This is a genomic window from Arthrobacter sp. CAN_A1 (assembly GCF_015751665.1).
Lineage (GTDB): Bacteria > Actinomycetota > Actinomycetes > Actinomycetales > Micrococcaceae > Arthrobacter_D.
On record NZ_JADOUR010000012.1, the window covers coordinates 56,729 to 106,376 of the forward strand.

Annotated in this window: 43 protein-coding genes and 2 tRNA genes (1 of these 45 only partly in view); 19 read left to right on the forward strand and 26 right to left on the reverse strand. The window is 64.8% G+C overall.

Annotated features, from left to right (window positions below; all coding sequences use genetic code 11):
* Positions 1-307, reverse strand: the start of a protein-coding gene (locus IWX62_RS13100; RefSeq protein WP_196841855.1) for a LacI family DNA-binding transcriptional regulator. The gene continues 713 nt to the left of window position 1, outside the view; only the first 307 of its 1,020 coding nucleotides appear in the window; its start codon is at positions 305-307; its stop codon lies beyond the left edge, outside the window.
* A gap of 234 nt (positions 308-541) precedes the next feature.
* On the opposite strand from IWX62_RS13100, the gene IWX62_RS13105 reads away from it, so the two are divergent.
* Complete coding sequence (locus tag IWX62_RS13105; protein ID WP_196841856.1) at positions 542-1,435, forward strand: amidohydrolase family protein; 894 nt, start codon at positions 542-544, stop codon at positions 1,433-1,435.
* On the forward strand, positions 1,432-2,028 hold the full coding sequence (locus IWX62_RS13110; protein ID WP_196841857.1) for a cysteine dioxygenase: 597 nt from the start codon (positions 1,432-1,434) through the stop codon (positions 2,026-2,028). The genes IWX62_RS13105 and IWX62_RS13110 overlap by 4 nt, the downstream gene beginning before the upstream one ends.
* A 9-nt stretch (positions 2,029-2,037) precedes the next feature.
* On the opposite strand, the gene IWX62_RS13115 is transcribed toward IWX62_RS13110, so the two are convergent.
* Positions 2,038-3,504, reverse strand: coding sequence for an aromatic amino acid lyase (locus IWX62_RS13115; protein WP_196841858.1), 1,467 nt, complete (start codon positions 3,502-3,504; stop codon positions 2,038-2,040).
* Positions 3,505-3,645: 141 nt separating this feature from the next.
* On the opposite strand from IWX62_RS13115, the gene IWX62_RS13120 reads away from it, so the two are divergent.
* The 5 genes from IWX62_RS13120 (at position 3,646) to IWX62_RS13140 (ending at position 8,175) form a co-directional block, all read left to right on the forward strand.
* Positions 3,646-4,716, forward strand: coding sequence for an ABC transporter ATP-binding protein (locus IWX62_RS13120; protein ID WP_196841859.1), 1,071 nt, complete (start codon positions 3,646-3,648; stop codon positions 4,714-4,716).
* Positions 4,713-5,360: an ABC transporter permease gene (locus tag IWX62_RS13125; protein ID WP_196841860.1), complete on the forward strand. Its 648-nt coding sequence runs from the start codon at positions 4,713-4,715 to the stop codon at positions 5,358-5,360. Before IWX62_RS13120 ends, IWX62_RS13125 begins: the two co-directional genes overlap by 4 nt.
* The gene (locus IWX62_RS13130; protein ID WP_196841861.1) at positions 5,360-6,088 is read left to right on the forward strand and encodes an ABC transporter permease; all 729 of its coding nucleotides are present in this window, start codon (positions 5,360-5,362) and stop codon (positions 6,086-6,088) included. The genes IWX62_RS13125 and IWX62_RS13130 overlap by 1 nt, the downstream gene beginning before the upstream one ends.
* Before the next feature lie 41 nt (positions 6,089-6,129).
* Positions 6,130-7,065 (forward strand): ABC transporter substrate-binding protein, encoded by a 936-nt coding sequence (locus tag IWX62_RS13135; RefSeq protein ID WP_196841862.1) that lies wholly within the window; start codon positions 6,130-6,132, stop codon positions 7,063-7,065.
* Positions 7,066-7,158: 93 nt separating this feature from the next.
* A complete protein-coding gene (locus IWX62_RS13140; protein ID WP_196841863.1) occupies positions 7,159-8,175 on the forward strand; it encodes a YeiH family protein in 1,017 nt (338 codons plus the stop codon).
* Between the two features lie 61 nt (positions 8,176-8,236).
* Here IWX62_RS13140 and IWX62_RS13145 read toward each other — a convergent pair whose 3' ends face one another.
* From IWX62_RS13145 to leuC, 6 genes are all read right to left on the reverse strand, one after another.
* Positions 8,237-9,406 carry a D-alanine--D-alanine ligase family protein gene (locus IWX62_RS13145; RefSeq protein ID WP_442859261.1) on the reverse strand — a complete coding sequence of 390 codons (1,170 nt, stop codon included), beginning with the start codon at positions 9,404-9,406 and terminating at the stop codon, positions 8,237-8,239.
* On the reverse strand, positions 9,403-10,428 hold the full coding sequence (locus IWX62_RS13150; protein ID WP_196841865.1) for an NAD(P)H-dependent glycerol-3-phosphate dehydrogenase: 1,026 nt from the start codon (positions 10,426-10,428) through the stop codon (positions 9,403-9,405). The genes IWX62_RS13145 and IWX62_RS13150 overlap by 4 nt, the downstream gene beginning before the upstream one ends.
* Positions 10,425-11,183, reverse strand: a complete 759-nt coding sequence (locus IWX62_RS13155; RefSeq protein ID WP_196841866.1) for a lysophospholipid acyltransferase family protein — start codon at positions 11,181-11,183, stop codon at positions 10,425-10,427. Before IWX62_RS13155 ends, IWX62_RS13150 begins: the two co-directional genes overlap by 4 nt.
* An 18-nt stretch (positions 11,184-11,201) precedes the next feature.
* Positions 11,202-12,554: a UDP-N-acetylglucosamine 1-carboxyvinyltransferase gene (murA, locus tag IWX62_RS13160; protein WP_196841867.1), complete on the reverse strand. Its 1,353-nt coding sequence runs from the start codon at positions 12,552-12,554 to the stop codon at positions 11,202-11,204.
* Between the two features lie 207 nt (positions 12,555-12,761).
* Positions 12,762-13,361: a 3-isopropylmalate dehydratase small subunit gene (leuD, locus tag IWX62_RS13165; protein ID WP_196841868.1), complete on the reverse strand. Its 600-nt coding sequence runs from the start codon at positions 13,359-13,361 to the stop codon at positions 12,762-12,764.
* 9 nt (positions 13,362-13,370) lie between these two features.
* Positions 13,371-14,849: a 3-isopropylmalate dehydratase large subunit gene (gene leuC / locus IWX62_RS13170; protein ID WP_196841900.1), complete on the reverse strand. Its 1,479-nt coding sequence runs from the start codon at positions 14,847-14,849 to the stop codon at positions 13,371-13,373.
* A gap of 122 nt (positions 14,850-14,971) precedes the next feature.
* On the opposite strand from leuC, the gene IWX62_RS13175 reads away from it, so the two are divergent.
* Together IWX62_RS13175 and IWX62_RS13180 are read left to right on the forward strand one after the other, a co-directional pair.
* The gene (locus IWX62_RS13175) at positions 14,972-15,691 is read left to right on the forward strand and encodes an IclR family transcriptional regulator (protein ID WP_196841869.1); all 720 of its coding nucleotides are present in this window, start codon (positions 14,972-14,974) and stop codon (positions 15,689-15,691) included.
* 66 nt (positions 15,692-15,757) lie between these two features.
* The gene (locus tag IWX62_RS13180; RefSeq protein WP_196841870.1) at positions 15,758-16,288 is read left to right on the forward strand and encodes a DUF1697 domain-containing protein; all 531 of its coding nucleotides are present in this window, start codon (positions 15,758-15,760) and stop codon (positions 16,286-16,288) included.
* A gap of 158 nt (positions 16,289-16,446) precedes the next feature.
* Here the strand turns inward: IWX62_RS13180 and IWX62_RS13185 are convergent, their stop codons facing one another.
* The 8 genes from IWX62_RS13185 to IWX62_RS13220 all read right to left on the reverse strand — a co-directional run bounded on the left by IWX62_RS13185 (position 16,447) and on the right by IWX62_RS13220 (position 23,718).
* A complete protein-coding gene (locus tag IWX62_RS13185; protein WP_196841871.1) occupies positions 16,447-18,090 on the reverse strand; it encodes a GTPase in 1,644 nt (547 codons plus the stop codon).
* Complete coding sequence (locus IWX62_RS13190) at positions 18,087-19,874, reverse strand: dynamin family protein (RefSeq protein ID WP_196841872.1); 1,788 nt, start codon at positions 19,872-19,874, stop codon at positions 18,087-18,089. Before IWX62_RS13190 ends, IWX62_RS13185 begins: the two co-directional genes overlap by 4 nt.
* 83 nt (positions 19,875-19,957) lie before the next feature.
* Positions 19,958-20,030, reverse strand: a tRNA-Glu gene (locus tag IWX62_RS13195).
* An 87-nt stretch (positions 20,031-20,117) separates the two neighbouring features.
* Positions 20,118-20,189, reverse strand: a tRNA-Gln gene (locus IWX62_RS13200).
* Between the two features lie 71 nt (positions 20,190-20,260).
* On the reverse strand, positions 20,261-20,980 hold the full coding sequence (locus IWX62_RS13205; RefSeq protein ID WP_196841873.1) for an HAD family hydrolase: 720 nt from the start codon (positions 20,978-20,980) through the stop codon (positions 20,261-20,263).
* Between the two features lie 2 nt (positions 20,981-20,982).
* Positions 20,983-22,488 (reverse strand): glutamate--tRNA ligase, encoded by a 1,506-nt coding sequence (gltX, locus tag IWX62_RS13210; protein WP_196841874.1) that lies wholly within the window; start codon positions 22,486-22,488, stop codon positions 20,983-20,985.
* A 157-nt stretch (positions 22,489-22,645) separates the two neighbouring features.
* Positions 22,646-22,918: a hypothetical protein gene (locus IWX62_RS13215; protein ID WP_196841875.1), complete on the reverse strand. Its 273-nt coding sequence runs from the start codon at positions 22,916-22,918 to the stop codon at positions 22,646-22,648.
* A 26-nt stretch (positions 22,919-22,944) separates the two neighbouring features.
* Complete coding sequence (locus IWX62_RS13220; protein ID WP_196841876.1) at positions 22,945-23,718, reverse strand: fumarylacetoacetate hydrolase family protein; 774 nt, start codon at positions 23,716-23,718, stop codon at positions 22,945-22,947.
* A 559-nt stretch (positions 23,719-24,277) separates the two neighbouring features.
* Between IWX62_RS13220 and IWX62_RS13225 the strand changes: the two genes are divergently transcribed.
* Positions 24,278-25,318 (forward strand): hypothetical protein, encoded by a 1,041-nt coding sequence (locus IWX62_RS13225; protein WP_196841877.1) that lies wholly within the window; start codon positions 24,278-24,280, stop codon positions 25,316-25,318.
* A 39-nt stretch (positions 25,319-25,357) separates the two neighbouring features.
* On the opposite strand, the gene IWX62_RS13230 is transcribed toward IWX62_RS13225, so the two are convergent.
* Positions 25,358-26,974: a carbohydrate-binding protein gene (locus IWX62_RS13230; RefSeq protein ID WP_333483423.1), complete on the reverse strand. Its 1,617-nt coding sequence runs from the start codon at positions 26,972-26,974 to the stop codon at positions 25,358-25,360.
* 306 nt (positions 26,975-27,280) lie between these two features.
* On the opposite strand from IWX62_RS13230, the gene IWX62_RS13235 reads away from it, so the two are divergent.
* From IWX62_RS13235 to IWX62_RS13245, 3 genes are read left to right on the forward strand one after another with little or no spacing between them, the layout of a single operon-like run.
* Positions 27,281-29,605, forward strand: coding sequence for a glycosyltransferase family 2 protein (locus tag IWX62_RS13235; protein WP_333483424.1), 2,325 nt, complete (start codon positions 27,281-27,283; stop codon positions 29,603-29,605).
* Between the two features lie 57 nt (positions 29,606-29,662).
* Complete coding sequence (locus tag IWX62_RS13240) at positions 29,663-30,040, forward strand: STAS/SEC14 domain-containing protein (protein WP_196841878.1); 378 nt, start codon at positions 29,663-29,665, stop codon at positions 30,038-30,040.
* On the forward strand, positions 30,033-31,571 hold the full coding sequence (locus IWX62_RS13245) for a putative bifunctional diguanylate cyclase/phosphodiesterase (RefSeq protein ID WP_196841879.1): 1,539 nt from the start codon (positions 30,033-30,035) through the stop codon (positions 31,569-31,571). The genes IWX62_RS13240 and IWX62_RS13245 overlap by 8 nt, the downstream gene beginning before the upstream one ends.
* An 83-nt stretch (positions 31,572-31,654) precedes the next feature.
* On the opposite strand, the gene IWX62_RS13250 is transcribed toward IWX62_RS13245, so the two are convergent.
* Positions 31,655-32,761 carry a branched-chain amino acid aminotransferase gene (locus IWX62_RS13250; protein ID WP_196841880.1) on the reverse strand — a complete coding sequence of 369 codons (1,107 nt, stop codon included), beginning with the start codon at positions 32,759-32,761 and terminating at the stop codon, positions 31,655-31,657.
* Positions 32,762-32,772: 11 nt separating this feature from the next.
* Positions 32,773-33,834, reverse strand: a complete 1,062-nt coding sequence (locus IWX62_RS13255) for a 3-isopropylmalate dehydrogenase (RefSeq protein ID WP_196841881.1) — start codon at positions 33,832-33,834, stop codon at positions 32,773-32,775.
* 121 nt (positions 33,835-33,955) lie between these two features.
* Here IWX62_RS13255 and IWX62_RS13260 point away from each other — a divergent pair, with 121 nt between their 5' ends.
* From IWX62_RS13260 to IWX62_RS13280, 5 genes are all read left to right on the forward strand, one after another.
* Positions 33,956-35,155: a sensor histidine kinase gene (locus IWX62_RS13260; protein ID WP_196841882.1), complete on the forward strand. Its 1,200-nt coding sequence runs from the start codon at positions 33,956-33,958 to the stop codon at positions 35,153-35,155.
* 23 nt (positions 35,156-35,178) lie between these two features.
* The gene (locus IWX62_RS13265; protein ID WP_196841883.1) at positions 35,179-35,913 is read left to right on the forward strand and encodes a response regulator; all 735 of its coding nucleotides are present in this window, start codon (positions 35,179-35,181) and stop codon (positions 35,911-35,913) included.
* Positions 35,914-36,024: 111 nt separating this feature from the next.
* Positions 36,025-36,801, forward strand: coding sequence for an ABC transporter ATP-binding protein (locus IWX62_RS13270; RefSeq protein WP_196841884.1), 777 nt, complete (start codon positions 36,025-36,027; stop codon positions 36,799-36,801).
* A 3-nt stretch (positions 36,802-36,804) separates the two neighbouring features.
* A complete protein-coding gene (locus IWX62_RS13275; RefSeq protein WP_196841885.1) occupies positions 36,805-39,324 on the forward strand; it encodes an FtsX-like permease family protein in 2,520 nt (839 codons plus the stop codon).
* 104 nt (positions 39,325-39,428) lie between these two features.
* A complete protein-coding gene (locus tag IWX62_RS13280) occupies positions 39,429-39,962 on the forward strand; it encodes a hypothetical protein (protein WP_196841886.1) in 534 nt (177 codons plus the stop codon).
* Between the two features lie 112 nt (positions 39,963-40,074).
* On the opposite strand, the gene metG is transcribed toward IWX62_RS13280, so the two are convergent.
* Positions 40,075-41,646: a methionine--tRNA ligase gene (metG, locus tag IWX62_RS13285; protein WP_196841887.1), complete on the reverse strand. Its 1,572-nt coding sequence runs from the start codon at positions 41,644-41,646 to the stop codon at positions 40,075-40,077.
* A 71-nt stretch (positions 41,647-41,717) separates the two neighbouring features.
* Here metG and IWX62_RS13290 point away from each other — a divergent pair, with 71 nt between their 5' ends.
* On the forward strand, positions 41,718-42,473 hold the full coding sequence (locus IWX62_RS13290; protein WP_196841888.1) for a DNA alkylation repair protein: 756 nt from the start codon (positions 41,718-41,720) through the stop codon (positions 42,471-42,473).
* Here IWX62_RS13290 and serA read toward each other — a convergent pair.
* The 6 genes from serA to IWX62_RS13320 form a co-directional block, all read right to left on the reverse strand.
* The gene (gene serA, locus IWX62_RS13295; RefSeq protein ID WP_196841889.1) at positions 42,470-44,062 is read right to left on the reverse strand and encodes a phosphoglycerate dehydrogenase; all 1,593 of its coding nucleotides are present in this window, start codon (positions 44,060-44,062) and stop codon (positions 42,470-42,472) included. The two genes, IWX62_RS13290 and serA, sit on opposite strands and share 4 nt — an antisense overlap.
* A gap of 191 nt (positions 44,063-44,253) precedes the next feature.
* A complete protein-coding gene (gene ilvC / locus IWX62_RS13300; RefSeq protein WP_192477120.1) occupies positions 44,254-45,279 on the reverse strand; it encodes a ketol-acid reductoisomerase in 1,026 nt (341 codons plus the stop codon).
* Positions 45,280-45,348: 69 nt separating this feature from the next.
* Positions 45,349-45,861, reverse strand: coding sequence for an acetolactate synthase small subunit (gene ilvN, locus IWX62_RS13305; protein ID WP_171584288.1), 513 nt, complete (start codon positions 45,859-45,861; stop codon positions 45,349-45,351).
* A gap of 1 nt (position 45,862) precedes the next feature.
* Positions 45,863-47,752 carry an acetolactate synthase large subunit gene (locus IWX62_RS13310; protein WP_196841890.1) on the reverse strand — a complete coding sequence of 630 codons (1,890 nt, stop codon included), beginning with the start codon at positions 47,750-47,752 and terminating at the stop codon, positions 45,863-45,865.
* A 389-nt stretch (positions 47,753-48,141) separates the two neighbouring features.
* The gene (locus tag IWX62_RS16325) at positions 48,142-48,618 is read right to left on the reverse strand and encodes a hypothetical protein (protein ID WP_333483425.1); all 477 of its coding nucleotides are present in this window, start codon (positions 48,616-48,618) and stop codon (positions 48,142-48,144) included.
* A gap of 475 nt (positions 48,619-49,093) precedes the next feature.
* Positions 49,094-49,648: DUF6318 family protein (locus tag IWX62_RS13320; RefSeq protein WP_333483426.1), on the reverse strand; the 555-nt coding region annotated here is incomplete at its 5' end.

Sequence of the window (49,648 nt, forward strand, 5' to 3'; positions counted from 1 at the left end):
AGCCGTCGACGTCGGCAATGATCGACGAGAGGTCCTGTGCCCGGAGTGCCTCGGAGAGCATCACTGCGAGGCCCTGACGCCACAAGTCGCGGAGCGATCCGACGATGGCCACGTTGCCGCTGCGCCCGCTGGCGAGCGCCCGGGCGATCGGATCGGCCGAATAGCCCAACTCTTCGGCGAGGGCCCTGACCCTGGCTTGGGTGGCTTCGGAGCCACGGAGTCCTCGCAGCGCATAGGAGGTCGCAGCCTTCGACAATCCTGCAGCGTCTGCGATGTCCTGGAGTGTTTTGCGCTGGGCCCCGGTCATCAGACCAGCATACGTGGGACGCGGTCTGGCTCAACTCCCGCCAAGAGGCCAGATCTGGCGACCTCAGTGGCCCCCGACTCGCCTTAGCTCACTGTTCGGCGGGGGGTGGTGCGGGAGGGGTGACAGGTTGACAAAGGCGGGTGTGAACCGGTTCAATTGATGGTGTGAACCGGTTCACTTCAAAGCGTGGTTTGTGTTCACGTTCCAACCGACCCATACCAGTGAAAGGGCATCATGCGCACTGACTGTCACCAGCATCTGTGGCCAGCCGCATTGATTGAGGCCCTCCGCGACCGCACCGAGACTCCCCGCCTCAACGGCTGGGAACTGCTGATCGACGGCGAGGCACCCTACGCCGTCGACCCCCTGGCCCACGACCTTGAGGCCCGCCGGATGCGCGAGACCCTCGAGGGCAAAGACCAGGTGCTGCTCTCCCTCTCCAGCCCCCTCGGCATTGAACACCTGCCGTTCGAGGAATCACGCGGGTTGATCGAGATCTGGCACCGGTCGGCAATCGAGCTCGGGGACCCTTTTCTGGTCTGGGCGGCGACGCCGGTGAGCAGCTTTGATCTCGACGGGCTGGCCCGCATCCTCGAGCACGAGCGGGTGGTGGGCCTGCAATTGCCCGCCACGGCGCTGGGTGACCCCGACGCGATCCGTCGGATGCAGCCTGTCCTTGACGTGGTGCAGGCGTCCGACAAGCCTCTGCTGATCCACCCGGGACCGGCGCCGGTGACCGCCGGGACGCCGTCGTGGTGGCCAGCTCTGGTGCCCTATGTGGCCCAACTGCACGCCTCCTGGCTGGCGTGGCATGCAGTGGGCCGGTCCCAGCACCCCCGGCTGCGGGTGGCGTTCGTTGCCCTGGCGGGACTAGCACCGCTGCACCATGAGCGGCTTGCTGCGCGCGGCGGAACGTTTGGCGCCGTCGACCCGCTGGTCTACTACGAGACGTCCTCCTACGACACCCGGGCGATTGACGCGACTATCCGGGTAGTCGGCGTCGACCCGATCATCCACGGCTCCGACCGGCCGTATGCCGAGCCGCGTGACCCTGGCCTCGGGCACGCGTTCACCCATGCACTTTTCTCCGCCAACCCTCAACACCTTTTGAAAGGAACTCCACGATGACCACCACACCGTTCAGGGGCGCAGCCCTCACCGAGTCAGATGTTCCTGCCCTCCCCGGGCGCACCCTGAGCCAGAAAGAGCTGCAGGACTGGGTCACCAGCCTCGCGGCATGCCCCGAACTATGGGAACACCACATCAACCACGAGGGCGGCGAGCGCCACTACGCCTCCGTATACCGGGACTCCAACATCGACGTCTGGCTGCTGTGCTGGAATACCCAGGACGACACGGGCTGGCATGATCACGACATTTCCTCGGGCGCCGTCGTCGTCACCCACGGCGGCGTCACCGAAGCCAACCCGCGGATGAACGGCGAACCGGTCCGACGAGTGGTCGAGGCGGGCCGCTCGTTCTCCTTCGGACCGGACCACGTGCACCGGATGGGCGGCTCGGTGGACGGGTCGGTCTCCATCCACGCGTATTCCCCACCACTGTGGCGGATGGGACAGTACGCGATTGGACGCAACGGGGTGATCCGGCGCATGTCGGTGAGCTACGCCGACGAACTGCGGCCCATGGATGACGAAAGCGTCATCGAGAAGTACCAGGCGCTCCAGTCGGTCACCGACGAACTGGGTCGCCAGGCCCGCTAGGACTGCTCCCTAGAACTGGGCGAGTCCCGGGAGTAGTGCCTGCGCCCGCTCCAGGTCCTCGCCCAGAGGCCGGTCGCTCTCGTCCGGGTCGAGTCCTGCCTTGAGGTACTCGAAGGCCGCCCTCGCCGGAGCAGTCCCGAGGCGCTGGGGCGCCATGCGCAAGGCCCGCACCGCTGCCACCGCTTCAAGCGCGACGACGATCGGCGCCTCAGCGGCGAGGTGGCGCAGCAGCCGGGCGCCCTGGGTGGCGAACCCTGCATGTTCCTCCAGACCCAGGGACACGCTGATGCCGGGGCCGTTGGCTGGTGTCGCGTAGGTGCGCAGGATCGACAGCATGTCCTGGGCCACGTACTCGGCGATCATCAGCCCTGAACTTCCCCGTGGTCCCGACGAGAGGAATGACGGGAGACTACTGAGCTCGGGGCGGAAAAGGTGGGAAAGCCTGGCCGCCGAGAGGGAGATCACCGGGTAAACGGCGTTTCGAGTGGCATCCAACGCCGCTGAGAGCATGGCCTGGTGGAATTGGCCGTGATGGAAGAGCCCCTCCTCGATCATCAGCGGGTTCTCGGCAGCTCCGTTGATCTCGGTTTCCAGAATGGACCGGAGCCGCAGCAGGGCATCGAGCGCCGGGGCGTGCACCTGTGGCAGCGCCCTGAGGGCAAAGGGATCCTGCAACCGGGCCGGAGCAACCGGCGTGTCCGGGCCCGTCAGTAGACGCATCTTCGCAGCAACAGAGGCTTGGTGCGGATAGACCCGGGCCCGGTGGACTGCCCCGGCGTACGGCTCGGGTGAGCCTTCCAGCGCCAGCATGGTCAGGGATGCGACGACCAGCGAGCTTTTCATCAACTGCTCGATCGCGACGGCACCCTGGGTTGCCGTGGCAAGGGTCAGGGCGCTGGAGCTCATGAAGGGTAGCGAATCGGTGTCCTCGAAGTGCACCGGCGCGATTCCACCGCGGTGCCAGGGGCGATCGCCACTCAGGGTCAGGGCGAGCTCCGCCATCGCCGCCAAGTCGCCGGTCCCCAACCCGCCGAGACTGTGGATCGTGGCGACAGACCCGCTATCGAGGGCCTCCAGCAGCCCCCTCACCACCCCGGTGCTGATCCCGGATCCACCCGCGAGGAACTGGTTGAGCCGGACGGCCATGGTGGCGCGAACCGTTGTCTCTTCATCGACCCGCCCTGCCCCCGCGCAGTGGCTTAGCAACAGGCGCCGAGCGTGGGCTGCCCGTCGCTCTGCCGGCGAGCCGCCGGGCTCCACATTCAGGGCACGATTGGCCCCGACCCCGGTATTGGCTCCATACACCCGCCCCGTTTCGCGGGCCTGTACCAGTTGCTCGTGGGACCTCGTCAGGCCGGCAATAACGTCCTCGGGAACCATTACCCGGGAAGAACCAGTTGAAATAGTAATAAGATCGTCAAGTGTCAGTGAGGCGCCGTCCAGCACCACCCGGTTGGTGTTGTCCTCGGAAGTCATGGGTGAACCGTTGTCCTTTACATGTCGATAGGTAAGTCATCTCACATATTGGGTTGACTGTCTATTCATTCGCTGAAACTATGAATCAACTTATTCACTGCCTGCTTTTGGGGCTGGTGTCAAGGAACCTGGAGAGCCACCGTGATTACGTTCGACAAGGTAAGCAAGACTTTTCCGGATGGCACCCTTGCCGTCGACAATCTGAACTTTGAATTGCCCACCGGCAAGATCACCGTTTTTGTGGGGCCATCGGGCTGTGGCAAGACCACTTCGCTCCGTATGATCAACCGCATGATCGAGCCCACCGGCGGTCGGATCCTCATTGATGGGCAGGACGTCACCTCGCAGGATGCGGCCCTGCTGCGCCGGTCCATCGGGTATGTCATTCAGCACGCGGGACTGTTCCCCCACCGCACGGTGATTGAGAACGTCATGACGGTGCCCAATCTGATTGGCTCGGACAAGAAGAAGTCGCGGGACTCGGCGATGGAACTGCTGCTTCGGGTGGGGCTCACCGAGAGCATGGCCAACAAGTACCCGGTGCAGCTCTCGGGCGGGCAGGCGCAGCGCGTCGGCGTGGCGCGCGCTCTCGCCGCCGATCCCCCGGTCATGCTGATGGACGAACCATTCAGTGCCGTCGACCCCATTGTCCGCGCCGGGCTGCAGACCGAATTCCTTCGCCTGCAGGGTGACCTGGGGAAGACGATTGCGTTCGTCACCCACGACATCGACGAAGCCATCAAGCTCGGCGACATGGTGGCGGTGTTCAGGGAAGGCGGGCATCTTGCCCAGTACGCCACCCCCCAGGAATTACTCGAGAACCCGGCCAACGACTTCGTTGCCGACTTTGTGGGCCGGGACCGCGGGTTCCGTAGCCTGTCCTTCGACTCCTCCGAGGTGCTGGTCCTGGACCCGGTGGAGTCGGTGACCTCGGGAGTGTCGGGCAGTGAGAGGCTGGTGGTCGACGCCGCCGGGCGCCCGCTCGGGTGGTCCGGACCTGGCCTCGCCGACGAACGCTCGCCCCTCCCCGTAGCCGGCACGTTCACCGTTACCGATTCCCTCCGGGTGGTGACCGATCTGGCGATCAGTTCCCCCGTGGGCATCGCCGTCAGGGTTAACGCCGCAGGCGCTGCCGACGGCGTCATCAGGCACCCCAGCCTGGTGCGGCAACTGGACGAGCGACGCCGGCAACGTGCGGGGACCACCGCATGATCGACTACATCTCGAGCAACTCCGAGCTGATCTGGATCGCGTTTCGGGAACACCTGTACCTGGCGCTGATCCCCGTCGTTCTCGCGATTATCATTTCGCTGCCGCTGGGCTATCTCGCGGTTCGCTACAAGAATCTCTATTACCCGCTGGTCAATCTCAGCGGCATTCTCTACGCGATCCCCTCGCTGGCCCTGTTCCTGCTCATTCCGGCGGTCATCAGGACCCCCGTCCTGTCCCCGCTGAACATCATCATTGCACTCACCATCTACACCGTCGCACTGCTGGTCCGGGTGGTGGCCGACGGTCTGAACTCAGTGGATCCAGCCGTCACCCAAGCAGCTACCGCCATGGGATACCGGCGGGTCAAACGCCTACTGAGCGTTGAACTGCCGATTGCCCTGCCGGTGATGCTGGCCGGGCTCCGGGTGGCGACGGTTGCCAATGTCAGCATCGTCAGTGTTGGTGCGCTGATTGGAGTGGGCGGACTGGGTGCACTGTTCCTGCGGGGCCTGCAATTGGACTATCTTGCGCCGATCTTTGTGGGGATCATCCTGTCGGTACTGCTGGCTGCGGTCTGCGACATCATTATTGTGCTGATCCAGCGGCGCCTGACTCCGTGGACACGAGTGGGAGGACGGGCCTGATGGACTATTTCGAGTTTCTCCTTGACCCCGAAAACTGGGAGCTGGGCCGCAACGGCACCATCCCGTCGTTGATTGTTGACCACCTGTTCTACACGTTCCTGACCCTGGTCATCGGTGCGCTGATTGCCATTCCGGTGGGACTGTATATCGGCCATACCGGAAAATTCGCCTTCGTGGCCATCAACGCCGGAAACGCCGGACGGTCCCTGCCCACCCTGGGCCTGATCATCCTGCTGGTGACCCTCATTGGGTTTGGGCTGGTGCCCGTGATTACCGCACTGGTGATCCTTGCCATCCCGCCCATCCTTACCTCAACCTATGCCGGTCTGCGCGCCCTCGACCCCGCCTCGGTGGATGCGGCCAAGGGCATGGGGATGCGACCGCTGCAGATCATGTTCAGGGTAGAGATACCCATGGCGCTTCCCCTGATCATGAGCGGGCTGCGCAGCGCCACCCTCCAGGTGGTCTCCACCGCAACAGTCTGCGCCTACGTGGGCCTGGGCGGTCTGGGCCGGCTGCTGATCGACGGCATCGCGTTGAACCAGTACGACCGCGTGGTGGCGGGCGCCGTCGTCGTCGCCCTCCTGGCCATCATTCTGGACCTGGGCGCCGCGGCGCTTCAGCGACTGGTGGTGTCACCTGGCGTCTCGGGCCGGGCGCTGACCCGCACGTCGAACAACCCCTCACGGCGCGCCGCACCTGTCAGTGCGGATGTTCCGGCCTCCTGATGCCCGATAAGCTGTAATCACCAGACCGAAAGGCACGACCCATGATTAACAAACGCTCACCCAAACTGCTGAGTAGTGTTGCTCTCCTCGGAGTGGCAGCCCTCGCCCTTTCAGGCTGTGGCGGAGATCCGCTCGAGTCCGACGCCGGTGGGGAGTCGGTTGACGCCGAGACCATTGCGATTGGCTCGGCCAACTTCCCCGAGAGCGAACTGCTCGCCGAAATGTACGCGCAGGTTCTTGAGGCTGAAGGCATTGAGGTTGAACGCAGCTTCAACATCGGTGCCCGCGACCTGTACCTGGCCGCGCTTGAAGACGGTTCGATCGACCTGCTGCCCGAATACAACGGTGCACTGTACTCCTCGCTCGTCGAGGGTGGAGCGCCCGAGGGTGTCACCGGTCCCGATGAGGTCTACGACGCGATGGTCGAGGTGCTGCCTGAGGGCATCGTCGCACTGGAGCAGTCAGAGGCCGAGGATAAGGACACGCTCGCCGTCCTGCCCGAAACCGCCGAGGAATTCAGCCTGACCACCATGGAGGACCTGGCCGACGTCGCCGGTGACCTCACGCTCGCCGCCGGCCCTGAATTCTCCGAGCGTTTCCAGGGTCTCGTCGGTCTTGAAGAGGTGTACGGCATCACCTTCGGTGAGTTCCGTCCCCTCGATGCCGGTGGTCCGCTGACCCGCGAAGCACTGCTGAGCGGCGAAGTTGAGGTCGCCAACATCTTCAGCACCGACTCGACGATCGAGACGGAGTCGCTGGTGGTCCTTGAGGACACCCAGAACCTGTTCCTGTCGGAGAACATTGTGCCGATCGTGCGCGAAGCCAAGGTCACCGACGCCGTCACCGAGTCGCTCAACGCGGTCTCGGCTGCGCTGACCACGGAAAACCTCACCGAGTACCTTGCACGGGTGCAGGTGGACAAGGAATCCAGCGCGACTGTCGCAACGGCCTTCCTCGAAGAGTACGACCTCCTGTAGGTAGCTGCCGCCCATCCCGGCTGGATTTCACCGTCGGGATGGGCCGCGCTCCCCCTCTGGCACTTCCCACCCGAGCGCCCTGAAAGAAATCCAGTGACCACACAGCGCTCGGCCGCCTCCGCGGCATTCATCAACCTGCTCCCCGGAGTGCTTGTCATGGCTGCGGCCGTGGCCCTTTCCCTTTTCATCGCCAGCCTGCAGGGCTTCATCGGCGCCCTCGTCGTGGCCCTCGCCCTGGGTCTGCTGGTACGCAACACGGGGATGTTCCATCCCCGGATCCGGCCCGGTATCCAGCGGGCGACCAAAAGATTTCTGCGGCTCGGCGTCGTCGTCCTGGGCCTGCAACTGTCACTTCCCGAGATCCTGAGCCTTGGCTTTCCTGTGCTCGCGTTGATTATTGCCTCGGTCTTCATCAGCTTCCTTTTCACCCGGTACGTTGGCGAACGGCTGGGGCTGAGCCGGGCCGCTTCCACACTGATGGCTGCGGGGTTTTCGATCTGCGGGGCGTCGGCGATCGCCGGGATGCAGAGCATCGTCAACGCCGACGACGACGAGGTGGCCAGCGCCATCGCCATGGTGACGCTGTATGGATCGGCAGTGATTCTGGGGCTGCCGCTGATCGGCAATCTGCTGGGTTTGTCGCCCGAAACGTTTGGCATCTGGTCCGGGCTGGCCGTTCACGAGGTGGCGCAGGTGGTGGCAACGGCCAGCACCGCCGGGGCGGTGGCTCTCGCTGTGGCGACCGTAGTGAAACTGGGCCGCGTGGTGCTGTTGGCGCCGGTAGCCGCGTTCGTCTCGATCGGTATCCGCCGCGCCGAGGGTGCCCAACCGGCCGTGCCCGGGCGGGTGGCGCCGATTGTGCCGCTGTTTGTGGTCGGCTTCCTGGCCCTGGTGCTCCTGCGGTCCACCGGCGTCGTGCCCGAACCGGTGCTGGAGCTTGCATCCCTGACGGCGACTCTGCTGCTTGCTGCTGCAATGTTTGGGCTCGGTACCGGGATCGATATCCCCCATCTGGCCCGAACCGGTGGGAAGAACCTGGCGCTGGGCGGCATTTCCACCGTCTTCCTCGGCGGGATCACCCTCGCCGGCGCGGTTCTCGTCACCGCCTAGCTACACCCGCCCCGGATCCAGACTCGGTAACCCCCTAACCCCCGGGTTGAGTCAAGGGGGGCTAGCGGAGGCCCGTCTTGCGGCTCAGGGCCAGAGTGATCAGCTCGTCGATCAGCTCCGTGTACGTGAGGCCCGACTTGGCCCACATCTGCGGATACATGCTGATCGGGGTGAAGCCGGGCATGGTGTTGATCTCGTTGATGATGAGGTCGCCCGCGGGAGTGTAGAAGAAGTCGACCCGGGACAGGCCTTCGGCACCGACGGCGTCGAACGCTGCGGCGGCCAGGGCACGGACCTTGTCACTGGCGGCGGGGGGAAGGTCGGCGGGGCAGCTCAGTTCGGCCGCGGCGCCGTCGACGTACTTGGCTTCGAAGTCGTACCAGTCGTGCTCCCCCGGCTGCACGGCGATCTCGCCGGGCAGCGAGGTGCGGGGTTCGTTGGTGCCGCGGCCCTGTAGCACCGCGACCTCGATCTCACGACCGATGATGCCAGCCTCGACCAGCACCTTGGGATCGAACTCCCGGGCGGTCTCGATGGCGGCCGCGAGATCCGATTCTGACGAGACCCGGGTGATTCCCATGGAGGACCCAGCACGGGCGGGCTTGACGAAGGACGGGAATCCGAGGGCGGCGGAGCGTTTCAGGCACCCGTCGGGGTCGGTGACCCATTGCCGGTCCGTGATGACCTCGTACGGCCCCACGGTCAGATCGGCGGCGGCGAAGACGACCTTCATGTAGTGCTTGTCCATCCCGACGGCCGACGCCAGCACACCGGCGCCCACATACCTGATGTCCGCCATCTCCAGCAGACCCTGCAACGTGCCATCCTCGCCGAAGGGTCCGTGCAGGAGGGGGACGACGACGTCGATCCCGCCCAGGCTGCGCGGCATCTGCTCCGCCGCGGTGATCATGAGCTCGGTGGAGGCGAAATCCGCCCCGGATGCCGAAGCGGCCAGGACCAGCGACTCGTCAGAGGCGGTGACCTCAGGGAGGTTTGCCGACCGCAGCGACCACTGCGAGGGGTCGCCCGATACCTGAACCCACTGGCCGTTCTTGGCGATCCCCACCGGAATGACCTCGTACTTGTCCCGGTCGATCGCGTCCAGCACCCCTGCGGCGGTGATGCAACTGACTGCGTGCTCACTGGACCGTCCGCCAAAGAGCACCAGTACCCGCGGTCGCTGGGTCGAATCGGGGCCGGTGGAATCAGGAAAAACAGCAGTCACAGTCAGCCTTCGGGTTTCAGATCGCGGGCCAGCAGACGTGGCCCCAGGTCATGGACGGAGACGGTGCCCTGAAGCACCGCCACCACGTTCTCGGTGATGGGCATATCCACACCCAGCTGGCAGGCAAGATCCAGAACAGCCTGGGCTGACTTGATCCCCTCGGCGGTCTGGTTCATGGTCCCGGTGACCTCGTCAAGGGTCAGCCCCTGACCCAGCAACCGGCCCGCCGTGTGGTTGCGTGACAGGGCAGAGGAGCAGGTGGCGATCAGGTCGCCCATCCCCGCGAGCCCTGCCATGGTCTCCGCTTCGCCACCGAGTGCGACGGCAAGGCGGGTGGTCTCGGCTAGCCCGCGGGTGATGACTGACGCCTTGGTGTTGTCGCCCATCTGCTTTCCTTCGCAGATCCCGACGGCGAGGGCAATCACGTTCTTGACGATTCCGCCGATCTCCACCCCCACCACATCGGGGTTGGTGTACGGGCGGAAGTACTTCGCGGTGCAGGCCGCAGCGATCCACGCAGCGACTTCCCCGTCAGGGCAGGCCACCACGGAGGCGGTGGGTTCCTGACGCGCGATCTCCAGCGCCAGGTTGGGACCCGAGACGACGGCGATCCGCTGGGCCGGGATGTCCAGTTCCGCGGCGATGACCTGGCTCATCCGGGCGTCGGATCCGACTTCGAGCCCCTTCATCAGCGAGACCACGACGGCGTCGTCGCGCAGCAGGTGCTTCCACCCCTGCAGCTGGGGGCGCAGGGACTGTGCGGGAACCGCGACGGCGACCAGTTCGGCGCCGTCGAGCACTTCGGCAATGTTCGCCGAGCAGGTGATGTTTTCGGGGAGCACGGTGTCTGCGAGGTACCTGCTGTTGCGGCGTAGGGTGTTGATCTCCTCCGCCACGTCCTCCCGCCGGGCCCACAACCGCACCTGGGTGCCGTGACGGGCGCCAGCGTCGGCCAGGATCTTCGCGAACGTGGTCCCCCAGCTACCGGCGCCGAGGACGGCGACCACTGCCGGTGGTGTACGCGTCACGGATTCTCCTCGGGCTTGCTCTCGAAATCCCTGCCGGTACTCTTCTGGTGCTTGTTAGCGGGGTTCCAGCGTTCGGTGGGCGGCGCCTCGTGACGCAGTTCGGCCACGAGGGCCGTTAGCGCGTCAAGGATCCGCTCGGTCCCGGTATCGAGCAGCGTCTTGGTGATGGGCTGGCCGATCAGATCCGAGAAGTCGACGGGATCACCGACGATGACCCGCGACGTCTTCCGCGGGAAGAGGTAGAAGCGTTTGGCGTAACGGGGGAACACCTCGTGGGCTCCCCAGTGGGCAATCGGCACCACCGGTGCCCCGGTCTGGAGGGCCAGCCGCGCAGCGCCGGTCCGACCCTTCATGGGCCACATGTCCGGATCACGGGTGAGCGTGCCCTCCGGGTACACCACGATGCCGCCCCCCGCGTCGATCGCTTCACGCGCCGCTTCGAGAGACCGGTTGGCGCCGGCGGTGGTCCGATCCACGGGCACCTGCCCGGTCGCCCTGAGAATCCACCCCATCACCGGCACCTTGAACAGGGAGGCCTTGGCCAGGAAGTGCGGAGTCACCTTCTGGTTGAAGAGAAAATGGCCGATCACCACCGGATCAATTTCCGTGATGTGGTTGGGGCACACGATGAATCCAGTGTCCCGCGGCAGTTTCTCCGCCCCCAGGTATTTCTTGGCCATTAACGCGTTCATGATCGGACGAACGGTGACAGACAGCACGGCAAACGTGACGCGGGATCTCCTGGATTCAGTCATAAAAGAGTGCCGCCGTGCCTAGCGGCCGCCCTCCACTGATGCCGCAACGGTATCGGAGGTGATATCAAAGTCGGCACCAAGGCCTTCGAGCTTGTCCTGGAACCGCTCGTAGCCGCGGTTGATCAGCTCGATGCCAGTCACCCGTGAGGTTCCCTTCGCCGCGAGGGCGGCGATGAGGTGGCTGAAGCCGCCGCGCAGGTCAGGAATGTCGATGTCCGCACCATGCAGCTGTGCCGGGCCGGAGATGACCGCCGAGTGGAGGAAGTTCCGCTGCCCGAACCGGCAGGGGACACTGCCCAGGCATTCGCGGTGGACCTGGATGTTGGCGCCCATGCGGATCAGTGCGTCGGTGAAACCAAAGCGGTTCTCGTAGACGGTCTCGTGAACGATCGACACGCCCTCGGCCTGGGTGAGCGCGACGACGAGGGGCTGCTGCCAGTCGGTCATGAAGCCGGGGTGCACATCGGTTTCGAGGACCAGCGGGGACAGCTTGCCGCCGGGGTGGTAGAACCGGATGCCGTCGTCGTCGACGTCGAACGCGCCGCCTATCTTGCGGTACGTGTTCAGGAAAGCGGTCAGGTCGAGCTGACGCGCACCCTCCACGTAGATATCGCCCTGGGTGACCAGCGCTGCTGAAGCCCAGGACGCGGTCTCGTTGCGATCCGAGATGGCTTTGTGGTTGAAGCCGGACAGTTCCTTGACACCCTCGATGCGGATGGTCCGGTCCGTCTGCACCGCGATGATGGCGCCCATTTTCTGAAGGACGGCAATCAAGTCCATGATTTCGGGTTCGACGGCGGCGCCCTTGAGCTCGGTGATCCCGTCGGCCCGCGTGGCGGTCAGGAGCACCTGCTCCGTTGCACCCACGCTGGGGTAGGGCAATTCAAGCTTCGCGCCGTGCAGGCCCTTGGGCGCAGAGATGGAAATGCCACCTGGACGCTTGTCCACGACGGCGCCGAAGTTCCGCAACACCTGCATGTGGTAGTCGATCGGGCGGTCGCCGATCTTGCAGCCGCCGAGGTCCGGGATGAACGCTTCGCCGATGCTGTGCATCAGGGGGCCACAGAAGAGGATGGGAATGCGGGAGTCGCCGGCGTGGGCGTCAATGTCCTTGGACTGGGCCATCTTGGCGCCCTTGGGGTCCATGCTCAGGTCACCGGTGACCGGGTCCTTGGTGACCTCAACGCCGTGGAGCTTCAGGAGGCTGGTCACCACCTCGACGTCCTTGATTTCGGGAACGTTCCGCAGGACCGAGGGGGCATTGCCCAACAAGGTGGCAACCATCGCTTTGGGCACCAAATTTTTGGCTCCGCGAACGGAGACCTTACCGGTCAGAGGGACTCCACCACGAATGGTCAGCACGCTTCCCATGAACACCTATTTCCTTCGATTTTCGCACAACAGAGATTGCCCCCAAAGCAGCAATTGCCTCCCGCTAAGCATAGGAGCATGTCCAACAAGACTGAAATAGGCTCCCCGGGGGTACTGTCGAAAACTCCCGGTTGCCGCTATTCATTCCCCGCCGTTCCGCCGCACCGGCCCGCCGTCGATGAGTTTGCTCTCACCGACGGTGACGTGTCAGGAGCGAACGGGGAGGGTCTTTGGCTTCCAGGCCGGCCGGGTGCTCTCGTACTCGGTGATCGATTCCTCGTGGGTGAGGGTCAGCCCGATATCGTCGAGGCCTTCGAGCAGCCGCCACCGGGTGTAGTCGTCGATCTGGAACGGGGCCGTAACGCTGCCGCACACCACCGTGCGCTCCTGCAGATCGACTGTCACCTCGGTGCCCGGGTGGTTCTCGAGGACCTTCCAGATCAGTTCAATGTCGTCCTGCGCCAGCTGCGCCGCGACCAGCCCCTGTTTCCCCGAGTTGCCCCGGAAGATGTCGGCGAACCGGGACGCCAGCACAGCTTTGAACCCGTAGTCCTTCAGCGCCCAGACAGCGTGTTCGCGGGAGGATCCGGTACCGAAATCGGGGCCAGCCACAAGGACGGAACCGGCGCTGAACGGCGACTGGTTCAGGATGAAGTGTGGGTCCTTCCGCCATTCGGCGAACAGCGCGTCCTCGAAGCCGGTCCTGGTGATGCGCTTCAGGTACACCGCCGGGATGATCTGGTCGGTGTCAATGTTGCTTTGGCGCAGGGGCACTCCGATACCGGTGTGCGTGATGATCTTCTCCATGGGAGTCTCCTAAACGGCGTTCGAAGCGGAGGGGACGACGGCGGCGTCGTACTGACCTGTGGTGGGCGGCAGCGGATCGAGGTCCGACGGCGAACTGAGCGTCCCCCGCACGGCCGTCGCGGCGGCGACCACCGGGGACACGAGGTGGGTGCGGCCGCCCTTGCCCTGCCGGCCCTCGAAGTTGCGGTTCGACGTCGACGCGCAGCGCTCCCCCGGCGCCAGCTGGTCCGGGTTCATGCCCAGGCACATCGAGCAGCCAGCGAAGCGCCACTCGGCGCCGAAGTCCTTGAAGATCCGGTCCAGACCCTCGGCCTCGGCTTCGAGCCGTACCCGTGCGGACCCGGGCACCACCATCATGCGGATGTCCGGGTCCTTGACCCGGCCGCGGATGATGTCTGCGGCGATCCGGAGATCCTCGATCCGGCTGTTGGTACACGAGCCGAGGAAGACCGTGTCCACGCGGATGTCCTTCATGGGCGTTCCGGCGTCGAGAGCCATGTACTCCAACGCACGCTCGCAGGCAGCCTTGTCGTTTTCGTCGGCGAAGTCGTCGGGGGACGGTACGGCCTGTGACAGGGAGACGCCCTGCCCCGGATTGGTGCCCCAGGTGACGAACGGCTCCAGTTCGTTGGCGTCGAGGAAGACCTCGGCGTCGAACACGGCGTCGTCGTCGGTGCGCAGCGTGCGCCAGTTCCCGACGGCGGCATCCCAGTCCTCGCCCTGGGGTGCGTGGGGCTTGTCCTTGAGGTACTCGAAGGTGATGTCATCCGGCGCCACCATGCCAGCGCGGGCACCGGCCTCGATGGACATGTTGCAGATGGTCATGCGGGCTTCCATCGACAGTGCCCGGATGGCCGATCCACGGTATTCGAGCACGTAGCCCTGGCCGCCGCCGGTGCCGATCTTGGCGATCACGGCGAGGATGATGTCCTTCGAGGTGACACCGGGTTTGAGGGTGCCCTCGACGGTGATGGCCATGGTTTTGAAAGGTTTGAGCGACAGGGTCTGGGTGGCCATGACGTGCTCCACCTCGGAGGTCCCGATGCCGAGTGCCAGAGCGCCGAAGGCGCCGTGCGTTGAGGTGTGCGAGTCGCCGCAGACAACTGTCAGGCCGGGCTGGGTGAGACCAAGCTGCGGGCCAATGATGTGGACGATTCCCTGTTCGGCGTCGCCCAGCGAGTGCAGCCGGACGCCGAACTCCTTGCAGTTGGCGCGGAGGGTTTCAATCTGGGTGCGGCTGGTGAGGTCAGCGATCGGCTTGTCGATGTCCCAGGTGGGGGTGTTGTGATCCTCGGTGGCAATAGTGAGATCGGGGCGGCGCAGCGGTCGACCGGCGAGGCGCAGTCCCTCGAAGGCCTGCGGGGACGTGACCTCATGGACCAGATGAAGGTCGATGTAGAGGAGATCAGGCTGGGATTCAGCACCCTGAACCTCGCCTTTGCGCACAACGTGCGCGTCCCAGACCTTCTCTGCGAGCGTGTTGCCCATGACCGGTTCCCTTCGGTGCTGTTCCACTGACGTCCTGGATATATCCATCCAGGACACTTGCATCTCCAACAGTTGTATTTCATACAGTTGCATCTCAAATGCTGAGACGGCAATATCATCTTATGGACAATTCTAGCGGTGTAGGTGTGATAGACAAAGCGGCGACGGTGCTCGACGCGTTGGAGGCTGGTCCCACCACGCTGGCGCAGCTGGTTGCAGCCACCGGGCTGGCCCGCCCCACAGTGCACCGGCTGGCCCAGGCGCTGGTGCACCACCGGTTGGTCAGCCGTGACATCCAGGGCCGTTTTGTGCTGGGCAGCAGGCTCGTGGAACTGGCAGCCGCGGCTGGCGAGGACCGGTTGATCGCCTCCGCCTCCCCGGTGCTGCTGCAGCTGCGGGACGCGACAGGTGAGAGTGCCCAGCTCTTCCGCCGGCAAGGCGAGTGGCGTGTTTGCGTCGCGTCGGCCGAGCGCCCGATCGGTCTGCGCGACACCATTCCGGTGGGCACCCAGCTCTCCATGAAAGCCGGCTCCGCGGCGCAGTGCCTGCTCGCCTGGGAGGACCATGACCGCCTCCTCAAGGGCCTGCAGGAGGCCAGGTTCACTCCGTCGGTGCTCGCTGGAGTACGACGGCGGGGCTGGGCGCAGAGCCTTGGCGAACGGGAGGCGGGAGTCGCCTCAGTGTCAGCTCCGGTGCGGGGTCCGTCAGGGCGGGTGATCGCTGCGGTATCGATCTCCGGACCGATGGAGCGGCTCACCCGGCAGCCGGGACGCATCCACGCCGAGGTGGTGCTGAACGCCGCGCTCCAGCTGACCCACGCGGTGGGGAAATCCGCCGACTGATCGTCGACCCTGTGCTCCTTCACCTCCTGCGCCCGAGTAGGGTGTGGCTATGAAATCAGGTGGTGCATGACCCACTTTGCTGTCTTCCTGCGCGGAGTCAACGTTGGCGGGATAAACCTCACGATGGCTGAGCTGCGTGCTGCTGTTCAGACGCTCAGCGTCAGCGACGTCAAAACCCAGCTGGCATCGGGCAACCTCACCTGCTCGACCGATCTATCGGCGTCGGAACTCAAGAACTCGGTCGAGGCCCTGCTGCGGTCCACCTTTGGCTACGACGCGTGGGTGGTGGTCCTTAAGGCGGGCCGGCTCCGCGAACTGGTGGATTCCTGTCCGCTTCCCGCCGACGATCCTGATACCCACAGCTACATCACCCTCTTCTCTGATCCGGACGCGCTCGACGATCTGGTTCAGGCGGCGGCCGGTCTGGACTCCGGACTCATTGTGCTCGGACCGGAAGCCGCCGCTTGGCCTGCACCACGCGGCGGAACCCTGGAGTCCCCCCTGAGCAAGATCTCGGGGAAGCCCCGCTTCAAGAACTCGACCACCACCCGCAACCTGCGCACCTTGCACAAGGTCCTCGCGGCTATCAGCAGCTGATGGGGTGTCTGGACCACGACGCGACGCCCTGACTCGCTGGCGGCCGGGTGTTTCGACGTCGGAGGGCCATTTCCGTGAGCAACTCCGACAGGCCGGGTCAACCTAGAGATCCGTGAGGGAAACGCTGCCCACCGATGTCTATTTCCCTCACCTATCCGCTACGTCCGGCCCCGGGCGTCCGATACGGCCTTCCGAAATCCGTTGTAGCGGGTGATCTCAGCCTCGACGGGAGTCACCACATCCCGCACGGCAACCTCGGTCACCGCGGCGTGGAGCCGCCGTCGTGCCCGGCGCCCGCGCGATGCCGCCGAGAATCTCGCGGCAACCGACGACAACACGGCCAGTGCAACCCCCATCACCGCTCCCCCAAGGGCCAGCAACGTGGGCACAGGGAAACCCTCCACCAACGGCGTCTCGGGGACCGGCAGCTGCAGGAAACCCAGCGCGGCCAGCACGCCAAGCCACACCAGCCCGGCGACCGCCGCCGCGAACAGCACCCATTGCAGCACACCGATCACCGGCCACCACCACGATCGCCTCCCCCACCGCAGGTCAGTGTGCGCGATGGCCTGATCCAGCCCGTCCGCCAATGATTCGGCTGACCCCTGGGCGGCGCCGCGGATCTGCTCCCGCCACGGCCCGGTGACCGACTCGGCGGCGGCGTCGGCGTAGTCACGCAGCGCTCCGTCCATGGCTGCACGCTGGGCGGGTCCCGGCGTCGGAAGGGACGTTCGGCTGACCGCAGCGTCCACCTCGGAACGGCGCAGGTTGAGGCGACGCAGCGGGTCGCGGCGGAGCTTTCCGAGCCAGCGGGTGACAGGCCAGCCGGTGGCAGCGTGGGCATCCCGGCGATAGGACCCGACCACAGCGTCGACGACAGTTTCGGTGCCGACCGCCCCTGCCAGCCGGTCCACCAGCCGCGACCGTGCAGCCTTGGATGGCAGGGTGGCATCGGCGGGTCCTGCCAGCCCGGCCAGCCGGGTGGCCGCCGCTGTGACGTCGGCGGTGAGCCGCGCGGTGGCGGCCTGCCGGCGTTTCACCGTCAGCCCGATTTCCTTCACCAGGTCATCCAGTCCGGCTCCTGTCGCCGCAGAGACTGGATGGACGGCCACGGAACCGAGCCCCTCGGCAGCGAGAATGCCCCGCAGAGACGTTGTCACCTGGTCTGCTTCGTCCCCCACCAGGCGGTCGGTCTGGTTGAGTGCCACCACGGTGACAGCCCCATGGGTGGACATACCCCTGAGGAACCCGTGGTGGAGGGCGGCATCGGCGTACTTCTGCGGATCGACCACCCAGAGCAGGACATCGACCTGCCCGGCCAAGCGTTCCACCACGTCGCGGTGGCTGGCAGCGGTGGAGTCGAAGTCGGGGAGGTCCAGCAGGATCAGCCCGCCGCCGTCGTCGGCTGATGACCGTCCGCCGAAGGCAAGCCGGGAATGGTCGGGCAGCTCGTGGCGCTGGGCCACCTGCAGCCAGTCGAGCAGGGGCCCGCTGCCGTCGGTCTTCCAGAGCACGGCGAGCGGTTCGGACGTGGTGGGGCGCCGTGCGGCAACCCGCGCGACGTCGGTCCCGGTCAGTGCATTCAGCAGCGACGACTTGCCGCTCCCGGTGGGGCCGAAGATGCCGACCACCGTGTGGGCGGCCGACAGCGACCGGCGGGTGCTGGCCCGATCCAGGACGTCGTAGGTGGCGCGCAGATCCTCCTCGGGCAGGCGCCCGGTGGCCAGCTCGCGGGCGGTGTCCAGGGCTTCGAGCTGGTTCTGGACCGCTGATTCGGCCTTTTTACCCTTGTGCCGGCTCACCGGTCACGCCCGTCATCGTCATTCGCGGCACCCTCTGCGGCGTCGTCCATCCTGTGTGACTCGAGTTCCCTGGCGTAGGTGCGGAGCGTTTCGGCTGGAAGCTGCCGCGCCGCTGACTCCAGCAGCGCCTGGTAGCGCTGTTGGTCGGCGCGGAGTAAAGATTCGCACCGGTGCTGCAAGTTGTCCCGCGCTGTTTTCGCCAGTCGGCGGACCGCGTCCTCGCCAAAGACGGCTTCGAGCAGCTTCTGCCCGACGACGGCGGATCCTCCGGCGACGCCAATCTCCAGACCGGTGAGCCCCGCGGTGGAGGCGAACACCACGACCATGAGGGCCACCGCGACGCCGTTGACGCCGAAAGAGAGCATCCTGGCGGTGAACCGCTTGTTGGCGCCCTCAGCGCTGACAAGATCCAGCAGATCCTTCTGCCAGGCCCTGATCTCCCGTGCGGCCTCAGCCGAGAAGTCGCCGCGTGGGGCTAGACCGGCGAGCAGGTCCCGACCGGCATCGCCGTCCCGCCAGGCGTGCTCGGTTTTCTCAGCCGCCTGGGCCGCCTGTTCAACAATGACCGCGTGGAGCCCGGTTTCGATGGCGGTCTCAACGGTGACAGCCCGGGTGGGCCGGCCGGTGAAGAATGAGCCGATCGCATCCCTGGCCCGTCCGACTCTCGACTCAAGGCCCCGCATGAACTCGCCGGTGCCGACAAAGTCCTGCCACCGGGCCAGCACTTCCCCACGCAGCAGGGTTCCATCCTGGGTGGATTCGTGGATTCCCTTGAGCGCGTCGTCGTAGGCTCGGGTCGCCGCAGCCTGCAGCCGCAGGTATTCGGCGTGCTGGTTGTCCTGGGCGTCGGCTGCGGCGTGGACCCGGCCCGCGACAGCGCGGACAGCTCCGTAAAGGGTGCGGCGCGCGATCTCCTGCCGTCCTGACGCGTCGGCGGCCAGCGCCTGCAGCCACCGGCGGATGGGGTCGGCCGCATCTGCCGGGAGCATGCCCTGGGAATCCAGCGGCTGCTCGGGGACGATAAAGATGGGTGCATGGCCCAGGTCGGCGGCCGCGAGCAGCGTGTGCAGGTCGCCGCGCACCTCCTCCTCCACCCCGGCGGGAACCCGGTCCAGGACCACAGCGAGCAGGATGTCCCTCGCGGCGGCGTCGGCGAGCAGCGTCCACGGCACAGCATCGGCGTAGCGGTTGGCGGTGGTGACGAAGACCCAGAGGTCGGCGGCTGCAAGAAGTTGGCCGGCAAGCCGGCGATTCTCGTCGGCGATGGAGTCAAGGTCAGGGGCATCCAGCAGTGCGAGGCCCCGCGGAATCATGGCGTCGGGGCGCAGCAGGAGGGTGCCGGTTCCCGGAGATACGGCATCGGCCGGCCGCCCAGCGACGGGCTCGGCGCTGCCGACGTCCGCGGCGTGAACCCGGCTCAAGGAAGGAAGAATGCGCTGATCAGCGAACCAGTGGCCGTCGGCCGGGTGATGCAGCAGGACCGGTTGCCGGGTGGTGGGACGGATGGCGCCCGAGCGAGTGACGGGATGCCCGACGACGGCATTGACCAGGGTTGACTTTCCGGCGCCGGTGGATCCGCCGACGACGGCGAGCAGCGGTGCGTCAAGGCTCAGGAGCCGGGGAACGACGTAGTCCTCAAGTTGGGCCGCCGCAGCTGTCGCGTTGATTTGGGCAGCGTCCGCACCGTGGACGGCGAGAGGGAAGGACAGCCCACGCAGGGCCTCCCCGGTCTGGCGCAGCGTTGCCAAAAGCGGCTGGGCGGCGGCGGGCAGGGTGTCAGTCACCACCCCATTCTGCCGTACGCTCCGCGGTGTCCGTGGTAGGCAAAGAAAAACCCCCGGAACCTGGTGGGTTCCGGGGGTAATTGTGACCCCAGCGGGATTCGAACCCGCGTTACCGCCGTGAGAGGGCAGCGTACTAGGCCGCTATACGATGGGGCCAGTACTGTGTGCTGTTTGACCTGAGCCAAACGAGCTAGATGATTATTTCACATCTGATAAATGCGTCCAAATTGTCCGCATCTAACGCTGGGGTACCAGGACTCGAACCTAGAATGTTGGTACCAGAAACCAGTGTGTTGCCAATTACACCATACCCCAATGGCACATCCTGGACCGCTCCATACGCAGCATCCAGGCCGCTTCAAACCGCTCTGCGCCGAGAGATCACTTTACCGGACATGCGGCAGGAACTGCAAAACGCCTGCCAGTGACGTGATCCTGCGGCCAGCAAAGCCCGCCGGTGCGGCGGCACGCCGGTCCAGCCAGACACCGATCAGCCCCGCAGCATCGGCGCCCTCGGCGTCGATAACCCTGTTGTCCCCCACATAGAGGGTGCGCTCGGGCGGGGTGCCGAGTTGCCGGGCGCCCTCCCGATAAATGGCAGGATCAGGCTTCGCCGCGTCAACCGTGTCGATCCCCACGAGGACATCAAACCGGGACAGCCCTGAGCGATCAAGTTTGGCGCGCTGATAGTCGTGGACGTTGTTGCTGACCGCGCCGTAGGGGACGCCTGCCGCGTCCAGCGCGTCGAGAAGAGGGACGACGTCGTCGTACGGTTCAAAGTGCAGCGGCAGCGTCGCCTCGTAAGCCGTGTTCCAGCGCCGGGCAGCCTCGCCTTCCAGCGGCTCCTCGACGAAGGCCGCCTGGGCGTGCCTCGCCCGGTGCAGACGCTGCTCGCTAAAAGTGAGCTCGCCGGCAAGGAATCGGTTGTACGAGCCCAGCGGGTCGTGGGCGTACAACCGCTTGTATTCGATCCAGTCGGCGTCACTGAGGTGCGCCAGAGTATCGGCGCCCACATGGTGGAGCGTCCTGCCCATCGCGGTTTCCAGATCCACCAGGGTGTCGTCAATATCGAACAACACCCCGGCGATCTCGGGAAGAATGTCCACGCTCAGCCGGCCGCGCGGAAGGCGCTGATCCTGGCCAGCGACGAGTCCTTGCCCAAAATCACCATGGATTCGAAGAGCGGAGGGGAGATCCGCTTGCCGGACACAGCGGTCCGAACCGGGCCGAAGGCCAGCCGGGGTTTCATTCCCAGTTCCTCGACCAGAGCCTGCCGGAGGGCGTCCTGAATGTTGTCGGTGGTCCAGTCCTCGAGTGGCTGCAACGCTGCGTGGGCGGCGTCGAGCACTTCACCCAGGTTGGCGGGGAGGCCCTTGCGGGCGTCGTCGGCGATCTGGATGCCGGCGTCGTCGGTGAAGAGGAAACCCAGCATGTCCGGGGCTTCGCCGAGGAGGGTGATCCGTTCCTGGATCAAGGGGGCGGCCTCGGCGAGGATCTGGTGGTCGCGCTCACTCAAGGTCTCGCCGACCAGGCCGGCTCCCTGCAGGTACGGGATGGTCCGCTGACGGAAGTCCTCTGGCTCCAGCAGGCGGACATGGGTGCCATTGATTGCCTCGGCCTTCTTCAGGTCGAAGCGGGCAGGGTTGCCCAGTACATCGTGGACATCGAACTTCTCGACCAGGGTGTCGACGGTGAAGATGTCCTCATCCGCGGACAGGCTCCAGCCCAGCAGCGACAGGTAGTTCAGCAGACCTTCGGGGATGAACCCGCGCTCGCGATGGAGGAAGAGGTTGGATTCGGGGTCCCGTTTGGAGAGTTTCTTGTTGCCCTGGCCCATGACGTAGGGCAGATGACCGAACAGGGGCATGTAGCTGGCCACTCCAATGTCGATCAGTGCACGGTACAGCGCGATCTGACGCGGCGTGGAGGAGAGCAGGTCCTCGCCCCGGAGCACGTGGGTGATGCCCATCAGGGCGTCGTCCACCGGGTTGACCAGGGTGTAGAGGGGGGCACCGTTGGCGCGGACCACTGCGAAGTCGGGGATGCTGCCGGATTTGAAGGTGATCTCACCGCGCACCAGGTCGGTAAAGGTGATGTCGTCGTCGGGCATCCGGAGCCGCAACACGGCTGCCCGGCCTTCGCTGCGGAAGGCCTCCTGCTGGTCCCCGGTGAGGGTGCGGTCGTGGTTGTCGTAGCCGAGCTTCACGTCCCGGCCTGCGGCACGGTGGCGTTCCTCGACCTCCTCGGGGGTGGAGAAGGACTCGTAAAGATGGCCCGCTGCCCGCAGTTTCGCGATGACGTCCTGGTACAGCTCTCCACGCTGGGACTGCCGGTAGGGGGCGTGGGGTCCGCCTACTTCGACGCCTTCGTCCCAGTCGATGCCTAGCCACTTCAACGCGTCAAGGAGCTGGGTGTAGCTTTCCTCGCTGTCGCGGGCCGCGTCGGTGTCCTCAATCCTGAACACCATGGTGCCGCCGGTGTGCCGGGCGTAGGCCCAGTTGAACAGTGCGGTGCGGATCAACCCGACGTGCGGCGTGCCGGTCGGCGAGGGGCAAAACCGCACTCGGACGGGGGTCTGATCGGTGACAAGGGGGATCTCAGCAGCATTAGTCATGATGGTGCTAAGTCTACGGGGCTTTGGTCCCCGACCCCGAGCGAAGCGAGGAGTTGGGAGCCCCGGAGACGCTACGGGGCTTTGGTCCCCGACCCCGAGCGAAGCGAGGAGTTGGGAGCCCCGGAGACGCTACGGGGCTTTGGTCCCCGACCCCGAGCTACCCGGCGAAGTACCACCAGGCCGCGAAGATGAGCGCCGCGACGGCAAGCCCGACAGCGATCTGGAAGCGGACCGTGGTCTTCGGGCGAAAGTAGCGCAGGGGCAGGACGGCAGCAGCACCAAACCCGAGTGCAGCGAGAGCCGACACCCAGACCTGCGGCGCACCGCTCAGGGAAGCTGCCCGCGCCGACACCAACGGGATGCCGCAGGCCGCGACGGCGATCAGCCTTCCGAGGCGACGACGCTCAGAGCTCGGGCTGCCGTTCCGCACGGGCCCCCGTGGTACCCGCCGCATCGTTAGCGCCGTGCCGGGTTGGACAGGCGTCCGATGCCCTCGATCTCGACCTCATAGCGTTCGCCTTCGCTGATCAGCCCCACGCCGGCCGGCGTGCCAGTCAGGATGAGGTCTCCCGGGAGCAGGGTGAAGGCCTGGGAAACATAGGACACCAGTTCCCTGACCCCCCAGATCATCTGGCTGGTTGACCCATCCTGCTTCAGCTCGCCGTCGAGGCGGCCGCGAACACGCAGGTTCTCGGTATCGAGGTCTGTCTCGATCCACGGACCCACCGGGCAGGAGGTGTCGAAGCCTTTGGCGCGGGCCCACTGGTTGTCAGTCTTTTGCGCGTCCCGGGCCGTGAGGTCGTTGGCACAGGTGTAGCCGAAGACAACTTCGTCGACCCGATCGAGCGGTACGTCCTTGCAGATCCGGCCGATGACGACGGCAAGCTCCGACTCGAAAGAGATCTCATCTGAGAAAGCCGGAAGTACGATGGGGTCGCCCGGACCGATCACCGAGGTGTTGGGCTTGAAGAACATCAGGGGCGCTGGTGGCACCTCGTTGCCCAGCTCCTTAGCATGCTCGGCATAGTTGCGGCCAATACCAACAATTTTGCTGCGCGGGATGACGGGGGCGAGCAGTCGGACATCCGCCAACTGATGGCGGACGCCGGTGAGCTGAACGCCTGAGTAGAAGGGGTCGCCGGCCATGACCGCGATCTCTTCCTGGCCGTCCTCGCCTTCTACCACTCCGAATGCTGGATCACTGTCAACGACAAATCGGGCTATACGCATGAATCCCACGTTACCGTGACCCGGTCCTGGCCGGGAATCGGAACGGGTTGCGCCACACTAATTCAGGGGCAATTTGCCCTGGACATGCAGATGACCGTGAACCTGTCCCCAGCGGACAAGTTCGCGGTCATCCGTCAAACACTCGCACAAATAGGTGCGAAATGAGTGGTAGATGCTTAGTGCGGCCAGTTTCCGATATGTGGCCAGTTTCCAATTTTGGTGATGGTGGTGGAGCTTGTGAAACCAGTCGCGGCGTCGGCAGCAGTAGCTGTGGAGACACCGCCGATTGTCAGCACCGATACAACCATGAGGGAGGCAAATAATCTTTTCATACGAGAGTCCTTTGCTTATGCGAGAATGCGTGAAGCACCGAACCTCACGCAGTTTTATTAGTATACGAACGAAATACAGAAAACCAAGCGTTTGGAAAGATGAACTTTCGGAAGCAATACCTGCCGAATATCCCCTAAACTCAAGTTACGGTGTCTTCCCTTCACATGGGAGTCACCGTGAGCATCACCCGAGGTCCACCGAGAACTGCACGAAGGGGCTACCACCCATGGCGATAAATCAGCCCGGCGACCAGCTGTTGTACGAGCTGAGGGCGCGGGAAGCCTGGAGCCAGCGAGACTATGAGCGTGCGCGCGTCATTGCGGGACAGGCAGTGGATCTGGCCCTCGACGATGGTAACGAGGTTGCCTGGTGGAACATGGCCTTCCTGCAGGCCGAGTGTCTGCGTGAAGAGGGGGCAGTTGAAGAGTCGGTCAAAGTAGCCCAGCAGCTGCGGGACCATTCACTCACCAGCCAGTCGCCCTCGTTGGCGGTTCGGGTCCTGACCCTGCTCGCCGTCGGGCTGCAGGGTCTGGGTCAGCTACCAGAAGCGGTGCGTCAGGCCACTGCAGCCGTAAACGTCGCAGCCGATGCCGTCGACGCCCCCGAACTCCGGGTTGAAGCACATCAAGCCCTGATTGCCTCTCTCGCTGAAAGCGACCGACTGGAGGAGGCTTGGGCGCAATGCCTCGCCCTGTCCGTATTGCTCACTACCGAAATGCGCTCACAGACTGCTGGCAAGGCGCACTGGGCGATTGGCAACGTAGCGTTCATGCGCCATGAGGTCGCGGATGGCACCAAGTTCCATTCCCTCGCCGCAGGGAGCCTATCCCCCAATAACGACCTTGACCTCTGGGCCCGGTTCAACCGCGCATCTGCTGCACTTAGGCTTGCCGCGGGCGTAGTCGACGCGGAGACGCTCGAGTGCATTGAGCGTGCGGAGACTGCCAGCTCCATCGTGGGAGGAAATGACCGCGACCAGTTGGAGCTGTCGTTGACCCGCGCTCACTGGCTGGTTCTCACGGGCCAGCTCAATGCGGCAGTCAAGCGCCTCCGGCCGATTTGCGCTGACGCGATCATCCTGGCCCCTCAGACCGCGGGCGAAGCGAATCTTCTTCTCGGTCGGGCCCTCGCAGGACGGGGCGAGGATTTCGAAGCGATGAGCTACCTTGACACCGCGAAGACCTTTTTCATCCAGTCAGGCGCCCAGGATCGTGCTGCACACGTCGCCGGCCTGATTGATTCCCTGATGCAGCCCCAGAAGAGCTAGGCGTCAGCCGAATTTCCGGCTGACGGCCCCTAGCTGGCCTCAGGAGTCCTGATCAGCCGTTGGCGTTGCCGTCGGCCTGGCGGACGGGGTGACAGTCGGCCTCGGGGTGCCGCTCGGCGTCGCCGTCGGCTTCGCGGTGGAACTCTCCGCGTCCTCAAGACCCTCCAGGAGCTTGACGACGTCGTCGTTAGTCAAACGGTTCCAGGGGGAGCCAGCCGAACCCTGCAGGGCAGCCTCGGGGCTGTCGCCCTGGCTCCACCACTTGCATTCGAACACGTGATCGTCGAGCCGGACAAGATCGCCGCTCTCGTACACCTGCTCCGGATCCCATTCGTCGATGGTTCCAGCGGGAATGGTCGGAGCCGTGACTGGCGCTTCGCCCGGAAGGACCGGCCCGATGAGGGTCCACGGTGTTTCATCGGCCTGGAGAACAGGGTTGTCCGGGGTTGATCCTTCGTTCCACCACTTGGCGACATACACGTTGCCGTGCCACACCACGCGCTGCTCGGCCACATAGGTCGCGTCCTCGGACCAGATGGGATACGGGCTGGTTTCGGGATTGTCCTCCACCAGTTCGGGGGTGGGCTCCGGTGACGCCGACGTGGTGGCGATACTGTCAGCGCTTCCCTCAAACCCCTGGCCGAGGATCTGCGCGAAGCTTTGCCCGTCCTGGTCGATGCCACTGCAGCCCACTGAAACGACTGTCACATCGGCGTAGTTGTCGCTGCAGGTGGCGTCGCGGTTCAGGGACCACATGGACATCCGGCCAATCCCCTTTTCGACGGCGAAGGCGTTCAGGCCCGCTGCGTGATCCAGCGAGAACACCTCACTGACGACGTCGTTCTGGCCAATCATCGGGGTGAGGCCCAGTTTGGTCCAGAGTGCCTGCGGCCCGAGCGGCATGTCGGCCCGGCTGTACAGGGTGGACAGCTGTGCGTGGGTTGCTTCGGCGGCGGCGATTGAGGCGTCGAGCATGCTCATGGTCTGCGGCCGGCTTCCCCCGAAGTCCATGGTCATGATGTTTACACCGGCGAGGTCAACTCCGCCTTCGAGCATCTGGGTGACTGCTGTGGTGCCCGGCTCGGTGAGCCCCGACGGCGCTACCGGCAGCGTCAGCCAGATGTTCAGCGGTTCGTCGGCGGCGAGGCGTTCTTCCTGCAGCAGGGCGAGGGCTGCGGCCCGGCGTTCCCCGCCTGCGGTATCGAGCAGGTTCTCGCCTTCCACGTCCAGGTCGATGGTGGTGAGGTTGTAGCGGTCAACCACTGAGGCGTACGCATCCTTGAGATCGTTCACGTCGGTGCAGGACGTAGCGAGCTCATCGTTGAGCAGGCCACCGAAGGAAACAGCAACTTCTCCGCCACTTTGAATCAGGCGGGCGATCCGGCGATCCAGGTCCATGGTGGATTCAGCTTCGTCGAAGGTATAGGCGGCACCCCAGGACGGTTCGCAGGGGTTTTCAGGATCAGCTACGACGAAGGACAGCACCACGCTACCGCCTTCGTCGGTCTGCGGGCGTTCGAAGGCATAGAAGGGGGTGGCTGTCGCATCAACGTAGCCAGCAAACCAGGACCCACTGTTTTCTGCTGCCCGGGCATCCTCGAAACGGTTCCATCCAGTGAACGACGCGGCGACCACTGCCGCGAGAACGCCCACCACAAGAACGAGCCGAACGAACGAGAGTTTCCGACCCGGAAAGTGCCTTGCCAATGAGTGCCCCCACGAATCCTGCCCCCACGAATAAAGGGGAAACTTGAACTATAAACTGTTATGTTACCTAACCACTATAAGTCCCTATGCCTAGTGCTACTCTTGCACGGTCATATAACGGTTGCATCCGGCTCTCCGCCGAGCGCGAAGCCGCCAAATGAACGCAGGCAACCCCACCAGTCGGGTGGTTGGCGCGAGCCGTCTGCGGAGGGAGCGGCAGGGATCGATCCTGCAATCGAGTCGCTGGGGAGCGAGATGAAGGATCACAAAGTGGCTGCGACGCCTGTTGAGCACACCAAGGAAACCAGTCCGGGAGCGCGCAAGCGCCAATGGGGGGCCGAGAAGCGCTCCGAACCCCTTTCCATAGTTCACCCCACACCGTCCCGCCGGAAGATTGCGCTTGGCCGCCTGGCGATTGTCGCGACCATGGCGGGCTGGGCGTCCTATGTGGTCTCGACGATCCTGCGGCAGCTCATCGACAATCCCAGCGCGGGATTTCGTTTCCAGTTTGAAGCGGTGTCGTACCTGATCGTTGTCACGTTCCTCACCTTCTCCGCCCTCCTGTATCTGGTTGCACGTCAAGGTGCGCTGTACCGGTTCCGGGACCACAAGCGGGTCCCCCGGGGTGAGCTGGACCGCCACTTCGCCCATTACGACGACGGGATCACCGTCCTGGTCCCGTCCTACGCTGAGGAACCCCAGGTGGTGCGCGCCACCCTCTGGTCCGCTGCCCTTCAGGAGTTTCCTGACCTCCGGGTGGTCCTGCTGCTCGACGATCCCCCGTTCCCCACCGATCCTGCGGTCGCAGCCCGACTGAAGACCACCCGCGAGCTTTCCGAGAATATCGAGGCGCAGCTCCTCGAACCGTCAACCCGGTTCAACGATGCGTTGACCAGCTATCGCGAGCGGGTTACCGCCCCGGTGGCCCCCGGCGTCGACGAACTGGAAGTGCTCACCAACGAGTACATCGCCGCCGCCACCTGGCTGGAGGACATGGCAGGCGCGGAGCGGGTTGAGGACCACGTTGATGAGTTCTTCGTCGATCTGGTGTTGATGGGCCTGGCCCGCGAGCTCCGGCTGACGGTGCTGGGACTCACCGCTGCCCGGGCACAGGGCGAGCAACCCAATGAGGACCGGCTGACCGAGCTGTACCTGAGGCTGTGCCGCATCTTCACCGCCCGCCTGGAAACCTTTGAGCGGAAGATGTTCGCCTCCCTCTCGCATGAGGCCAACAAGGCGATGAACCTTAACTCCTACATTTCCCTGATGGGGAAGCGCTGGCACCGTGAAGAGTCCCCCAATGGCACCATCCTGCGCCCCGCCGAGGGCCCAGCCCAGGTGGACCTTGATGTGCCTGACTCCACCTACCTGTTGACCCTCGACGCCGACTCGCTGCTGCTGCGCGACTACTGCCTCCGTCTGGTGTACCTCCTGGAATCACCGGGAAACGAACGGGTCGCCGTAACGCAGACCCCGTACTCCTCCTTCCGCGGGGCACCGACCCGGATTGAACGGGTGGCCGGAGCGACCACCGACATCCAGCACATCCTGCACCAGGGCATGACCTATTACGGAGCCACCTTCTGGGTGGGGGCCAACGCGGTGATCCGCAAGGAAGCCCTGATGGACATCCTCGAGGTGGAGGATGTTGGCGGTTTTGAAATTCACACCTACATCCAGGACCGGACGGTCATCGAAGACACGGAGTCGAGCGTCGACCTGGGCGCCCACGGCTGGACCCTGGTGAACTATCCCGAACGACTCAGCTACAGCGCCACTCCCCCGGACTTCGGTTCCCTGGTGGTGCAGCGTCGTCGTTGGGCGAACGGCGGGCTCCTGATCCTGCCGAAGCTCTGGAACCAACTCCAGGACCGGCGCTACCGCCGTGACCGGATTCTGGTGCGTGAGGTGCTGCTTCGCGTCAATTACATGGCGTCCATCGCCTGGGCCAGCTTTGGGTTGATGTTCCTGCTCGGCTACCCCTACGACAGCCGGCTCCTCAGCCCGCTGGTCTTCATGACCGCCTTGCCGTACTTCCTGGCCATGGGCAGCGACCTCCGCGATTGCGGGCACCGCTTCAGCGACATCTTCAGGATCTACGGCTTCAACATAGTGCTGCTCCCGGTGAACCTGGCCGGCGTGCTGAAGTCCATCCAGCAGGCGTTTACCGGCGAAAAGATCCCCTTTGTGCGCACGCCCAAGGTCAAGGACCGCACCGCCGCCCCAGCCCTCTACGTGTTCATCCCCTACGCGATCGTCGCGTTCTCGGTCCTTACCCTGTGGCGTGACGCCATGCAGGGGAACTGGGGCAACGCCGCCTTTGCCGGGCTCAACGCGGTGCTGGCGGCCGGCGCCATTCGCGCCTACATTGGGGTGAACAACTCAATTGTGGACATGGTGCTCGGGGTCCTCAACTGGCTCTACGTCCCGCCCCGCAAGAAGCGCGAGACAAAGTCCCAGGTGATCGAGAAGACACCGGAAGAAGCTGACTGGTCCTCCATCCTGTACCACGGAGACCGCCGCCTCAACCGTGATCTTCGGGGATCAAACGACCGCCGTCGTCGTATTTCCTCGCGGTAACCATCCGTCCACCACCCACCGGACTGGAACACCGTGGCAGGCGCAGTGAAAGGGACCATGTCGGCTATAACTACACAGAACAACCTGGTGGACGAAGACCACCCGGTGGATGTCATCCGTCTCGTCATGCCGCAGGGCGTGGAAATCACGGGTGAAATCGCCGAGGCGCACGCCGAGAAGGCTCGATCCCTCGCCAACGGCAGCCTTCGACCAGTGCTCCTGGAGATCTCGGGGGTGGGCTCGATCAGCCGCGACGCCAGAGCCATCTTCACCGGCTCACGATCCTCGTCGGCGATCGCCGTGCTGGGCACCTCCCCAGTTGACCGCGTCCTGGCCAACTTCCTGCTCGGCGGCGACCCACCGCCGTGCCCCACCCGTTTCTTCACCACTGAGTCCGAGGCTCTGGCCTGGTTAGGTAGCTGCCCCAATGCCTGAAAAGGACGCTGATCCCCGCCTAGCCATGCTGGTCGACGGGATTGTCAGGCTCTCCCGGGGCGATCTGAGCAGCCGGATGGAGCCGTCCGCGGCACGGGACGACGTCGACGCCGTCATCACCGGCTTCAACCTGCTCGCCGAAGAGCTGGAACTGGTGCACCGCGACTTCGAGGAGCGCGTGGCCAGCCGCACGGCCATGCTTCACCAAGCGCACCAGGACATGCGGGCCATGGCGATGACGGATGCCCTGACGGGCCTGGACAACCGGATTGCCCTGCTGGCCAAGCTTGAGGCTGAGCTGGCTGACAAGCCTGAAAACACGCCGCCCGCCTTGATCCTCCTCGACCTGGATTCCTTCAAGGATGTCAACGACAGCTTCGGGCACGACGCCGGCGACCGGGTCCTGCAGGAGGTGGCCAACCGCCTGGCCGGGGTGGTGCGGGACTCCGACACGGTGGCACGGCTCGGCGGCGACGAGTTCGCCATTCTGGTGCCCGAGGCAACACTGGAGATCGCCCTCAGGATTGCCAACCGGGCCCTCGCTGCCCTGGGTGACCGCATCTCGCTTGAGGAACTTCACGTCTTTTCCCGGGCCAGTATCGGCGTCAGGCTCGCTGACCCGCAGCAGAATGCCGAAAGTATCCTGCTCGACGCCGATACTGCCATGTATGCAGCGAAACGGGAGGGCCGCAGCACCATCAAGGTCTTCGAACCGGTGATGCTGCTGCAGCGCCAGCTCCGCAGCCAGATTGCATCCGAACTGAGGGACGCCATCCGGACTGATCAGCTGAGCCTGCACTACCAGCCGGTGGTGGACCTGCGCGACGGGCGGGTCCTGGGGCTCGAGGCGCTAGTCCGCTGGAACCACCCGACCCGCGGTTTCATCATGCCGGACGAGTTCATCCCACTGGCCGAGGAGATCGGTGCCGTCATCGAGCTCGATCGGTGGGTGATGGCCTCGGCGATCCGGCAGTATTCGCTGTGGCGGGCAGAGATGCAGCTCGACGACGACTTCCAGCTGCGGCTCAACCTCTCGGCCGTCGAGCTGCAGCAGCTCGACCTGGTGGACTACGTGCGCGGGCTGTTGCGACGGTTCGACATCCCCCCGGTCGCGTTGGTGCTGGAAATTACCGAGACCGCGCTGGTCACCGGCGGGGAAGTGGAAACCTATTCGCTGCTGAGCCTGAAACAACTCGGCGTGTGCATCGAGATCGATGACTTCGGCACCGGCTACTCGTCGATCAGTTACCTGCGGACGCTGCCGGTCAGTATGGTCAAGGTGGACCGGTCGCTGCTCAGTGAGCTGTCCACCGGGTCCATCCAGTTCGGTTTCATTGCAGCCATCCTGCAGCTGATTCGGGCAGCCGGTCTGGAGGCAGTCTTCGAGGGCATCGAGACCAAAGAGCAGGCGCTGAAGCTGCAGGAGATGGGTTGCGTGGGTGGCCAGGGGTATTACTTCAGCCGTCCCCTGCCCGTCGAGCAGACCACCACGCTGCTGCGGTCGGCCGCCAAGCTGCCCGTGGACTCCTGACCCTCCTCCGACAGCAACGCGTCCGCAGTTTCGCCAGGCGTGGCCTACCGAAGCTGCGGACGTGTCAGTCCGTGGTGTGAGGGCTAGACCAGTCGGGTCAACCAGCCGTGAGTGTCAGGTGAGGTTCCCGTCTGGATGCCGAGCAATTGCTCCCGGATGGACATGGTGACCTCTCCGGCCTTGGAGTCGGGAGCACCGATGACCTCGGTGCCATCCTTGAGCTGTCCGATCGGTGTGATGACCGCAGCGGTGCCGCAGGCAAACACCTCGGTAATGTCGCCCGAAGCCACCCCGTCGCGCCACTCGTCGAGGGTGATCTTGCGTTCGGTCACGGTCAGTCCGCGGTCCTTGCCCAGCTGGATCACCGAGGACCGGGTAACACCCTCCAGGATGGTTCCGGACAGTGCCGGGGTGACCAGTGAACCGTCCTTGAAGACGAAGAAGACGTTCATCCCGCCGAGTTCCTCGACGGCATTGTCATTGAACTGGTCGAGGAACAGGACCTGCTTGCAGCCCTGGGCTTCGGCCTCGAGCTGCGCCGCGAGAGACGCGGCGTAGTTGCCACCGCATTTGGCGTTGCCCGTGCCACCCCGCCCGGCGCGGGCGTAGTTCCGGGAAACCCAGATATCCACGGGTGCCAGTTCCCCGCCAAAATAGTTTCCGGCTGGTGACGCGATGACCCTGAAGGACACTTCCCGCGCCGGCCGCACACCGAGGAAGGCCTCGGTGGCGATCATGAACGGCCGGATATACAGGCTCTCGCCCTCGCGGGTGGGAATCCAGTTCTGGTCAGCCGCCACCAACTGGCGCAGCGACTCAAGGAAGATGCTTTCCGGGAGTTGCGGCAAGGCGAGCCGTGCCGCCGAACGGTTCAGACGGGCTGCGTTCTGGTCTGCCCGGAACGTCCACACCGACCCGTCCTCGTGGCGGTAGGCCTTCATGCCCTCAAAAATTTCCTGGCCGTAATGCAGTACCGCCGCGGCGGGATCGAGCGCGATGGGGCCGTAGGCTTCGAGCCGTGCGTTGCCCCAGCCGCCGTTGCCGGCGGTGTCCGCCGTGAAATCGACCACTACCGTGTGATCGGTGAAGTGATTTCCGAACCCAGGCTCGGCGAGAATCGCTGCACGTTCCTGATCGGATGTGGGGTTGGCGGAGGGGTACTGGCTAAATTCCAGGTCGGTGGCTGTCATGGTTAACCAGCTTAGGACACCAAAGCGGCGATCGCATCGCCGATTTGGGCTGTGGTGCGACGGGCATCGGTGCGGGAGGCGACGTCGTTGTCCACTGCGCGCTCAACCCGCGCGGCGGCGTCGTCGAACCCGAGGTGGCGCAGCATGAGCGCGACCGACAGGATAGCCGCGGTGGGATCGGCTTTCTGCTGCCCGGCTATGTCCGGTGCCGACCCGTGGACGGGCTCGAACATGGAGGGTGCGGTCCGGTCCATGTTGATGTTGCCCGAGGCGGCCAGTCCGATTCCGCCGGTGATCGCCGCAGCGAGGTCCGTGATGATGTCGCCGAAGAGGTTGTCGGTCACGATGACGTCGAAGCGTGCCGGGTCGGTGACCAGGAAAATCATGGCGGCGTCGACGTGCAGGTAGTCATGGGTGACCTCGGGGAACTCGGCGGCAACCGCTTCCACCGTCCGGCGCCACAGATGGCCCGAGTAGACGAGCACGTTGTGTTTGTGAACGAGCGTCAGGTGGCGGCGGGGGCGGTCATTGGCCCTGCGGAAGGCATCCCGGACAACCCGCTCCACGCCATGGGCGGTGTTGAGGGAGACTTCGGTGGCAATCTCGTGGGGCGTGCCGCCGCGGAGGATGCCCCCGTTGCCGGCGTAGGGTCCCTCGGTTCCTTCACGGATGACGATGAAATCGATGTTCCCGGGTGAGGCGAGGGGGCTAGCGATGCCCGGGTAGAGCCGGGAGGGTCGCAGGTTCACGAAATGGTCCAGGGAGAACCTGAGCTTCAACAGCATCTCCCGCTCGATGATGCCCGAAGGAATGCGGGTGTCGCCCGGGGCAGCACCGACCGCACCGAAAAGGATCGCGTCGTGTTCGCGGAGCTTGGCGAGGGTCTCATCGGGGAGGGTTTCGCCGGATTCGAGCCAGTGTTCGGCGCCGAGCTTGAACTCGGTCAGGACGAAGGTGGTGTCAAGACCAGCGGTGACGCTGTGGAGCACCTTGACGGCTTCGGCGATAACCTCGGGGCCGATACCGTCGCCCGGAATGACGGCCAGCTGGACTGTGGAAGATAGTTCGCTCATACGAACAGGTTAGAGATTTAGACCACATGATGGACAATTTGTCTCACTTTTTGAGATTTCACTGATGTTCTCCACCCGCGGGCTGATGCCCCGGGTGGAGAACCCGTTCTAGAGTTGGCCTATGGACCTTCACCACCGGGCCGCTCGGCTGCTTCGCGCCCATCCGGGGCGGGTGGACTTAGTGATCATGGGATTGCTGCTCCTGGTTCTTGTGGTTCCGCTGTTTCTGAGCTCCGGGTTGCCGGCTCACGTGCTGGTATCCACCGCGCTGACCATCCCCCTCACCTGGCGGCGGTCCCGTCCAGTGTTTTCTGGTGCGATCGTCGCTGGCATATCAGTGCTTCAGCTCGTCAGTGGTGTGCCGCCACTACCCGCCCAGCTGGCAGTGCTCATCTCCCTGTATGCTTTGGCCGCCTATGCGCCCCGGTGGGCAAGCCTCGGAGGGCTTGTGGTTGCTTCAGTCGGGTGCTTCGCCGGTTTGCTCAGGTACGGCGCCGATTACGGAATCAGCCCCTTCGAGGCGGGTGTGGGCTCGCTGCCCCTGCTGGCGCTGGTGGTCATCCTGGTCCAGGCAATGGTGCTGCTGTGCTGGACCTTCGGCGATCTGGCACGCAACCGCCGGCTCACCCTCCAGGCCCTTGAAGACCGAGCCCACCGCCTCGAGGTGGAGCGCCAGCAGGAGCGGGAGCTGGCCGCCGCCGATGAACGCAGCCACATTGCCCGCGAGATGCACGACATTGTTGCCCACTCCCTTTCGGTCATCATTACCCAGGCCGACGGAGCGCGGTACGCGAGCGCACAGGATCCCACGGTGGCGCCCGCCACGCTCGGCACTATCGCCGACACAGGCAGGGCGTCGCTGCGGGAAATGCGGCGCCTCCTTGGCGTGCTCCGCGGCGATGAGGAAACGTCGACACGTCCGCTCCCAACCCTCGCCGACGTCCCCACGCTCATCGAGACGGTGCAGCGCGCCGGTCTGACCACTTCCTATGTGGTAGACGGCACGTCCCGACGCGAGCTCCCCGTCGGGGCCGAACTGACCGCCTACCGCGTGGTGCAGGAATCCCTCACCAACGTGCTGAAACACGCGGGACCCGACGCCCGTGCCGCCGTCGCCCTGATCTGGACGCCGAAGGGCCTGAACCTGAGGATCGACGACGACGGCCGCGGTGCTGGTGCCGATCCGGCCTCAACGGGTGCCGAGCAGGGTATCAAGGGCATGCGGGAAAGGCTCAGACTCTACGATGGGGAGCTGACCGCCGTCGCCCCGGCCGACGGTGGGTACCGCATTTCCGCATTCATCCCCTACACGGAAGCCTGACAGTGACTAATGGCGACGAACGCATGACAGTGATCCATGATGCGGGGCTCGGCGCACCGGCCATCCGGGTGGCCCTGGTGGATGATCAGCGGCTGGTTCGCAGCGGCTTCACCATGCTGATCAATTCCCAGCCGGACCTGCGGGTGGTGTGCGAGGCCGGGAACGGGACCGAGGCGGTGGCCGCGTTGCAAGCCACCAGTGCTGACGTGGTGCTGATGGATGTCCGGATGCCCGGCATGGACGGCATCGAGGCGACCCGCCGCATCCTGGCAGCGGCGGCGGCCACTAGCGCGCCGAGTAAACACCCGGGGTCTTCCGGCCCGAAAATTATAGTGCTGACCACCTTTGATCTGGACGAGTATGCCCTGGCTGCGATTCAGGCGGGAGCAAGCGGTTTCCTCCTCAAGGATGCGCCACCCGAGGAGCTGCTGGAGGCGATCCGAACGGTGTATCGCGGTGATGCGGTGATCGCTCCGTCCACTACCCGACGGCTCCTCGATCACGTTGCGCCGATGCTGCGCCGTTCCTCCCCCGCCACTGGGGTCAATGCCGAGTCGGTCAAGTCCCTGACAACGCGCGAGCGGGAGGTTTTCAGGTTGATTGCCCTGGGCCTGTCCAACCCCGAGATTGCCGGCAAGCTGTACCTCTCGGAGGCGACGGTGAAGACCCACGTAGGCCATATTCTGGCGAAGCTGCAGGCCAGGGACCGGGTGCAGGCGGTTCTGATCGCCTATGAAACCGGCATTGTGCATCCCTAGTCCTCTCATCCCCCGGGCGTCGAAGGCTCATCCCGCGGGATGAGGAGTGCGGCCGGAGAGACCGGCCCGTAGGCTGATCCGCTGCGCAGCCCGCCGCTCTAGCGTTGAAGCATGAGAACTTCCGCCACTACCGCCGACCACCTTTCGACGTCGTTCGCTGCCTCCCAGCCTGCTGCGTCAGCTGACTCGCTCTCCAAGAACTACGGGCGCGCCGACACCCGCGTGCACGCGCTGAAGGAGGTCAGCGTAACCTTCGAACGCGCCCGGTTCACGGCGATCATGGGCCCATCGGGATCCGGCAAGTCCACCCTGATGCATTGCCTGGCTGGCCTGGACACCGCCGATTCCGGCCGCGTCTGGATTGGGGACACCGAGCTCACCGGGCTATCCGACAATGAGCTCACCCGGCTGCGGAGGGATCGGATCGGATTCGTGTTCCAGGCCTACAACTTGATCCCCACGCTGACCGCCGAACAGAACATCACCCTGCCAGTGGCGCTCGCTGGCGGGACGGTGGACGCCGAATGGCTGACCCAGATCTGCACCACCCTCGGGCTCACTGACCGGCTCGCTCACCGGCCGCACGAGCTCTCCGGCGGCCAGCAACAGAGGGTAGCGGTGGCCCGGGCCCTGCTGACCCGCCCCGATGTGTTGTTCGGCGATGAGCCCACCGGTAACCTTGACTCGCGCTCCGGCGCGGAAGTGCTCTCCCTCCTGCGCCGCAGCACCCGGGAGATGGGACAGAGCATCATCATGGTCACCCACGACCCCGTTGCCGCGTCCTATGCCGACAGCGTTCTCCTGATGAACGACGGCGAACTGGTGGGCCAACTCAACCGCAGCACCCCCGATGTCATCTCGCAGGCTCTCGCCGGACTGGGAGCCTAGGCCGTGCTGCAGGTTGCACTTGCCCAACTTCGGATCCATGCCCGGCGGTTTGTTGCAGTGGGGCTGGCTGTCATCCTCGGCGTCGGCTTCCTGTCCGCAACCCTGATGGTCTCGGGTACGACGCAGGCGACGCTTCAGCAAAGCATCGGGGCCACCTATGCGAAGGCGGACCTGGTGGTCACCATTGCTGACGGCGGACGGTCAGCGTTGGAAACCGAACAGCTGCTGTCCGGTCTTGACGGGGTGTCGGCCGTCCACGCTGCGCAGCGGACCATCTCGGCCCTGCAGCTTCCCTCGGGGCCGGCGGACGTGTTTGTCCTCAGCACCGCCCCGACAGCCCTTCAAACCTCGATCCTGGTGGACGGGAGCCTTCCCCTTGACGGCACGGGGATCAGTATCGACAAGACCTCCGCCATCGAGCTGGGGCTGGCTGTGGGCGACACCTACACCCTGGAACAGCCCGTGTACGCCCCCGGCGGCGACACACCTCCCCCCACCACTGTCACAGTGACGCTCACGGGAATCACCGAGGACTCGGCCGACCCCTACCTGTCCGGTCTGCCGCACGTCTACGCTGCGCCGGACCTGGTGCAGTCCCTGAGTGTCCTCTCACCCGGCGACGCCCCTCCCCCGGTCACCTCCGCCCAGGTGGCCCTTGCCGACGCCGCCGATCAGTCGGCTGCCAAGACCGATGTCCTGGCTACTCTGGCCACCGCGGGTGTCTCAGCCGAGGTCCGCACCAGCGCTGAGCAGGTGACTGAGGACGTGGCGGCGCTCTCGGGCGGGACCGATCAGTTGACGGTGATCCTGCTGGCCTTCGCCGTCGTCGCTGTCCTGGTGACCGTGCTGGTCATCTCCAACACTTTTTCAGTACTGGTGGCACAGCGAACCCGGGATCTTGCGCTGCTGCGCTGCCTAGGGGCATCGAGGCGTCAGATCCGCGGCTCGGTGCTGCTCGAAGCTGCTGTGGTGGGGCTGGTGTCCTCGGCGCTCGGCGTGCTGCTGGCCGCTGGTGTGATGTTTGTGCTGGTCTCCGTTGCGGCTTCGCAGGAGGGTACCGAGTTTGCCACCCTGGCCATTCCGGTTTCGGCGGTCCTGGTGGGCCTCGGCGTCGGGGTTGCGATGACGCTCGCCGCCGCTTTCGTGCCGGCCCGTGCTGCGACCGCCGTCGCACCGCTCGAGGCCCTGCGCCCTGCCGAGGATGCCACGACGGGGACCCGTAAAGGCAAGGTTCGGCTGGCACTTGGGCTGGTGCTGGTGTTGCTGGGGGCTGGGTTGCTCGGGGCGGGCGCCATCCTGTCATCGCTGCTGATCGCGCTGCCGGGTGGGGTGTTGTCCTTTGTGGGCATCCTGATGTGCGCCTCCCTGTTCCTGCCTGCTCTGGTGACCGCCGTCGGGCGGCTCGCCGCACCGCTGGGGGTGCCGGGACGGCTCGCTGCGATCAATGCGGTCCGCAATCCGGGCCGAACCACTGCCACCGCGAGCGCACTGCTGGTGGGCGTCACACTGGTGACCATGATGATGGCTGGCGCCCAGACCTCGCGCGCCGCGTTCGACGCCGAGCTGGGAGCCAACTACCCCGTGGACCTCGCCGTCCAGGAGGTCGGGAACGCCACCGATGCCGGGGCCGCCGTCCAGACGGTCGAACAGCTGTCCGGTGTGGAGTCGGCAATAGCGCTATCCGTGGCCGCCGTTACTGACGAGTCAACCGGCGCCCAGCCGGTCTATGCGCTGGCACCGGAGGATGCCCGACAGGTGTTACGCAATGACGGGGTTGAACTGGTCAACGATGTGGTGTTCATGCCCCAGAACTCGGGTCTCACTGAGGTGACACTCGAGGGTGCGTCGGGTCCCGTCACCCTGCCCGTTCAGGAGGTGCAGACCCAGAGCTTCGTCCCGGCCATTACCGAGGCCACTGCAGCGACGCTGGGGGCGGCCCCCCGGCCTGGCGTTGACACCTTGGGCGATGAGACGGGCCTTCTGTGGATGAAACTCGATGACTCGCTTGATGCTGCCGGGGTGACCGGGCTGCGGTCCGAGATCGTCGAGGCGCTCGGCGTCTCCGAATACCAGGTCAATGGCGCTGCTATTGAGCGGGTGTCGTTCAACGAAATTATCGACGTGATCCTGCTTGTGGTGACGGCACTGCTGGCCGTCGCCGTGCTGATTGCGCTGATCGGCGTCGCCAACACGCTGTCGCTGTCGGTGCTCGAACGCACCAGGGAGTCGTCCCTGTTGCGGGCGTTGGGTCTGACCCGGGCGCAATTGCGCGGGATGCTGGCCGTCGAAGCGGTGTTGATCGCCGGCGTCGCAGCCGCTTTCGGGTGCGTGCTCGGGGTGGTGTACGGGTGGTTGGGCGTGCAGTCGGCACTGGGTTCGATTGCTCCCGTCACGCCGTCGATCCCCTGGGCGCAGCTGGTGGGAGTACTCGCCGTCGCCGTCGTCGCCGCCCTGTTGGCGTCGGTGCTACCGTCCCGCCGCGCAGCCCGCCTGTCACCGGTCGAGGGACTCTCAGCGGCGTAACCCGGACGGCTTAAAAGCCAGGTGCGCCGCTCGGGGCCAAGGCAGGCGGGACCTGCGAAGATGGGGGTCATCATTCTTTGCAGGTCCCGCCCGAAAGGTTACCCATGGATCACTCCCCGGCCCCCCGCAGCGACTCCAATCCGGCCGATTCCAGCAGGCTGTCGGCCTATCTGGATGATCATCTGGTGGCTGCCGCCTCCGGGGTGAAGCTGTTTTCCACGGCCCAGGGATCCTGGCAGGGCACCAGGCACGAGCAGACCTTTGCCTCGCTGACCAGGGAGATCTCGGCCGATCGGGATGAACTCAGGCAGATCATCAGCTCCCTCGGCTACACGCCGAGCAAGGTCAAGATGGTCATTGCGCAGATTGGCGCGCAACTGAGCAGGGTCAATCCCCTCAACCTCCGCCGGTCGGACAAGGGCAGCGGTGCCCAGCTTGAACTTGAGGCACTGCAGAGTGCTGTCCGAGGGAAGGAGTGCATGTGGGAAACCCTAGGCGCGCTCACCGAGGCTGGCTCGACCGAGCTCGACGCCGAGCAGCTGCGCCGATTGACCGATCGGGCACGCAAACAGCAGGAACAGCTGGCGCACGTTATGCGAGAGACCGCGCCCGAGCGTTTCCTTTCCGGCGACCACTAAGCCCCGCCGCGGGCCCCACCCCCGCACCGACCCCCGCCGAGAGGTAGGATCTGGCGACTCAAACCTCGTTTAAGTCGCCAGATCTCGCTGTTCGGCAAGGTCGGTGTGGGGGCTAGGCGTCAGCGGGCTCCTCGTACTTCGGGAAGATCGGCGCCGGTGCTGGCAGCGCCGTGCCGGCCGCCAACGGGGTGGCGATCGCACTGAACTGGCGGGTGACGTCGTCGGACGCGGTCCCCTGGCCCAGCGCGGTCAGGAGCCGCGCGGCGCCGTCGGGCATCACCGGCTGCGCGAGGATCGAGACGATCCGGAGCACCTCCAGCGTCACGTACAGGACGGTATTCATGCGCTCGGGGTCGGTTTTGCGCAGCACCCACGGCTGCTGGTCCGCGAAGTAGGCGTTGGTGTCGCCCAGCACTCCCCAGATCAGTTCGAGCGCGCGGGAGAATTCCTGCCGGTCGAACGCGGCGCGGGACGCCTCGAGGAGCGCGCCCGCCTGGGCCAGGATCGCCTCGTCCGCCGGAGCGAACGACGACGGCGCGGGCACCTGCGCGTCGCAGTTCTTCGCCACCATCGACAGCGACCGCTGTGCGAGGTTGCCCAGATTGTTAGCCAGGTCGGAGTTCATCCGGCCCACGATGGCCTCATGGCTGTAGGATCCGTCGGCGCCGAAGGGCACCTCGCGCAGCAGGAAGAACCGGACCTGGTCGAGGCCGTACTGCTCCACCCAGTCCTTCGGCGCGATCGTGTTGCCCAGCGATTTGGACATCTTGACGCCCTTGTTGAACAGGAACCCGTGGATCATGATCCGCTTGGGCAGCGCGAGGCCGGCAGACATCAGGAACGCCGGCCAGTAGATGGCGTGGAAGCGTGAGATGTCTTTGCCAATGATGTGAACGTCGGCTGGCCAGTACTTTTTGAAACGCTCCGACTCGGTGTCCGGAAACCCGACGCCGGTGAGGTAGTTGGTGAGCGCGTCCACCCACACGTACATCACGTGGTCCTTGTTGCCGGGGACAGGCACTCCCCAGTCGAAGGTGGTGCGGCTGATGGACAGGTCCTCCAAGCCGCGCTTCACGAAGCTGATGACCTCGTTGAACCGCGACTGGGGCGCGCCGAAATCGGGCTGATCGGAGTACAGGGCCAGGAGCTTGTCCTGATAGGCGGAGAGCCGGAAGAAGTAGCTTTCCTCCTCGGTCCAGGTCACCTCGGTGTCGGTTTCCGTGGCGTAGCGGATGCCGTCGTCGCGCACCTCGGTGTCGTCCTCGCTGTGGAACGCCTCATCCCGCACCGAGTACCAGCCGGCGTACTTGTCCAGGTAGATGTCGCCGCGGGCTTCCATCAGCTTCCAGATAGCGGAGGCAGCCGCGTAGTGGTCGGCGTCCGTGGTGCGGATAAAGCGGTTGTAGGAGCTGCCGACGTCGTCGTTCATGGCCTGGAACGCCTGGGCGTTGCGGGTGGCGAGGTCGCGGACGGGGATGCCCTCCCGGTCGGCGGTCTGCTGCATCTTCAGGCCGTGCTCATCGGTCCCGGTCAGGAACATGACGTCATAGCCGTCCAGACGCTTGAACCGGGCCAGCGCATCGGTGGCGATCGCCTCGTAGGCGTGGCCGATGTGCGGAATCCCGTTGGGGTACGAGATCGCCGTGGTGAGGTAATACGGGGGCAGCTGCTCTGTGGATGTCACCTAAAGAAATTACCCTGTTTCTCTGCCGGTTGTCGCTTCGTGACCGGGCGGCCGCTGGTAACGTGCCTGCCATGGCCCCTGAGATGGAGGACGACGACGGCGGTTCCACCCCTGCCCCGGTCGCTGAAGCCACGCAACTGGTCGCTGCCGTGCGCGACCGGCTCCGGGCAGCGGCTGATCCAGCGAAGGCACCCCGGATGCAGGCGTACATGAAATCGGCGATGCCCTATCTCGGGGTGTCGTCCCAACCGCACAAACTGATCTGCCGCGAGGTGTTTGCCGGGCATCCACTTCCTGACCGGGCCCAGTGGGAGTGGGCGGTCCGGCAGCTGTGGGACGGAGCGACGTTCCGCGAGGAACGGTACGCCGCCGTCGAGCTCCTGATCCACCGTTTGTACTGCGGCTACCAGGATGAGCAGACGCTCACGCTGTACCGGCACCTGGTGGAGACCGGCGCCTGGTGGGATTTCATCGACGTGATTGCCAGCCACGGCGTGGGGCCGATTCTGCGCGCCGAACCGGAGATCACTTCACCAGTAATGCGGTCCTGGGCCCGCGACGGTCAGCTGTGGGTCCGCCGGACAGCGATCCTGTGCCAGCTCTCCAGCAAGGGCGAAACTGACGCTGACCTGCTGGCCGACGTCGTCGGGGTAAACCTGTCCGGGAGTCTTCACGGGAAAAAGTTCTTCATCCGCAAAGCGATCGGCTGGGCGCTGCGGGAGTATGCCAAAACGAATCCCGACTGGGTGCTGACCTTCGCGCGGGACAACGAAAAGGGCCTCTCGCCGCTGTCACGACGAGAGGCCCTCAAACATCTGGGTGGCTAGCTCTGCAGATCCACTTCGCGGGCCACGGTTGCGCCGATCGCTTCCTTGAGGGCGTCGAGCACGTCCTGCGGGACCGAGCTGTCGACGGTCAGCAGTGACAGGGCCTGGCCGCCCTCGGTGTTGCGGGCCACCTGCATGCCGGCAATGTTGATGTCCTTCTCCCCCAGCAATCGGCCGAGGGTGCCGATCACTCCGGGACGGTCCTGGTACAGCAGCACCAGCAGGTGTTCGCTGATCGGGATTTCAAGGTCGTAGCCGTTGACGCCCACCAGCTTCTCGATCTGCTTGGGCCCGGTCAGGGTGCCGGCCACCGAGATCTGCGATCCGTCGGACAGCGCGCCCCGGATGGTGAGCACGTTGCGGTACTCCTCCGATTCGGGGGTGGTGACCAGGCGGGTGTTGATGCCGCGCTGCTCGGCGAGGATTGGGGCGTTCACGTAGGAGACCTGCTCCGAGACGATGTCGGTGAAGACTCCCTTGAGGGCCGCGAGTTCCAGCGCCTTCACATCCAGGGACGCGATCTCGCCCGCGACCTCGACCTCGATCTGGGTCAGCGAGTCGTGGGTCAGTGCGGTGAAGATCCGGCCCAGCTTTTCGATCAGCGGGATACCTGGGCGCACCTCGGGTGCGATGACGCCGCCAGCGACGTTGACAGCGTCGGGCACCAGTTCACCGGCGAGGGCGAGACGGACCGACTTGGCAACAGACACGCCGGCTTTTTCCTGTGCCTCATCGGTGGACGCGCCGAGGTGCGGGGTGACCACCACGTTATCGAGCGTGAAGAAGGGGAGATCGGTGCTGGGCTCGGTGACGAAGACGTCGACGCCGGCGCCGGCAATCTCGTTGGCCTGCAGCGCAGTGAACAGCGCTGCCTCGTCCACCAGCCCGCCGCGGGCCACATTGACCACGTAGGCCGATGATTTCATCTTCTTGAAGGCGGCCTCGCCCAGCATCCCGAGCGTCTCGGGAGTTTTCGGCATGTGGATGGTGATGAAGTCGGACTGCTCAAGGAGCTCGTCGAAGGTCACCAGCTGGACGCCGAGCTGGGCGGCGCGGGCCGACGTGATGTATGGATCGTAGGCGAGGATCTCGGTGTCGAAGCCCTGCAGACGGGCAGCCACGAGGGCGCCGATGCGGCCGAGGCCGATGATGCCGATCTTCTTTTCGTACAGTTCGATGCCCGAGTACTTGGAGCGCTTCCATTCGCCGCCCTTGAGCGCGGCGCTGGCCTGTGGGATGTGGCGGGCGAGGCTGAGGATATGGCCGACGGTCAGTTCGGCGGCGGAGATGATGTTGGAGGTGGGCGCATTGACCACCATGACACCCGCCTGTGTGGCGGCTTTGATGTCCACGTTGTCCAGGCCGACGCCGGCGCGGGCGATGACCTTCAGGTTTGGAGCCGCAGCGATGGCTTCGGCGTCCACCTGGGTGGCAGAGCGCACCAGGATGGCGTCGGCGTCCACAATCGCGGCGAGCAGCTGGGCGCGATCCGAACCGTCGGTCTGCCGGATCTCGAAGTCGGGGCCGAGGGCCTCGACGGTGGCTGGCGACAGCTCTTCGGCAAGGAGAACTACGGGTTTGCTGGTCACGGGGGTGATCCTTCGCTGCTGTGCTGTGTGAATTAATGAATCCGAGGCGGTGTGGCAAGTCTAAATGGGCGCCGCATTTGGGTCCGCTTTGTGACTAGGCGGCTCGTGGGCCGGCCCGGTCCGGCACAGCATGCGGCCAGGACGCCTGAGCGCCCTGGCCGCATGCTGTGTCGTGACCGGTTGCCGCTGTCCTAGCGGGCTACCGAGCCTTCGTTGTAATCGTCGTTCGTCTTGATCCAAGAGAATAGCTTCCGCAGTTCGCGGCCGGTGGCCTCGATCGGGTGGTCCTCGCCCTTCTTGCGCAGCTCCGCGAATTCCTTGCCGCCGTTGTCCTGGTCGTCGATGAAGCGCTTGGCGAAGGCGCCGTTCTGGATGTCGGCGAGGACTGCCTTCATGTTTTCCTTCACCGAGGCGTCGATGACGCGGGGGCCGGAGACGTAGTCGCCGTACTCAGCCGTATCGGAGACGCTCCAGCGCTGCTTGGCGATGCCGCCTTCAACCATGAGGTCGACGATGAGCTTCAGCTCGTGCAGGACCTCGAAGTAGGCGACCTCTGGCTTGTAGCCGGCCTCGGTCAGCGTTTCGAAACCATACTGGATGAGCTGCGATGCGCCACCACAGAGCACTGCCTGCTCGCCAAAGAGATCAGTTTCGGTCTCCTCGGTGAAGGTGGTCTCGATGACTCCGGCGCGGGTACCGCCGATGGCCTTGGCGTAAGACAGCGCGAGCTCGCGCGCCTTACCTGACGGGTTCTGCTCGACGGCGATCAGGTCGGGGACGCCGCGGCCGGCCTCAAACTCGCGGCGCACAATGTGGCCGGGGCCCTTCGGCGCAACCAGTGCGACGTCGACGTCGGCAGGTGCCTTGATGTAGCCGTAACGGATGTTGAAGCCGTGACCGAAGAACAGTGCGTCGCCGGCCTGGAGGTTCGGGGCGATGTCTTCGGCGTAGACGTGGCGCTGCACCTGGTCCGGGGTGAGGACCATGATGAGGTCAGCTTCGGCGGTGGCGTCGGCGACGCTGAGGACGCGCAGTCCCTCGGCCTCAGCCTTGGCGCGTGACTTCGAGCCTTCCTTGAGGCCAACGCGGACGTCGACGCCGGAGTCGCGGAGGCTCAGCGCGTGCGCGTGGCCCTGGCTACCGTAGCCGATGACAGCCACGGTGCGGCCCTGGATGATTGAAAGGTCTGCATCGTCGTCGTAGAACAACTCAGTCACTTGATTTTCTCCTGTGTTTTTTCGTGCTGGAGTCCAGCTTGTGGTCTTGTGGTGGAACTGGCGGCGTGTTTAGGCGCTGCGGAGCGCTCGATCGCTCATGGACTTAGCTCCGCGGCCAACGGCCAGGGTTCCTGACTGAACAATTTCGCGAATCCCGAATGGCTCAAGCACTGACAGGAGCGCTGTGAGCTTTTCGGCGGTGCCGGTGGCTTCGATGATCAGCGCGTCGGTTGAGACGTCCACCACCGAGGCGCGGAACAGGTCGGCTGCCTGGGTTACTTGCAGCCGTGTTGCGGCATCCGCCCGCACCTTGACCAGGATGTGGTCACGCTGCACGGACGATTCAGGAATCAGCTCAACAATCTTGATCACGTTGATGAGCTTGTTCAGTTGCTTGGTGACCTGCTCCAGCAGGTCGCCCTCGGCTTCAACTACCACAGTGATCCGGGACATGCCCTGGACCTCGGTGGGGCCGACTGCCAAAGAGTTGATGTTGAATGCACGGCGCGCAAAGAGGCTGGCGACGCGGGTCAGGACTCCGGGGACGTCCTCCACCAGAACGGAAAGCGTGTGACGAGCCATGTTAGTCCTCCTGCTCCCAATCCGGGGTCATGTTGCGGGCAATCTGGATGAGGTCGTTGCTGACCCCTGAGGGGACCATCGGCCACACCATCGAATCTCGGCTGACAACGAAGTCGATGACCACCGGGCGGTCGTTGATCTCCAGCGCCTGGGCGATGGTGGCATCGATGTCCTCGTCCCGTTCACACCGCAGGCCCACACAGCCGTAGGCGTCGGCCAGCTTGACGAAGTCGGGCACCCGCGCCGTGTCGTGCCCCGTGTTCAGATCGGTGTTGGAATACCGGCCCTCATAAAACAGGGTCTGCCACTGCCGCACCATCCCGAGAGAGGAGTTGTTGATGATGGCCACCTTGATGGGGATGTTGTTGATCACGCAGGTGGCGAGTTCCTGGTTGGTCATCTGGAAGCAGCCGTCGCCGTCGATCGCCCAGACCACGCGGTCAGGGTTGCCCACCTTGGCGCCCATCGCGGCGGGCACCGCGTATCCCATCGTGCCGAGACCACCGGAGTTCAGCCAGGCGTGAGGGCGTTCGTACTTGATGAACTGCGCGGCCCACATCTGGTGCTGGCCCACGCCAGCGGCGTAGACCCCTTCGGGCCCGGTCATTTCACCGATGCGCTTGATCACGTACTGCGGTGCCGAGAGTCCGTCGTCGGGCTGGGTGTATCCCATCGGGTAGGTCTCACGGAGCCGGTTGATCATGGTCCACCACGCCTCGAGGTCCGGCGCGCCGGTGGCAGCGAACTGCTCACGGAGGGCGCTGGTGAGCTCGGGCATGATCTCCTTGACCGAGCCGACGATGGGAACGTCCGCCGTTCGGTTCTTGGAAATCTCGGCGGGGTCGATGTCGGCGTGAATCACCTTGGCGCCGGGGGCGAAGGTGGAGAGGACCCCGGTGACCCGGTCGTCGAACCGGGCGCCGAGCGTGATGAGCAGATCCGACTGCTGCAGCGCTGTCACCGCTGACACCGAGCCGTGCATGCCGGGCATGCCGACGTGCTGCTCGTGCGAGTCGGGAAACACGCCGCGTGCCATCAGGGTGGTGACCACGGGAGCACCAACGAGCTCAGCCAGTTCCAGCAACTCGGCGGCACCATGGGCCTTGATGACTCCGCCGCCCACGTAGAACACGGGCCGGTGGGATTCGCCAATCAGCCGGGCTGCTTCGCGGACCTGCTTCGAGTGCCCGCGAACTACAGTTCGGTAGCCGGGCAGGTCGATCTTGGGCGGCCACGAGAACATCGTCGTCGCCTGCTGAGCATCCTTGGAGATGTCCACGAGCACCGGGCCGGGGCGGCCGGTCGAGGCGATGTGGAAGGCTTCGGCGATGATCCGGGGGATGTCCGCTGCCTTGGTGACGAGGTAGGAGTGCTTGGTGATGGGCATGGTGATGCCCACAATGTCCGCTTCCTGGAAGGCGTCCGAGCCGATCACTGCGCTGTTGACCTGGCCGGTGATGACGACCATCGGCACCGAGTCCATGTGGGCGTCGGCGATGGCGGTGACCAGGTTGGTGGCTCCTGGGCCGGAGGTGACGATGCAGACACCCGGCCGGCCGGTGACCATGGCGTAGCCCTGGGCTGCGTGCCCGGCGCCCTGTTCGTGGCGGACCAGGATGTGCCTCAGCTTCTTGGAGGCCAGCAGAGGGTCGTAGGTCGGAAGGATGGCACCACCGGGAAGGCCGAAGATGTCGTCGACGCCGAGTTCCTCGAGCGAGCGCACGATCGCTTGGGATCCGAGCATCTCAGTGGGTGGAACGACAGTGTTTGGACCTCGGACGGCAGTGGGCTGGACGGCTTGCACTGAGTCACGAGGCTGGCTGCGCGCCGGGGCCGCCGGAGCGGTTGGTTTGGCCATCAGCGAGGGGCTGGAGGGCGATCCCTTGGACATTGGTGACTTCCTTGATGAATCGGTACTGCTCGTGTTACTGCGGGTGTCGTGCGCTTTGCGTCCGGTGGGAACAAAAAAACCCCTCAGCCTGGTTGGCTCCGTGAGGGGTTGCGCGTGACGTAGTACTACCAGTCGGGCTTTAGGCCACGCGCTTGGTAAGAAGGACTACTACGGATTCGAACTGCATATCTGTAGTTTCCACTCACCCATTGGGGGTGTCAAACGGGCGCCCTTGGCGTCTCACTATGTGGACGCATCGTCCAGTTAGTGGACACTAACTGGTTTCGTCTTCTGCCCTCCCCACCCCTCGCCGAACCGTGAGCTCTGGCGGGTTCCGGTGTCCTGAACCCGCCAGAGCTAACCTCTCAGCAGCCGGGTCAGCCGCAGGATCAGCAACCGATTCCGGCGGGATTCTCCAGACACGTCTCCGCAACACTATGGCGTTCACTGCGCCAAATACTCATCACATGCGGCTCCGAGGCAACCCTGGCCAAACCCGCGACCGGCAACCACTCCCCACCATCAACCGAATAATCCCCAGCGAACAAAGTATCCAACCCCACCAGATAATCCCCTGTCTCCGTAAACACATGACTCGTCGGCGTCTCCACATCGAACCCATCACCGGGCAGAGCCGACCCAGCATCAGCAGTCACCAACACCGACCCGTCACCATAAGACCACTCATACGACACCGGCCACGCCCGCAACCGGATCTGCGCATCCTGAAACACAAACGTGAACTCCTGCTCCCCGGCCACCGCAAACAAATTACTGTGAGCATTGCGCACCCCAAAATGATCCGGCTGCGAAAACAACCCAGCAGCAACAACCGGCTGACTCTCAAACTCAACCAACGAAATCACAATCGGAGCCTCCGCCAACAACCCCGCCGTCGGAGCCACCGGCGGCAACCCCGGATACAAACACCCACTACGACCCGTCGCCGTCCGCGTCGCCGGACTCACATTCCGATTCACCTCAATCCACTGCACCAACGCCCCACCCTCACGCTCATCACACTGAGCATTCAACTCCACGCAATACGCCGGATCCATATAATCCCGCGACCCAGCAAGACACACCCGCTCATACGTGTAATCAACCCCACCATTCGCAGGAAGAAGTGTCAGATCTGCTGACTGTTTACGGGACTCAGACCCTGCAGCGCCAGGTTTCGAATCTCGGACCGTATTTTTGGCATTCACAACGCCACCGTCGCCGAAACCTGCCTCCGGTGTTCCCTCCTCAGCGAACGCCGAGGACGGAATGTGGCAGCCAACGGAGAACGTCGCCACGAGTAGGACCACAATGCCGGGTCTCGATGGCCTGAGCATGTTCTCACGTCCCTTCTGGAGAACCGAAGTCGAGCATGATCCATCGCGAATCTTCATAAAGGGCGATCGTCGTATAAACGGTCTCGAGAACAGCCGGCGACGTCCCCACCGGTTCGCCGGTTTCGTCGAAGTAGGACAATGACGCCTGCTTGACCTCGCTGAACGAGTTTATGGAACCTTCAGTGTTCAGTTCGAAAGAGGTCGTGAACGAGCCCAGCGTAGCTTCGCCGCCTGAGATCCAGCCGCCAGCTTCGGAATGGGTTTGGACCTCGCCAACGATATTTGCGCAGGTCCCGCAACCACTGTCCGTAATCTCAAGGAACTCAGTCCAGTCGTTCGTTTCATATCCATAACTGAAAAGTTCGAACCAGTACTCGGTGAACGCCTCTAAACCTTCGACCGTGTTCTCATCCGCCAAAGCAGGTTTTTCCGGCACCGGGATGTTCGCCGCAGGGCCGTCAGAGGAAGCGGCAGTCGGCTCAGGCGTGCCCGGTTCCGAGGGAGTGGGAGCCTCAGCGGGCGCCGACGAAGTGGCAGCAGGCGTCGGCACCGGCGTCGG

Coding starts and splice junctions, on each gene's coding strand:
- IWX62_RS13105 (WP_196841856.1), top strand. CDS start 542: ATGCGCACTGACTGTCACCAGCATCTGTGGCCAGCCGCATTGATTGAG.
- IWX62_RS13110 (WP_196841857.1), top strand. CDS start 1,432: ATGACCACCACACCGTTCAGGGGCGCAGCCCTCACCGAGTCAGATGTT.
- IWX62_RS13115 (WP_196841858.1), bottom strand. CDS start 3,504: ATGACTTCCGAGGACAACACCAACCGGGTGGTGCTGGACGGCGCCTCA.
- IWX62_RS13125 (WP_196841860.1), top strand. CDS start 4,713: ATGATCGACTACATCTCGAGCAACTCCGAGCTGATCTGGATCGCGTTT.
- IWX62_RS13130 (WP_196841861.1), top strand. CDS start 5,360: ATGGACTATTTCGAGTTTCTCCTTGACCCCGAAAACTGGGAGCTGGGC.
- IWX62_RS13135 (WP_196841862.1), top strand. CDS start 6,130: ATGATTAACAAACGCTCACCCAAACTGCTGAGTAGTGTTGCTCTCCTC.
- IWX62_RS13155 (WP_196841866.1), bottom strand. CDS start 11,183: ATGACTGAATCCAGGAGATCCCGCGTCACGTTTGCCGTGCTGTCTGTC.
- murA (WP_196841867.1), bottom strand. CDS start 12,554: ATGGGAAGCGTGCTGACCATTCGTGGTGGAGTCCCTCTGACCGGTAAG.
- leuD (WP_196841868.1), bottom strand. CDS start 13,361: ATGGAGAAGATCATCACGCACACCGGTATCGGAGTGCCCCTGCGCCAA.
- leuC (WP_196841900.1), bottom strand. CDS start 14,849: ATGGGCAACACGCTCGCAGAGAAGGTCTGGGACGCGCACGTTGTGCGC.
- IWX62_RS13175 (WP_196841869.1), top strand. CDS start 14,972: ATGGACAATTCTAGCGGTGTAGGTGTGATAGACAAAGCGGCGACGGTG.
- IWX62_RS13180 (WP_196841870.1), top strand. CDS start 15,758: ATGACCCACTTTGCTGTCTTCCTGCGCGGAGTCAACGTTGGCGGGATA.
- gltX (WP_196841874.1), bottom strand. CDS start 22,488: ATGACTAATGCTGCTGAGATCCCCCTTGTCACCGATCAGACCCCCGTC.
- IWX62_RS13220 (WP_196841876.1), bottom strand. CDS start 23,718: ATGCGTATAGCCCGATTTGTCGTTGACAGTGATCCAGCATTCGGAGTG.
- IWX62_RS13225 (WP_196841877.1), top strand. CDS start 24,278: ATGGCGATAAATCAGCCCGGCGACCAGCTGTTGTACGAGCTGAGGGCG.
- IWX62_RS13235 (WP_333483424.1), top strand. CDS start 27,281: ATGAAGGATCACAAAGTGGCTGCGACGCCTGTTGAGCACACCAAGGAA.
- IWX62_RS13240 (WP_196841878.1), top strand. CDS start 29,663: ATGTCGGCTATAACTACACAGAACAACCTGGTGGACGAAGACCACCCG.
- IWX62_RS13245 (WP_196841879.1), top strand. CDS start 30,033: ATGCCTGAAAAGGACGCTGATCCCCGCCTAGCCATGCTGGTCGACGGG.
- IWX62_RS13250 (WP_196841880.1), bottom strand. CDS start 32,761: ATGACAGCCACCGACCTGGAATTTAGCCAGTACCCCTCCGCCAACCCC.
- IWX62_RS13255 (WP_196841881.1), bottom strand. CDS start 33,834: ATGAGCGAACTATCTTCCACAGTCCAGCTGGCCGTCATTCCGGGCGAC.
- IWX62_RS13260 (WP_196841882.1), top strand. CDS start 33,956: ATGGACCTTCACCACCGGGCCGCTCGGCTGCTTCGCGCCCATCCGGGG.
- IWX62_RS13265 (WP_196841883.1), top strand. CDS start 35,179: ATGACAGTGATCCATGATGCGGGGCTCGGCGCACCGGCCATCCGGGTG.
- IWX62_RS13270 (WP_196841884.1), top strand. CDS start 36,025: ATGAGAACTTCCGCCACTACCGCCGACCACCTTTCGACGTCGTTCGCT.
- IWX62_RS13280 (WP_196841886.1), top strand. CDS start 39,429: ATGGATCACTCCCCGGCCCCCCGCAGCGACTCCAATCCGGCCGATTCC.
- IWX62_RS13290 (WP_196841888.1), top strand. CDS start 41,718: ATGGCCCCTGAGATGGAGGACGACGACGGCGGTTCCACCCCTGCCCCG.
- ilvN (WP_171584288.1), bottom strand. CDS start 45,861: ATGGCTCGTCACACGCTTTCCGTTCTGGTGGAGGACGTCCCCGGAGTC.
- IWX62_RS13310 (WP_196841890.1), bottom strand. CDS start 47,752: ATGTCCAAGGGATCGCCCTCCAGCCCCTCGCTGATGGCCAAACCAACC.